Source organism: Rubellimicrobium thermophilum DSM 16684 (assembly GCF_000442315.1).
In the GTDB taxonomy this organism is placed as follows: domain Bacteria; phylum Pseudomonadota; class Alphaproteobacteria; order Rhodobacterales; family Rhodobacteraceae; genus Rubellimicrobium; species Rubellimicrobium thermophilum.
On the sequence record NZ_KE557320.1, the window covers coordinates 1,361,392 to 1,408,678 of the forward strand.

Here is a 47,287-nt window from a genome sequence, read left to right on the forward strand (position 1 = left end):
GCCAGCCAGGTTGCGGCTCCGGCGGCGGCGGCGGCGCCCAGGATGCGCCCCTCGCGCCAGATCCGCGCCGTCAGGGCGGCCCCCTGCGCGGCCGCCCTGAGGCTCCAGGCATAGGCCAGGACGGCCAGGACCGCGCTGCGCCGGGCCACGGTCTGGATTTCGGCGCGTGTGACGCCCATGACCCAGGCCCCGAGCCAGATCATCGCGACAAAGGAGAGGAGGTCCGGCAGGATCCCTCCGACCGGCAGCAGCGTGAGGACGAAGCTCAGCGCCGTGTCCCCGAACAGCCCGCCGAGCCCGTAGAGCGGCTGCCAGTCCGGCCCCGGCTCGAGCGTCGCGAAGAACACCGAGAGCGCCACGAGGAACAGGGGGGCAAAGACGGCCCGCGCCCGCCTTTCGGCGCGGTGCAGGACGAAGCGCAGCCCCCAGGCCGCGCAGAGCAGCGGGATACCCCAGGAGGCATGGCCCATCACCATCATCAGGGGATGGGCGACCGAGGCCCCGAAGGAACCGAGCCAGTTGCGCACCGGGGCATCGGAGACCAGCAGCCAGTTCGGATCCTCGGGAGAGTAGCTCCAGAGCATCATCCATCCGAGGAATCCTGCCCCGATCAGGCACAGACCCAGAAGCTCGCGCCCGCGGCGCTCGATCGCCGCCTGCGTCGGCCGGTCGAGGAGTGGCGCGCGGTCCCGCGTCGGATAAGCCATGGTTCCCCCCTCTCAGAGCCTGTCGCGGATCCGCTCGAGTCCGCGTCGCACCTCCTCCGGCGCGGCCACGAGCGCCACGCGAACATACCCCCGTCCCGGATTGTCGTGGTCTGGCTTGTCTCCGCTCCCGCGGCCCAGATAGGCACCCGGCAGGACCCGGACGCCCGTCTCGCGCCACAGGCGCAGGGCGGTCGCCTCTCCGTCCCCGACGGGCAGCCACAGGAAGAATCCGGCCTCGGGAGGGCGATAGCCGGGCAGCCCGCCCAGCACGGCATCCGCGATGCGGTATTTCTCCTGATAGAGAGCGCGCGAGGCCTCCACATGCGCTTCGTCGGCCCAGGCGGCCTCGGCGACGCGCTGGAGCGGCAGGGGCAGCGGCGCCCCGGCATAGGATCGCAGCCGCAGCATCCGCGCGATTCCCGCCTTGCCGCCGGCCACGAAGCCCGAACGCAGACCGGCGAGGTTGGATCGCTTGGACAGCGACTGGAAGAGATAGACCCGTTCGGGATCGGCCCCCAGCGCCGCAGCCGCGGCCAGCACCCCCTCGGGCGGGGCATCGCGCCAGATCTCGGAATAGCACTCGTCCGAGAGGACGACGAAATCATGCCGCTCGGCCAGATCGAGCAGCCGGGCCCAGTCCTCGCGCTTCGCAACCGCCCCCTGGGGATTGGAGGGCGAACAGACATAGGCCAGCGCCACCCGGTCCAGCAGCGCCGGAGGCAGCGATGCGTAGTCGGGCAGGAAGCCCGTCTCCTCGGTGGCGGGCACGAAGACCGGCTCTGCACCCACCGACAGGGCGGCGACCAGATAGACCTGATAGAAGGGATTGGGGATCAGCACGACCGGGCGCTGCCCGCGCTTCTCTTCCGGGCAGAGGGCCATCGCCACATTGTAGAGGCCCTCGCGCGTGCCGTTGAGCGGCAGGATCTGCTCCGGCCCGATGCGGACCCCATGGCGCCGGGCGATCCAGCCGGCGATGGCCTCGCGCAGTTCCGGCGTGCCCTCGTTCGGCGGATAGACGCGAAAGCCGTCCAGATGGGCGGCCAGGATGGGGCCGACGAAGGACGGCATGGGATGGGTGGGTTCGCCGATGGACATGGCCAGGGGCTCGCCCCCCGGCGGATGGGCGTCGAGCAGCCGCCGCAGCCGCGGAAAGGCATAATCGGGAAGGTCGGAAAACCGCCTCGGCTCTGCCACCATCACTGCCTCATGCCCGGAGTCGCCCGCTCCGTTCCACGACAGAGCCTAGACCCCGCCGCAATGCGCTGTCCAGAAAGCGGGGGAGGCAGATCCCCCCCCTGTGGCATTCAGGCCATCGCCCGCATCGCCGCCGCGCCGAGGCGCAGCAGCGCCCCTTCCCGCCCCGGCAGGGCATTGAGCAGCACCCCGCAGGATGCCTCCCCCCCCACGGGCAGCGCCAGAGAGGCCATGCCCAGAAGATTCGCCATCCGCGTATTGCGCAGCGCCATCAGGTTGCGCTCCCGGAACAGGGCATGATCGGCGGCGACGGCCGCCGCCGCGGGGGGCAGGATCGGGCAGGCCGGGCAGAGAAGGGCATCGAAGCCGCCGGCGATTTCCGCCGCCCCGGCCCGGATCGTCTTCAGCTCGGCCCAAGCGGCGATCCAGTCGGCGGCCAGGACATCGCGCCCCGCCTCGATGCGCTCGCGCGTGGGGGGGAACATCCGGGCCGGATCCGCCGCGATGCGTTCGCGCCACATCGCCCAGGCCTCGGCGGTATAGAGCGGCCCGGCCAGCACATAGGCCCGGGGCAGGTCGGGCAGCGCCACCTCGACCAGCCGCGCCCCGGCCTGTGCCAATGCCCCGAGTGCAGCGTCGAACGCCCGCGCGGGCGCCTCCTCCAGCCCCCTCGCCTACCACGTCCCGGACAACGCCGAAGGTGGCGCCCGCCAGGGTCGCGCCCGCCAGGTCCACGCGCGGCCCGCCCATCGCCTCCCACAGCAGGGCGCAGTCCTCCACATCCCGTGCGATCGGCCCCACCGTGTCGAAGGACGGGCAGAGCGGCACAACACCCTCGAGCGGCAGGGCCCCATGCGCGGGCTTGAACCCCACAAGGCCGCACCAGACCGCCGGAAGCCGGACCGATCCCCCCGTGTCCGATCCCACGGCGGCCGGGGCCAGCCCCCAGGCGACCGAAGCCGCCGCCCCCGACGAGGATCCGCCCGGCAGGCGCTCTGCCTCGGGCCAGCCCGGCGGCGTCGCCGTGACAGGATTGAAGCCGAGGCCCGAAAAGGCGATCTCGGTCATGTGGGTCTTGCCCAGACAGACCGTCCCCGCCGCGCTGGCCCGCGCCAGCACGGCGGCATCCTGCTCCGGCACCCGTCCGGCCATGAAGGACGTCCCCGCTTCGGTCGCCGTGCCGGCGCTGTCGAACAGGTCCTTCCAGGACAGCGGCACCCCGTCGAGCGGCCCCCGCCGCGTGCCGGCCCGTGCCCGCCCCCGCGCCGCCTCTGCCTCTGCCCGGGCCCGTCCGGGGGTGGTTCGGGCATAGATGCGTGCACCATGCGGATGCGTGGCGATGCGCTCCAGAAAGGCTTCCGCGACCTCCACCGGATCGGCCTGCCCTGCCTCGATACCGCGTCCGATCGCCGCTGCCGTCGCCCCGCTCCAGTCCATGCCGCACCCTCCCCCGAAGTCTGCCGCGCCTTAGCTGCGCGCTGCCGCATGGACAATCCCGCACGGCCGCCCCATCTAGCGACACATGTCAGACCCCTGCTCCGAACCCTTCGACGCCCTGATCGCGGGGGGGGGCCTTGTCGGCCCCTCCCTCGCGCTCGCCCTCGCGCGAGAGGGGTTCTCCGTCGCCCTGATCGAGCCGCGCCCGCCCGGTCCCCCGCCCGACGCCTTCGACGGGCGCGCCTATGCGCTCGCGCTGGCCTCGGTGCGGCTGCTGCGCGCGATCGGCGTCTGGGCCCGTGTCGCGTCCCGGGCCCAGCCGATCCTGCGGATCCTCGTCGCCGATGGTCGACCGGGCGAGCCGCCGTCCCCCCTCCATCTCGCCTTCGATACCGCCGAGATCGAGGAGGGCCTGATGGGCCACATGGTGGAGGATCGCGATCTGCGCGCCGCCCTGGATGCGGCGCTGGCCGAATCGGGCGTCACGCGCCTTGCGGGCCTCATCGTCGCGCAGGAACCCGGCCCCGCCGCGATCGCCGCGACGCTCGCCGATGGGCGCCGGCTCGCGGGGCGTGTGCTTCTGGGCTGTGACGGTCGCGACAGCCCCACTGCGCGTCGCGCCGGCATCCGAAGGACCGAGCGCCCCTACGGCCAGACCGCCGTCGTCGCCACCGTGACGCATGAGAGGCCGCATCGCGGCACCGCCCATCAGCTCTTCCTGCCCGGGGGGCCGCTGGCCATCCTGCCGCTGCCCGGCACCCGCTCCTCGATCGTCTGGAGCGAGAGGACAGCGCGGGCCGAGGCGCTGATGCGGATGGACGATGCGGCCTTCCTCGCCGCGCTGCGCCCCGTCTTCGGCGACTTTCTCGGGGCCATCGGGCTCGAGGGGCCGCGTCATGCCTTCCCCCTCGGTCTTTCGCTGGCCCATCGCTTTGCCGCGCCCCGTGTGGCGCTGGCGGGGGATGCGGCGCATCGGCTGCACCCCATCGCCGGGCAGGGGCTCAATGCCGGTCTGCGCGATGTCGCCGCCTTGGCCGAGGTGCTGGCCGAAGCCCGGGCGCGGGGCGAGGATATCGGCACAGAAGCCGTCCTGGAGCGCTATGCCCGCTGGCGGCGCTTCGATACGGCCGCGCTCGCCTTCGCGACCGACGGCTTCAACCGGCTCTTCTCCAACGACATCGCGCCGCTGCGTCTGGTCCGCGATCTGGGGCTGGCGGCCGTCAACCGCCTCCCCCCCCTGCGCCGCGCCTTCATCCGCGAGGCAGCGGGCCTCACGGGGGATCTGCCGCGCCTGATGCGCTGAGCCGGATGCCCCGGGCGGCGCGGCGGCCATCCCGGACGGGGCAGGACGCAGGCGGGCTGCCCGCGCACCGGCCCCGCCCTGGCCGCGCCTCAGCCCTTCTTCAGGGCCCGCTGGCCCAGCACCTCGGCAATCTGCACTGCGTTCAGGGCGGCACCCTTGCGCAGGTTGTCCGACACGATCCACATGTTGAGACCGTTCTCCACCGTCGGATCCTGCCGGATGCGGGAAATGAAGGTGGCATAGTCGCCCACGCATTCGATGGGGGTGACATAGCCGCCCGGCTCGCGCTTGTCGATCACCATGCAGCCCGGCGCCTCGCGCAGGATGTCGCGGGCCTCCTCCTCGTCGAGGAACTCCTCGAATTCGACATTGACGGCTTCGGAATGGCCGACAAAGACCGGCACCCGGACGCAGGTCGCGGTGACCTTGATGGCGGGATCCAGGATCTTCTTGGTCTCCACCGCCATCTTCCATTCCTCGCGCGTCTGGCCGTCCTCCATGAAGACGTCGATATGCGGGATGACGTTGAAGGCGATCTGGCGGGGATAGACCTTGGGCGCGACCTCCTGACCGGGGACATAGAGCCCCTTGGTCTGGTTCCACAGCTCGTCCATCGCCTCCTTGCCGGTGCCGGAGACGGACTGATAGGTGCTCACGACGACGCGCTTGATGCGGGCGCGGTCATGCAGCGGCTTGAGCGCCACCACCATCTGCGCGGTCGAGCAGTTGGGATTGGCGATGATGCCGCGCCGGCTGTAGCCCATCACCGCATCGGCATTCACCTCGGGCACGACAAGCGGCACATCCGGGTCATAGCGGTAGAGGCTGGAATTGTCGATCACGACGCAACCGGCCTTGGCGGCGCGGGGGGCGTGGATCTTCGTCGCCTCCGATCCGATGGCGAACAGCGCGATGTCCCATCCGGAGAAGTCGAACTGTTCGAGGTCCTGACAGCGCAGCGTGCGATCGCCGAAGCTGACCTCGGTGCCCATCGACCGGCGGGAGGCGAGCGCCGCCACCTCGTCCACCGGGAACTGCCGCTCGTCGAGGATGGCCAGCATCTCCCTGCCGACATTCCCCGTGGCGCCCACCACCGCGACCCTGTAGCCCATCGGCTCGTCTCCCGTGCGAAATCCGCAGGGCGCTTATCGCATGGGAGGGCGAAGCGGAAGGGTTCAGTCGAGCCTGTCGCGGGCCGCAAGATAGGCCAGAAGTCCCCCCGCCACGGTCGCGGACAGGAACAGGAACAGCGCGCGATAGGCCGCCTCGGGCGTGCTGCCGGTCGCGTGGACGGACCGCGACAGCATCTGCAGGATCCCCGCGCCGCCGATCGCGAACATGTTGATCAGCGTCACCCCCCGGCCGGTCAGATGCGCAGGGACGAAGGCGCGCCCATGCGCCATGATGAGCGGAAAGGACGATCCGAAGAATCCGGCGATGGCCAGAAGCGCCGCGGCCGCCCACAGATCCATCCGCGGCGCCCAGGCCAGCAGCAGAAGCGCCAGAAGCACCAGCAGATTGCCGGCCAGAACCGGCCCCTTGCGCGAAGCGAACAGGCGGTCCGCTGCGCCGTAGGCAAAGTTGCCCGCAACCATGGCCAGGCCCATCGCCAGCGTCACCCAGCCGATGGCCCGCGGTCCCGCTCCGTGCAGATCGGCCGCAAAGGGACCGGCCCAGAGGCCCCGCAGGGCCGCCACCGGCCCGTAACCGGCCAGCATCATCAGCAGCACCGGCCATAGGGCTCCGATGCGCATCAGGTCCAGGACAGAACCCTGCCGCCCCTGGGGCGCGGGGGGGACGGCGGGATCGCGCACCACCGCCAGAAGCAGCACCGCCACCCCTGCTGTCGCGACGGCAAGGCCCAGAAGCGCGGCCCGCCATCCGACCGCCTCGACCAGCGCCGCCAGGGGGGCGGCGGACAGGAGATTGCCGAGCGAGCCCAGCCCCACGATCGCCCCGGCCAGCGTGGCGAAGACCGCGGGAGAGAAGCTCCGCGCAAAGATCAGGTAGGATGCCATCAGCACCGGCGAGCAGCCGATCCCGATCAGCGTCATGGCCAGCGCGACATGCCAGGGGGCGGCGGCGGCCGCGAACAGGGCCGCCCCGCCTCCGCCGCCAAGGCCCAGCAGGACCGAGGCCGTCCATCGCGGCCCGATCCGGTCGAGCGCCTCGCCCACCGGAATCTGCATCGCCGCAAAGCCGAGGAACCACAGCCCCGACGCCAGGGCGAGATCGCCGGGGCTGGCGCCCAGATCGGCCTGCAGGACCGGGGCGAGAACCGCCAGAAAGGCCCGGAAGAACTGGGAGAGCACATAGGCCACGACCAGTCCGGCGATTCCCGCCTGCATTCGGCCCCTCCCTGCGTCCGACCGGGGCACAGACTGGCCTGCCCGACGCGCCAGTGCAACGGGTCCTTCGGGGGCCCTCAGCAGGCCGCTGCCCGGTCGGAGGCCGGGCCGACCTCAGAATGCACGGCTGTGCCGGCCTTCGGACAGGGCCGGGGCGGCATAGGCATCGAATGTCTGCGCCACGAGCCGCGCCACGAGCCGGGGGGCCCGCAGGATCCGCAGCATCGTGCCATCCTGCGTCACCCAGCCCGAAAAGCGCCGGCAGGCCGGTGCCACGATCGCCTCGACTGCCGAAAGGGGCAGGCCGTGGCGGGCCGCGGCTGCCTCCAGATCCACGGCAAAATCGCACATCAGCCGTTCGATCAGGCCCGCGCGCAGGGCATCGTCCACACTCATCGCATGCCCGCGCTCGGTGGCCAGCCGCCCCGCCCCGATCGCCTGCGCCCAGGCCGAGGATGTGGAGGCGTTCTGCGCATAACCCTGCGGATAACGCGAGATCGCAGAAGCCCCGAGGCCGATCAGCACCTCGGCCCCGTCCTCGGTATAGCCCTGAAAGTTGCGCCGCAGCCGCCCTTCCCGGGCGGCGGCCGCCAGGGGGTCCTGCGGTCGCGCGAAATGGTCGATGCCGATGGCCTCGTAGCCCGCCCAGTGGAACAGCCGTGCGGCCGTCTCGAACAGTTCGAGCCGCGCCTCGGGTCCCGGCAGGGCTTCGGTGGGGATCAGCATCTGTCGCCGGGCCATCCAGGGGACATGCGCATAGCCATAGAGCGCCACCCGATCAGGCGACAGGGTCAGCACCTTCCGCACCGAATCGGTCATGCGGTCCCGCGTCTGACGGGGCAGACCATAGAGCATGTCCATATTGAGGCTGCCCACCCCCGCTGCGCGGATCATCGTCACCACATCCCGCGTCAGCTCGAAGGGCTGGGTGCGCCCGATCGCCTCCTGCACATGCGGGTCGAAGTCCTGCACGCCGATCGAGGCGCGCGTCATCCCCGCATCGGCCAGCACCGCGATCCGCTCGGCATCGACCTCGGTCGGGTCGATCTCGACTGCCAGGGTCAGATCCCGCGCAAGGGGACGGAAGTCACGCAGCGCCCCGCACAGATCGGCCAGCATCGCCGGAGGCAGGATCGTCGGCGTGCCGCCTCCCAGATGGATTGCGGCGATCTCCACATCGGGGCGCAGATGCTGCCCGACAAGGGCCAGTTCCGCCAGGATCCCGGCCAGATAGGCGCCCAGCGGCCGATCGGTGCGCGTGCCCTGCGTCCGGCAGGCGCAGAACCAGCACAGCCGGCGGCAATAGGGGACATGGACATACAGCGACAGCCGCGCCCCTGCCGGCACGGCCTCGAGCCAGCCGATCACATCGGCCGGTCCGATGCGGGGTCCGAAGTGATTGGCGGGTGGATAGCTCGTGTAGCGCGGGACGCGTGCGTCAAACAGCCCCAGGCTGCGCAGCGCCTCATGCGAGGGAGAGAGCATTGCACATCCTCCCCGGAATCCGGTTATGAGAGAGGGGGCGGATGCTCCGTGCCGCCAGACCCGCCCCCGGAGGCTCCTGCCGATGTCCCGTGACAGCGCCGCCCTGTCCCGCTCCGGACCCGCATCGCCGTCGCTGCACCGCGGCGCGCCGGACCTCCGGACGCAATGCGCGGCCTGTCCGATTCGCCATCGCGCCGTCTGTGCAAGCTGCGAGCCCGATGAGCTGCAGCAGCTCGAGGCGATCAAATCCTACCGGTCCTACGCGGCCGGTCAGCGGATCCTCTGGGCCGGGGACGAGATGGGTTTCGTGGCCTCGGTCGTTCAGGGTGTCGCGACGATCAGCCAGACCCTGGCCGACGGACGCCGTCAGATGGTGGGTCTCCTGCTGCCCTCGGACTTCCTGGGCAGGCCGGGCCGCGCGACCGCGCCCTATGACGTGACGGCGGCCAGCGAGGTGATGCTCTGCTGCTTCCGCCGCAAACCCTTCGAGGCGCTGCTGGCGACCACGCCGCATCTGTCGGCACGCCTGCTCGAGATGAGTCTCGACGAACTCGATGCCGCGCGCGAATGGATGCTGATCCTCGGGCGCAAGACCGCGCGCGAGAAGATCGCCTCCCTCCTGACGATCGTGGCACGACGGCAGATGCTGGCCGGGCTTCGGGCGGTGCGCGGCCGGATCGTGATCGACCTGCCCCTGACGCGCGAGGCGATGGCCGACTATCTGGGTCTGACCCTGGAGACGGTCAGCCGCCAGATCGGTGCCCTCCGGGCGGATGGGGTGATCGCTCTCGACGGCACGCGGCGAATCGTCGTGCCCGACATCCGGGCACTGATGGCCGAAACCGGGGACGACATGGACGGCGCCCCGATCGCCTGACCGCCGCCTGTTCATCGTGCCATCACCGCGGGGATCGGCAGGCTCGAGAGGACATCGCGCGTCACCCCGCCCAGAAGGGCCTCGCGCAGCCGCGAATGCCCATAGGCGCCCATCACCAGCGCCTCGCAGCCCCGTTCGCGGCAGAACCGCAGGAGCGTGTCGGCCACCCGCGGTTCGGTCCGGGCCAGCACGGCGATTTCCGTCCGCACCCCATGGCGTGACAGCCAGAGCGACAGCGCCCCGCCGGGGTCGGCGCGGTCGGGGGCATGGGGGGGCGGATCGACGATGGCCACATCCACCTGCCCGGCTTCCTGCAGGAAGGGCAGTGCGGCCCGCACCGCGCGCAGCGCCTCGTCGCTGTCGTTCCAGGCGATGCAGATCCGTCCCCAGGGGCGGGAGAGGTCGCAGCCCGCATCGGGCACGAAGAGCACAGGTAGCAGCGCCCCGAAGAGGAGCGATTCGGCGACAATCCCCCCGAGCGGCCCCGTGCCGGGCCCGTGCGGCCGGGGGCAGAGCGCGAGATCGGCATGGCGGAGCAGGCGTCCGAGGGTCCCGGTCAGGCCCGGCCCCGGCACCCGGACGGCCTCGACCGCCGCCCGGACGCCCTGGGGCAGGCGCCTCTCGGCCCAGCCGGCAAGGCGCGCAGCCTGTTCCTGTGCCTCGCGCCGGCCCGCATCGATCAGCATCTGCGATGTTGCGGTCGGCATGGCCTCGATGGCGACCGGCTCGACGCCCAGCGCGAACAGATCCAGATGGGCATCCGCGCGCAGGGCCAGCGCGGCCGCCGCGTCGAAGGCGGGGCCGTCACGGGACTCATCCGTGACGACAAGATTCAGCGTCCTGAGGGCCATGGCAGGGTCTCCTGTGGCGTGCGCCGGCGGGCGGGCCTTGTCCGGTCTGTCTATCATGCGCAGGCTGGTCCGGATTTGACCTGGATCAAGGATCGCCCTGTCCGCTTCTGCGATGGCTTCCCCGACTCACGGCACGGCCCCGGCAGGCCTCTATCGGGCTGCGCGGGCCACAAATCGGGACAGGAGACCATCATGGGGGACGGGATCAGGATCGCGGTCTGGGGCCTGACGGCCCTGCTGGCCGCCATCGCCGCCAACTGGGCGCGCGACCTGGCCTTTCAGGTCAACATGCTCATCGTCATGGTGGTGGCGGCGGGCCTGTTTGTCCGGGCGGTTCGCCGCGCGGGCGAAGCGGCGGCGCCGGCCCCGCAGGACACATACATGGACGACGTGATCCGCGCCGGCGCCATCGCCACGACATTCTGGGGCATCGTGGGCTTTCTCGTGGGCGTGGTGATCGCGCTTCAGCTCGCCTTTCCGTCCCTCAATCCCGAGGCCCTTCAGGGAATCGGCAATTTCGGGCGGCTGCGGCCGCTGCATACCTCGGCGGTGATCTTCGCCTTCGGCGGCAACGCCCTGATCATGAGCACCTTCTACATCGTCCAGAGGACCTGCGCGGCGCGGCTCTGGGGGGGCAATCTCGCCTGGTTCGTGTTCTGGGGCTATCAGCTCTTCATCGTGCTGGCCGCCACGGGCTATCTGCTGGGTGCCACCCAGTCCAAGGAATATGCCGAACCGGAATGGCATCTGGACCTGTGGCTGACGGTGGTCTGGCTGGCCTTCCTCGCCGTGACCTTCGGCACGATCCTGCGCCGGCGCGAACCACACATCTATGTCGCCAACTGGTTCCTGCTCGCCTTCATCATCACGGTGGCGATGCTGCATGTCGTCAACAACCTGTCGATCCCCGTCTCGATCTGGGGATCGAAGTCGGTGCAGCTCTTTGCCGGCGTGCAGGATGCGATGGTCCAGTGGTGGTATGGCCACAATGCGGTGGGCTTCTTCCTGACCGCCGGGTTCCTGGGGATGATGTATTACTTCGTCCCGAAGCAGGCCGGCCGCCCGGTCTATTCCTACCGGCTCAGCATCGTCCATTTCTGGGCACTGATCTTCCTCTACATCTGGGCGGGGCCGCATCATCTGCACTACACCGCCCTGCCCGACTGGGCCTCCACGCTCGGCATGGTGTTTTCGGTGATCCTCTGGATGCCCTCCTGGGGCGGCATGATCAACGGGCTGATGACCCTCTCGGGTGCCTGGGACAGGCTCCGCACCGATCCCGTCCTGCGGATGATGGTGATCTCGCTCGGCTTCTACGGGATGAGCACCTTCGAGGGGCCGATGATGTCGATCCGTGCGGTCAACTCGCTGTCGCACTACACCGACTGGACCATCGGCCATGTCCATTCCGGCGCGCTCGGCTGGAACGGGATGATCACCTTCGCGGCACTCTATTTCCTCGTGCCGCGGCTGTGGGGGCGCGAACGGCTCCATTCCCTCGCCGCCGTCAACTGGCATTTCTGGCTCGCGACCATCGGCATCGTGCTCTACGCGGCCTCGATGTGGGTCACGGGGATCATGGAAGGCCTGATGTGGCGCGAGGTGGACGCCAACGGCTTTCTCGTCAACAGCTTTGCCGACACGGTGGCGGCCAAGTTCCCGATGTACCTGATCCGCGCCCTAGGCGGGGTTCTCTATCTGGCCGGGGCCCTGCTCATGGCCTGGAACCTGTGGATGACCGCCTTCGGGCGCGTCCGACCTGCCGTCCGCCCTGCCCCAGTCTCCGTGCCGGCCCAATGAGGACCCTTCACCATGGCTCTCCTTGACCATCACGCCCGTCTGGAGCGGCACGCGACGCTCCTGCTGGCGGCAAGCCTGTTCGTCGTCACCATCGGCGGCATCGTGCAGATCGTGCCCCTGTTCTATCTGGAGAACACCATCGAGCCGGTGACGGGCGTCCGTCCCTACAGCCCGCTCGAGCTGACGGGCCGGGACATCTATATCCGCGAAGGCTGTTATGTCTGCCACAGCCAGATGATCCGACCCCTGCGGGACGAGGTGGAACGCTACGGCCATTACAGCCTTGCCGCCGAATCGATGTACGACCACCCCTTCCAGTGGGGGTCCAAGAGGACGGGACCCGATCTCGCACGCGTCGGGGGGCGCTATTCGGATGCCTGGCATGTCCAGCATCTGATCGACCCCCAGTCCGTCGTCCCCGAATCCATCATGCCGCCCTATGCCCATCTGATGGAGGTCACGCTGGACGGCGCCCATGTCGCCGAACTGATGGAGACGCATCGCCTTGTCGGCGTCCCCTACACCGAGGAGCAGATCGCCCAGGCCCGTGCGGATTTCCTCGCCCAGGCCGATCCGATGGCCGACACGGCAGGGCTCCTGGAACGCTATCCCGGCGCCGTCGTCGCGGATTTCGACGGCCAACCGGCCGTGACCGAGATGGATGCCCTTGTCGCCTATCTCCAGGTGCTCGGGACGATGGTGGACTTCTCCACCTTCGTCCCCGAGCCCGGCCGCTGAGAAAGGGACAGCCATGGAGACCTATACCCTCCTGCGCCACTTCGCCGATTCCTGGGTGCTTCTGGCGCTGTTCGCGATCTTCGTGGGGGCCGTCCTCTGGGTCTGGCGGCCCGGCAGCCGCAGGCTCCATGATGACGCGGGCCTCATCCCCTTCCGCCACGAGGATCGGCCCACACCCGCCCGCCGCGGCAGCCCCGACAGCACCGGGGACACCCCGCATGGCAACGATCCCCGTTCCTTTGCCCTTTCGCCGGAGACCCGGAGATGAGCCCCCGCAAGGATCCGCAAGCACAGCCCGGCCCCGGAACCACCAGCTCCGGAACCACCGGCCCCGGAACCACCGGCCCCGGAACCACCGGCCATGAATGGGACGGGATCCGGGAATGGAACAATCCCCTGCCCCGCTGGTGGGTCTGGGTCTTCCTCGCCACGATCGTCTGGGGCCTGTGGTATACCCTCGCCTATCCCGCCTGGCCGCTGCTGTCGCGGGCGACGGCGGGCTATCTCGGCTTCTCCACCCGTGCCGCCGTCGAGGCCGAGATCGCCGCCGTCGAGACCGCACGCGCCCCGCTGATGGAGCGCCTCGCCGCCACGGATCCGGACCGGCTGTCCGGCGATGCCGATCTGCTGGCCTTTGCCGTCGATGCGGGCGAGGCCGTGTTCCGCGCCCATTGCTCGCAATGCCATGGCGCCGGAGCGGCGGGGGTGCAGGCCTCGGGCTTTCCCAACCTGCTCGACGACGACTGGCTCTGGGGGGTCGGATGGGCGACATCGTCCATACGGTCGCCCATGGCATCCGCAACGACCAGAGCCCCGAGGCCCGCTGGTCGCAGATGCCGGCCTTCGGCGACATGCTCCCGCGGGCAGAGATCGAGGCCCTCACCCACCATGTGCTGGCAATGTCCGGGCAGGAGCATGACGCCGCCCTCGCCGCGCAGGGGGCGGGGTTGTTCGCGGACAACTGTGCCTCCTGCCATGGCGAAGCCGGCACCGGCCAGCGCGAGATCGGCGCCCCCGACCTGACCGATGCGGTCTGGCTCTATGGCGGCACGCCCGATCGCATCCGCGAGACGATCACTGCGGGCCGCTTCGGCGTCATGCCCGCCTGGTCCGAGGCCTTCCGCCCCGGCACGGGGCTGAGCGAGGCCGAGATCCTCGCCGTCGCCGCCTATGTCCATCATCTGGGAGGCGGGGAATAGCGGGTCCCGGCGGACCCTCCTTCCGGTCCGCCCGCCTGGCAGCGGCCCCCCATGGCCGCTGCCTTTTTGTCTCTGCCGGGGGGGATGACAGATCCCCCTGCAATCTCTTGCTGCAGCGCAGCGCAACACCCACCGCGCGGTGCCCGAACAATTTGTTAACCCTTTCGCGCGAGAAGGGGCGGGACAGATGCGAATCCCTGCAACCGGAGAAGGACCATGTCCCGCCCCCGCACCCGCGCCCGCACCGCTGCCCCTGAAGCCGGCCTGACTGCCGGAATGGCGGCGCGCGCCCTGCGCCGGGGATTGCGGCATGCAGGCTTGATCCAGGTCAAGGCGCCGCCGGCCCTGCCGGCCCAGAACGGTCGCCGACCGCATGGACCGGAACCGCGACAGATCATGAGCCAGCCTGCCTCTCCCTCCCTCTATGCCGCGCGCGAGCCGGTCTTTCCCCGCCGCGTGTCGGGCCGCTTCCGTCGGCTGAAATGGGCCGTGATGGCCGTGACGCTCGGCATCTACCATGTCCTGCCCTGGATCCGCTGGGACCGCGGCCCCGACCGGCCGGATCAGGCGGTGCTCGTGGATCTGGCCGGACGGCGCTTCTTCTTCTTCTGGATCGAGATCTGGCCGCAGGATTTCCACGTCGTCGCGGGCCTTCTCGTGATGGCGGGCCTGGGGCTGTTCCTGTTCACGGCCGCTCTGGGGCGCGTCTGGTGCGGCTATGCCTGCCCCCAGACCGTCTGGACCGATCTCTTCATCCTGACCGAACGCTGGGTCGAAGGCGACCGCAATGCCCGTCTGCGCCTGTGGCATGCGCCCTGGTCGCTGACCAAGGCCCGGCTACGGCTCACCAAATGGACGATCTGGCTGCTGATCGCCCTGGCCACCGGGGGCGCCTGGGTGTTCTACTTCGCCGATGCGCCGACGCTCCTGCAGGCGCTCGTGACAGGAACGGCGCCGCCGGTCGCCTATGCCACGCTGGCCCTGCTGACCGCGACGACCTTCGCCTTCGGCGGCTTCGCGCGCGAACAGATCTGCATCTATGCCTGCCCCTGGCCGCGCATCCAGGCCGCCATGATGGACGAGCGGACGATCACCATCGGCTATCGCGACTGGCGCGGAGAGCCGCGGGGCAAGCGCGGCACGCCCGGGGCCGGCGACTGCGTGGACTGCAAGGCCTGCGCGAATGTCTGCCCCATGGGAATCGACATCCGCGACGGCCAGCAGCTTGCCTGCATCACCTGCGGGCTGTGCATCGACGCCTGCGACGACGTGATGACCCGCCTCGGCCGTCCGCGCGGCCTGATCGGCTATTTCACCCTGACCGACGAATGCGAGGAACGCGCCGGCCGCCCCCCCAGACCCGTCTGGCAGCACATCCTGCGTCCGCGCACGATCCTCTATGCCACGCTCTGGACGCTGGCGGGGGCAGGCCTGATCTTCACCCTCTTCATCCGTTCGCCGATCGACATCGACGTCTCGCCGGTGCGCAACCCGACTCATGTCCTGCTCTCGGACGGCACGATCCGCAACGCCTATGACCTGCGCCTGCGCAACCGGCACCCCGAGGCCCGGACGCTCGCCCTCTCCTTCACCGCCGACGCGCCCCTGCGGCTTCGGATCGAAGGGCAGGATGGCCTGACCGTCACCGTGCCGGCCGATCAGACGGCCGATCTGCGCGCCTATCTCGATGCACCGCCCGAGAGCGCGGCGGCTGCGGCACCCCACACGCCCCTGCGGCTGTGGATCACCGATCCCGCCTCGGGCGACCGGGCCTCGGCGGCGACCTACTTCACCGGAAAGGGCGACTGACATGACCCCCCTGCTGCGCGGTCCCATCACCGGCCCCAAGGCCTTTGCGATCTTCGCAGGCTTCTTTGTCGTCATCATCGCGGCCAATCTTGTCCTGGCCGTGCAGGCGGTGCGGACCTTCTCGGGCCTCGTGGTGCCCAGCGCCTACATCGCCTCGCGCGCGTTCGAAGCCGAGCGCCGCGCGCAGGAGGCTCTGGGCTGGACCGTCCGCGCCGCGATCGCGCGGGGAACGGACGGGGGCAAGGACGAAGTCGTGCTTGTCCTGACCGGCCCGGACGGGCGGCCTGTCGCCGATGCGGTCCTCGGGGGGATGCTGCGGCGCCCGGCCGTGCGCAGCGCGGATCAGACGCTGGCCTTCACCTTCGATGGCGCCCTCTGGCGCGCGCCGGTGACGGCCGGACCTGGCCGCTGGGTGCTGGTGCTGACCGCCACCGCCGCCGACGGAACCCCCTTCCGTCAGCATCTGGCCCTGACCGCGGAGTAAGGCCATGACCCCGATCCCCACCGCCGAAGGCGCTGGCAGCCCGGCCTGCCCCGCATGCAGCCCCGTGGCCCCCCTCGCCCGCCGCACCGCCGCCCGGCGACCCGCCGATGCCGCGCCGGGCGAAGACATCTTCCTGTCCGTCCCGGACGCCCATTGCGCGGCCTGCATCGCCACGCTGGAAGAGGGGCTGAGCCGCCTGCCCGCAGTCCGCACAGCCCGGGTGAATCTCTCGCTGCGTCGCGTCCGCATCCGTCATGACGGCAGCCTGACACCAGAGGCCCTGATCCCCGTGATCGCCCGCCTCGGCTACAGGGCGCATCCTCTGGACGCCGAGACGCTGTCGCAAACCGGAACGGATCCCGTCGGCCGCGATCTGCTGATGCGGCTGGGCGTCGCCTTCTTCGCGATGATGAACGTGATGCTGCTGTCGGTCGCGGTGTGGTCCGGCGCCTCGGATGCCACGCGCGATCTGTTCCATCTCATCTCGGGCGCCATCGCGATCCCCACGGTCGCCTTCTCCGGCCAGCCCTTCTTCCGCTCTGCGCTGGCGGGGCTCCGGCGCGGGCGGATCGGGATGGATGTTCCCATCTCTCTCGCTCTCGTCCTGGCCAGCGGCATCTCGCTCTACGAAAGCCTCAACGGAGGCCGCCATGCCTATTTCGATGCGGCCGTGATGCTGACCTTCTTCCTGCTCGGCGGGCGCTATCTCGACCACCGGACGCGCGCGGCCGCCCGCTCTGCCGCGCAGGAACTGGCCGCTCTCGAGGTGCCGCGCGCCCTCCGCCTGACCCCTGCCGGGCAGGAAACCGTTCCGGTCCGCGATCTTGTCCCGGGAGACCGGATCCGCATCCTGCCCGGAGCCCGCATTCCCGCCGACGGGATCGTCGAGGACGGCGAAAGCGAGATCGACCGCTCCCTGCGGACGGGCGAATCGCTACCGGCCCGTGCCACCCCCGGCAGCGTCCTCGGCGCGGGCGAGACGAATCTGACGGGCCCGCTGACCCTGCGCGTCACCGCTGCCGGACGGGATTCGTCCCTGTCGCGGATTGCCGCCCTGGTCGCCCTGGCCGAGGAAGCCCGCGGTCGTCACGCCTCCCTGGCCGACCGCGCCGCCCGGGCCTATTCGCCGCTGGTCCATCTGCTGGCCTTCGGGGCCTTCCTCGTCTGGCTGCAGAAGAGCGGGGGCGATCTGCGCCTGGCCGCCAACATCGCGGCGGCCACGCTCATCATCACCTGTCCCTGCGCGCTGGGCCTTGCCGTTCCGGCAGTGGTCACGGCAGCCTCGGGCCACCTGTTCCGCCGGGGTCTGCTGGTCAAGTCGGCAACCGCTCTCGAGAGGCTGGCCGAGGTGGACACGGTCGTGCTCGACAAGACCGGCACCCTGACCCTGGGAACGCCCGAACCGCTGGATCTCTCGTGCCATGCCGCCGAGGATCTGCAGGTGGCGCTCGCCCTGGCGCAGGGATCGGCCCATCCGCTGGCACAGGCGCTGGCCCGCGCCATTTCCCGCCTGGGGCACAGGCCTGCGCCCGTCACGGGCCTGACCGAACGGCCTGGCCACGGGATCGAAGGGCGCTGGCAGGGGCTGCCGGTGCGCCTTGGCCGGGCCGACTGGGTCGGGGCCGGCCCGGCAGCAGGAACCGCCACCTGCCTGCGGATCGGCGACCGCCCGCCGGTGACCTTCGCCTTTGCCGATGCCCTGCGTCCCGGTGCTGCGGGGCTTGTGACAGCGCTGCAGGCGCGGGGCCTGTCGCTGCATCTCGTCTCGGGGGACGCCGCGCCCGCCGTGGCCGATCTGGCCGCCCGGCTCGGCATCGGGGACTGGATCGCCGGCGCCTCGCCCGAGGACAAGGCGGCCTTCGTCCGCGCCCTTGGTCAGAGGGGGCGGCGGGTGCTGATGCTGGGCGACGGGCTCAACGACACCGCGGCACTGGCCGCGGCGCATGTCTCCATCTCTCCGGCATCCGGGCTCGATGCCGCCCGTGCAGCCTCGGATGTGGTCCTGACGGGGCAGGATCTGTCGCCGGTGGAGGATGCGCTGCGGATTGCCGGGCAGGCCGTGCGCCGCATGCGGCAGAACTTCGCCCTCTCGGCGCTCTACAACATCCTGGCGGTGCCCTTCGCCCTGGCGGGACTGGCCACGCCGCTGCTCGCTGCCGTCGCCATGTCGGTCTCGAGCCTGACAGTGACGCTCAATGCCCTGAGGCTGCGCTGAGATGGCTGTTCTGGTCCTTCTCGTTCCGGTGTCGCTGGGGCTGGGACTCCTGGGTCTGGCGGCCTTTCTCTGGACGCTGCGGACGCGGCAATACGACGATCCGGAGGGCGATGCGGCCCGCATCCTGTCGGACCGCTGGGATGACCGCCCTGCCCCGCCCGATCCGGTCCGCGACACCCCCCCTGCCCCGGACGAGGAGAAGCGGCGATGACGGTCCCGTCCTGCCGCCAGCGGCGGGGTTCAGTCCTCGGCCGTGGCCTCGGCCCGGCTCTTGCCGGCCACATTCATGGCCGGCGTGGCCGCCATGAAGGCATCGAGATCCCCATCCAGCACCCCCTGGGTGTCCGATGTCTCGTAGCCGGTGCGAAGATCCTTCACCATCTGATAGGGCTGCAGGACATAGGACCGGATCTGGTTGCCCCAGCCGGCGTCGCCCTTGGCCTCATGCGCGGCATTGATGGCGGCGGTGCGCTTCTCGAGCTCCATCTGATAGAGCCGCGACTTCAGCGCCTGCATGGCGATCTCGCGGTTCTGGTGCTGGGACTTGAGCGAGGAGGTGACGACGATCCCGGTAGGCAGATGGGTGATCCGCACCGCGGAGTCGGTCTTGTTCACATGCTGGCCGCCGGCACCGGAGGACCGGAAGGTGTCGATCCGGATGTCCTTGTCCTGGATCTCGATCTCGATGGTATCGTCCACGACCGGATAGACCCAGACGCTGGCGAAGGATGTCTGGCGCTTGTCGCCCGATCCGAAGGGGCTGATCCGCACGAGGCGGTGCACCCCGGATTCGGTCTTGAGCCATCCATAGGCATTGTGCCCGATGATCTTGTAGGAGGCGGACTTGATCCCTGTCTCCTCGCCCGGCGTCTCGGACTGGAGCTCGACCGTGTAGCCATGCGATTCGGCCCAGCGGACATACATCCGCGCAAGCATGGCCGCCCAGTCGCAGCTTTCGGTTCCGCCGGCACCGGCATTGATCTCGAGGAAGGTGTCGTTGGCGTCGGCCTCTCCGTCGAGCAACGCCTCGATCTCGGCTGCTGCGGCCCGCTCCCTGAGCGCCTTCAGCGCGGCCTCGGCCTCGGCCACGACGGCTTCGTCGCCTTCGGCCTCGCCCAGTTCGATGAGCTCGACATGTTCGTTCAGCTCGCGCTCCATCGCCTCCAGGGCCGCGAGCTTGTCAGCCAGAACCTGCCGTTCGCGCATGAGCTTCTGCGCGGCGGCCGGATCGTTCCAGAGCGAGGGGTCCTCGACCCGGGCATTGTATTCCTCGAGCCGGTGGGGCGCCGTGGCACGGTCCATGCGGCGTCCGAGGAGCTCGATCGAGCGTCGGATCGCCTCGATGGTGCTCTGGGTCTCGCTGCGCATGGGGTTGCCTCCCTCTCGGATCGGAGCGGGGGGCGTCCTAGCCCGCCCCCCCTGTTCCGGCAAGGGGCCGTCTCAGTAGAGCCCGCCCGAGGACAGGGTGCCGAAGCTCGCATTCGGGCCGACGACCGCGGTATCCCCCGTGGCCGTGGTCACATTGCGCGAGGCGGCGCGAACCTCCTCGACCAGGGGGAGGTTTTCCGTCATGGCGAAACCGCCGTCATAGGTGATGCCGAAGACCGGTTCCTCGCCGGCTCGGAAGCATTCCTGCACGACATTGTCGCCGGTGGAGCCATCGGGCAGGCGGGCGCCGGTGAACCGGTCGATGGCGATGAAACGGCAATCCTCCGGCACCGGGAAGGGTCCGCCGCCGAAGCGCTCGACGGCCTCTTGCATGAAGGCCTGGAAGACCGGCGCGCACAGCCCCCCGCCCGAGGCATCCCCCATGCTGCGCGGGGTATCGTAGCCGATATAGCAGCCCGCAGCGATGTTGGAGGAATAGCCGATGAACCAGACGTCCTTGGCCTCGTTGGTGGTGCCGGTCTTGCCGGCGATGGGCACGGGAAGATTGATGGCGCGGGCTGCCGTGCCGCGCTGGACCACGCCTTCCATCATGGACGTGATCTGATAGGCCGTCACCGCATTCATGATCCGCGTGCGCCGGCTGTCGATGCGCGGAGCCTGACCCGGCGGCAGGGAAAGGTCGTCGCAGTCGAGGCAGACGCGCGGATCATGGCGGTAGATCGTGCGGCCATAGCGGTCCTGCACCCGGTCCACGAGCGTCGGCTCCACCCTCTCGCCGCCATTGGCGAACATGGCATAGGCGGCCACCATGCGGAACAGCGTCGTCTCCTGCGCGCCGAGCGAGTTGGCCAGGAAGGGGCGCATGTCGTCATAGACACCGAAGCGTTCGGCATAGTCGGCGACCGTCTCCATCCCGATCTCCTGGGCCAGGCGGATCGTCATCAGGTTGCGGGACTGTTCGATGCCGGTGCGCAGGGGGGTGGGCCCGTAATAGCGGCCCGAGGCGTTCTGCGGCACCCAGAGCCCCTCGGGGGTGTTGATCTCGATGGGAGCATCCACGACGATCGAGGCCGGCGAGTAGCCGGAATCGAGCGCCGCGGCATAAACGAAGGGCTTGAAGGCCGATCCCGGCTGGCGCCGGGCCTGCGTCGCACGATTGAAGACGGAGGCCTGATAGGAAAACCCCCCCTGCATGGCGAGGACACGGCCGGTATTGACATCCATCGCCATGAAGGCGCCTTGCACTTCGGGCACCTGCCGGAGGGTCCAGCGGATGAAGGATCCGTCCTCATCGCGCGTCATCCGCCGCACGAGCACGACATCGCCGCGCGTGAAATTGTCGGCAAAGCTGCCGCGCATCCAGCCGATGTCCTCGCGCGGGACGATGGGCTCCTCGGGATGGTTGCCCTCGATGCCCAGCCTCAGCGCCTCCTCGCCCACCTCGAGCACCACCGCCGGATACCAGGGACCGTCGAGCGTGATGTCGCGGGGAACCTCGGCGGCGGCGAGGGCCTCGCGCCAGGCCTCTTCGGAGGACAGGACCTCCTCGGGCAGACGGATCCCGGTGCCGCGCCAGCGCCCAAGACCGCGATCGAACTGTTCGAGAGCCCGCTGGAGCGCATGGGCGGCCACGACCTGCAGATCGGGGTCCATCGTCGCGCGGATGGAGAGGCCGCCGGTGAAGAACTCCTCGGCGCCGAAATTGGCCGAAAGCTGACGGCGGATCTCGTCAGTGAAATAGTCGCGCGGCGGCACCGTCGAGCGGAAGGAGGGATAGTCGCCTGATTGCACCGTGCGCAGCGGCAGGGCCGCTTCGGCCTCGGCCTCGGCGCGGGTGATGTAGCCGTCCTCGGCCATGCGGCGCAGCACATAGTTGCGCCGGGCTACCGCATCGGCATTGTTGCGCACCGGATGCAGGTTGCCCGGCCGCTGGGCCAGCGCGGCGAGATAGGCCGCCTCTCCGGGCGCAAGCTCGGTCAGGGGCTTGTTGAAATAGGTCTGTGCCGCCGCCGTCACCCCGTAGGAATTCTGCCCCAGGAAGATCTCGTTCAGATAGAGCTCGAGGATGTCGTCCTTGCTCATGGCCCGCTCGATGCGGATGGCGAGGATGATTTCCTTGATCTTGCGTTCGGCCGTGCGTGATCCGTCGAGCAGGAAGTTCTTCATCACCTGCTGGGTGATCGTGGAGGCCCCGCGCAGATCCTGCCCGCGCGAACGGACGGCCTCCACGAAGGCGGCAGCCATGCCGCGCAGGTCGAAGCCGGGATGGACATAGAAGTTCTGATCCTCGGCGGCGATGAAGGCATGCTTGACCAGATCGGGGATGTCCTCGACAGGAGTGAACAGCCGCCGCTCCTCGGCGAATTCGTCGATGATCCGCCCTTCGGCGCTGTAGACCCGGCTGATGGTGGGGGGAGAATACTGGGCGAGCGTCTCGTAGGAAGGGAGATCGCGACCATACATGAAGAAGACCGCGCCAAGCGTGACGGCGGCCATGGCCAGACCGAGGGTGAGCATCGAGAAGATGCCCCCGAGGAGCGACATCAAGAGGCGCAGCAAGACTCCGGTCCCTCCGGCATGCGGAACGGACTGCTTATAGGCGCCAGCGGCCTTGCGGTCAAAACACCAGGCCGCGTGTCGGCGCGAAGATGCTTTCGCTGTCCTGACACGCATCGGCCTGCTGGACGGAGTGCCCTGCAGACGCTTGGAATGGCTCACGATGAACCCCGATGACGTGATCCCCACCTATGACCGCGAAGGCCCCGCCTGGGCCGCGACACGCGATCGTCGTCTGACCGAGAGGCCCTGGCTCGACCGGGCGCTGATGCTGGCTCCGCGGCATGCGGGACGGCGCCGGGTCCTGGATCTGGGCTGCGGCGCAGGCCGGCCCATCGGGGAATATCTGCTCGACCGCAACTGTATCCTCACCGGTGTGGATGCCTCGCGCCCGATGATCGAGCTGTTCGCCCGCGTCGTTCCGCGTGCCACGGCCCTGCATGCCGACATGCGCGGACTGCGGCTGGGAGAAGAGTTCGACCTGATCCTGGCCTGGGACAGCCTGTTCCACCTCACCCCGGAGGCCCAGCGCGAGATGGGGGCAACCTTCGCCGCCCATGCGTCGCCCCGGGCGGTGCTGCTGTTCACGACCGGACCGAAGGCCGGCGTCGCGATCGGCCGCATCGGCCGCTCCGATCTCTATCATGCCAGTCTCGACCCGGACGAATACCGCACCCTGCTGGACGAAGCCGGTTTTGAGGTGCTGGGCTTCTGGCCCGAGGAGGAGGCCTGCGGGGGTCGCTCCATCTGGCTGGCTCGGCGGCGCAGCTGAGGGCTCGCAAATGAAGGTTCAACGCCGCAGAAGGGAGCTCCGTGCCTCCTCGGCCGCGTGCCAGGCCTGCAGCGCCCCGACGATGCCCGCAATGATGGGGGGCCCGCCCCTCGGGCGAGGAGAGCCGCGCGCGGTCGCCCTCATCCGACAGGAACCCCGCTTCGAGGAGCACCGAAGGAAAGTCCGCCGCCGAGAGAACGGCCAACTGAGCCTGCCGCAGCGCACGGCCGTTGACGACGGCCCCTGCCTCGCGCAGCGATGCGGCCAGTGTCTCGGCCAGCCGCCGGGACCGCGGCACCGTATCGCGCCGCGCCAGATCGAGCAGCGCCGTCGCCACCGTGTCGTCCGTTCCGGTCAGGTCGAGCCCGGCGATCAGGTCGCCTCCCTCATGGCGCTGCACCATGCGTTCCGAGGCCGCGTCCGCCGCCTCCTGCGTCAGGGTATAGACCGACGCCCCCTGCGCCTGATCGGTCTCGAGCGCATCGGCATGAAGAGAGATGAGCACATCCGCGCCGGCGGCACGGGCGATGCTCATCCGGGTCTGGAGCGGCACAAAGACGTCCTCGGTCCGCGTCAGGACAGGCACCATCCCTGCACGGGCGACGGCCTCGGCCAGTTCGATCCCGAGTGCGAGCATCAGATGGGACTCGCGCAGGCCGTCCCGCTCGGCACCGGGATCGATTCCCCCATGGCCCGGGTCGATGGCCACCACGAATCGCCCGTCCTGCGACGGGGCCGGGGCGGCAGCAGCCGGGCTATCGGCCAGCCTGTCGGGAGAGAGGACAGCGCGTCCCCATTCCTCGTCCGGGGGTGCCCCGGCCGCGGCGGCGAAGGCCTCAGCATCCACCGGATCGAGCCGGATGCGCAGCCGGGCCGTTCCGTCATGCTCATCGACCTGCATCCCTGCCTGCGTGATGCCCATCGGTCTGGCCAGATCGATCACGAGGCGTGACCATCCCGGCCGCACGGAGCCGAAGCGCAGCCCCGCCGCCCGGCCCGGCATCAGCAGGGCGTCAGGCCGGATGGCACCGAAATCGGCTTCGGCAAAGTCGATCACCAGACGGGGTGGGCCATCCAACGTGAAGAGGCGCCATGGCACCGCCTGGCTTAGCGCCAGATCCACGGCCAATCCCCGCCCTTCATCGGCAACCCGGCTGCGCTGCGGATCGACCCGCGCCAGCCCCGACATCGCCTGTGATACCGCGCCCTGCGCCATGGCCAGCAGAAGGACCATCGCCAGCGCTGCGATCCGTCCGATCATGCTCCGGCCCCCTGCGGCTGCCCTGCGGACCGGCCTGCCCTGCGCCACCCGGCCCCGTCAAGCCTGTCCCCCTGCCCTCTCAACCCTGCGTGAGGCGCTTTCCAAGCCGCTCCGCCTCTGCCACAGATCGCCAAACGGCCATGAAGGAGAAAGCCCATGCCGCTCCGCCGCATCGCCCTTGCTGCCGTCGTCCTTGCCGGGGCGGCCCTGCCTGCCGCTGCGCTCGACCTTTCGGCCCTGTCGGAGGCTGAGCGCGAAGCCTTCCGTGCCGAGGTGAGGGCCTATCTCCTGGAGAATCCTGAAGTCCTCATGGAGGCCATCGCCGTCCTCGAATCGCGTGAGGCCGCTGCACAGGAACAGGCCGACCGGCAGGCAGTGACCGAGAATCTCCAGGCCATCGAGAATGACGGTATCTCCTGGGTCGGGGGCAATCCCGAAGGGGATGTGACCCTTGTGGAATTCATGGACTATCGCTGCGGCTATTGCCGGCGGGCCTTTGAGACGGTCGAGGAGCTCGTGGAAGGCGACGGCAACATCCGATTCGTCCTCAAGGAATTCCCGATCCTCGGGCCGCAGAGCGAACTGGCCTCGCGCTTTGCCATCGCCGTGCATCAGATCCATGGCGACGACGCCTACAAGGATGTCCATGACGCCTTGATGACCTTCCAGGGCGACATCACGCCCGAGGCCCTCGGTCGTCTGGCCGAAGCCCTCGCACTCGACCCCGAGCCCGTCCTGGCCCGGATGGATGCGCCCGAGGTCACGGCGATCATCGCGCAGAACCGGGCCCTCGCGAACCGGCTCGGCATCACCGGCACGCCGACCTTCGTCCTGGGCGGACGGATGGTGCGCGGCTTCGTCCCGCTCGAAGCCATGGAAGCGCTGGTGGAACAGGCACGCAGCGAGGGCTGAGCCCCGGCTGCGGCTCCGCCCGGTTCACTCCGCCGCCTGGGGAGTTTCCTCTGCAGCCACCCGGGCGGCGGCACGGGCGGCCTCGATCTCGGCCGCCTTCGCCTCGACCAGCTCGACGATGTGGTCGATCATGCGGTCGTTGTCCATGCGATGGCTCTGCCGACCGGCCAGATAGACCATCCCGTGCCCTGCCCCCCCGCCGGTAAAGCCGATATCGGTCATCAGGGCCTCGCCCGGCCCGTTCACCACGCAGCCGATGATCGAGAGCGTGAGGGGCGTGCGGACATGGGCCAGCCGCTTCTCGAGGATCTCCACGGTGCGGATGACATCGAAGCCCTGCCGCGCGCAGGACGGGCAGGAGATGATGTTGACACCGCGATGGCGCAGACCCAGCGCCTTGAGGATCTCGAATCCGACGCGCACCTCCTCCACCGGATCGGCCGACAGCGAAACGCGGATCGTATCCCCGATGCCGGCCCAGAGCAGCGAGCCGAGGCCGATCGCACTCTTGACCGTGCCAGTCATCAGGCCCCCCGCTTCGGTGATCCCGAGATGGAGCGGGGCATCCGTCGCTTCGGCCAGCGCCTGATAGGCGGCGGCGGCCAGGAACACGTCGGAGGCCTTCACGCTGATCTTGAACTCATGAAAGTCGTTGTCTTCCAGAAGCTTGATGTGATCGAGCGCGGATTGCACCATCGCTTCGGGGCAGGGTTCGCCATAGCGTTCGAGAAGATGCCGCTCGAGCGAGCCTGCATTGACCCCGATCCGGATGGAACAGCCATGGTCGCGCGCGGCGCGGATCACTTCGCGCACGCGCTCGGCGCTGCCGATGTTCCCGGGATTGATGCGCAGGCAGGCTGCCCCGGCTTCGGCGGCCTCGATGGCACGGCGATAGTGGAAATGGATGTCGGCCACGATCGGAACGGGCGATTCGCGCACGATCGCACGAAGGGCGGCCGTGCTCTCCTCATCGGGGGTGGAGACGCGGACGATGTCTGCCCCGGCCTCTGCGGCGGCCCGGATCTGCGCCAGGGTCGCCGGGACATCGGCCGTCGGGGTGTTGGTCATGGTCTGAACGCTGATCGGCGCCCCACCGCCCACGGGGACAGACCCTACCATGATCCGGCGCGACCGGCGCCGCTCGATATGGCGCCAGGGACGGACTTGGGTATGCGACATGGCACGGCTCCTGAGGCGCGGGACTGCCTTTCAGCTAGTCCGGCACTCCCGCCGCTGCAACCGGGCTCCGGCCGTCATTCGAAGGGCGGCACAGGATTGCCGGTTGCCGTGCCGGGTTCCTGCGCTCCGGCGGGGAGAGCGGCCGGCGCCGTCTGGGTTGCCGAGGCCAGGGCCACATACTCTGCCAGATGCTGGTTCGCGGACGGATCGGCCGGCTGGTAGCTGGCCAGGATGGCTTCGGCCGAGAGGGGCACGTTGCTCGTCACCGCTCCGTCCCGTCCCACGGGACCGTAGGGAACCCCATTCACCGCCATGTAGAGACCGCCGGATTCGCCCACGCGCATCGTCGGGGGTTCCTCGAAGGCAGGGACATCGAAAGTGTCGCCGGGGGCCAGGATCCCCTCGAACAGGGTCGAGCCATCGGGCGCCCGCACCCGCACCCAGGCTTCTCGCACTGCCACGAGCTGGACCTGCGGTGCCGGACCGGCCGTGACCTGCACTCCCGTCGGATCGGAGGCGGAAGCGGCGGTTGCCTCGGGCCCCTCTCCTAGAAGGCTGGCCAAGGTCTCCTCGACGCCGGCCACAGTCGCCCCCCCCGGTGCCCTGCGCCGAAGCGAGGGCGGGAGAAGAGGGCCCTGCCGCGGCTGCGGCGTCCCCGACCTGAGCGGGAGCAGACCAGTTGCCCGGCCCTCCGGCCGACGGAGACCCGCCTCCTGCCGCCAGCGTGCCCACCGTGGCCGGATCGAGAGCGGCAATCGGCCCGTCGCGTGGCACCAGGACGGGCACCTCGAGCGCCTCGGGCCTGTAGAGGCGATCCAGAGCCTCGGCCGAAGGCTGGAGCAGCGATACCAGCGCATCCTCGGCCGGGTCCTGCGGCTGGGCCCCGCCGGCCAGCGGATCGAGATCGGCGACGACGGTGGGAGGCTGCTCCACCGGGGCGAAGGTGACCTTCTGCACCTCGCGCAGAACGAACCATCCCGCATAGGACAGCCCGGCAAGCAAGGCCACCAGCACGAGGATGGAGCCCACGGCACGCGGCTCGAGATTGGCCAGAAAGCCGTCGTCCTGCGCGATGTAGGGTGCGGGACGGCCTGCAAAGATGTCCCTGCCAAGCCCCGGGCCGGGCGCCTTTTCGTCGCGGCGACGGCGGGCAGGGGCAACCGGCGCCGCTGCCATTCCATGCGTCGGAACAAAGCCCGATTCGCGGCAGAAGGTCTCGAAGGCCCAATCGGGATCCATGTTGAGATAGCGCGCATAGGAGCGCACATAGCCGGCAATGAAGCCGGGCGTGTCGAAGGCGGAGGGATCCGCATTCTCGATGGCGGCGATATAGGCGGCCTTGATCTTCAGCTCCCGCTGAACATCGAGGAGGGACTTGCCCATCGTCGCGCGTTCGCCGCGCATCAGATCGCCAAGGCGCAGCTCGAAGGCGTCGAATCCGCGCGCCTCGCCCTCCTCCTGCTCAAGCGGCTTGGTGCTGAGATAGCCCCGCCCGATCATCGGCACGCCCCACGTCCTGTCCCGCCCTTGGGAAGCCTGGTGATTCGTGCATCACCGACCCCTTTGTGGCAAGCGTAACACGGTCGTGACTCCAACGCATCGGGGGACGAAAGGTTCAACCCGCCAGTTCGGCGCGATTCAGCGCACAATGCGACCACAGACTGTCCAGCGCATGGATGAGGGCGTCCATCTCTCGCGGGCCATGGACAGGCGAGGGGGTGAAGCGCAGCCGCTCGGTCCCGCGGGGCACGGTGGGGAAGTTGATCGGCTGCACATAGATGCCGTGATCCGCCAGGAGCATGTCCGAGATCCTCTTGGTATGCACCGGATCACCCACGATCAGCGGAACGATGTGGCTGCCGTGATCCATGATGGGCAGGCCGAGCCCCTTGAGCCGGGTCTTGAGGATCCGGGCCTGGGTCTGATGGCGTTCGCGCAGGGCATTGTCGGTCTTCAGATGCGCGACCGAGGCCGCCGCACCGGCCGCGATGACGGGGGAAGGGAGGTCGTGAAGATGAATCCGGGCGCATAGGAGCGGATCGCATCGCACATCCGCGCCGAAGCCGCGATATAGCCCCCCATCACGCCGAAGGCCTTGCCCAGCGTGCCGTTGATGATGTCGATTTGCCCCATCAGGCCGAGCTTCTCGGCCACGCCGCCGCCGCGCGGCCCGTACATGCCCACGGCATGGACTTCGTCCAGGTAGGTCAGCGCGCCGAACTCCTGCGCGAGTGCCACCACCTCGGCGATGGGCCCGAAATCGCCATCCATCGAATAGACCGATTCGAAGGCGATCAGCTTGGGCGCGGCCGGATCGTCTGCCGCCAGAAGCTGGCGCAGATGGGCCACGTCATTGTGCCGCCAGATCCGCTTCTCCCCGCCTCCGCGGCGGATCCCCTCGATCATCGAGGCATGGTTCAGTTCATCGGAATAGATGATCAGGCCAGGAAACAGCCTGCGCAGGGTGGACAGTGTCGCATCATTGGCGATGTAGGCCGAAGTGAAGAGAAGCGCCGCTTCCTTGCGGTGCAGGTCTGCCAGCTCTGCCTCGAGCCGCTTGTGATAGATCGTGGTGCCCGAGATGTTGCGCGTGCCCCCCGATCCTGCGCCCACCGCATCCAGCGCCTCGTGCATCGCCGCCAGCACGGCCGGATGCTGCCCCATGCCGAGATAGTCGTTGCCGCACCAGACGGTGATGGGTCTGGTCGTCCCGTCGGGGCGGTGCCAGACGGCATGGGGGAAATGCCCCCTCTCCCGCGCGATGTCGATGAAGGTGCGATAGCGCCCCTCCTGATGAAGACGGTCGAGCGCGGCACTGAGATGGGCGTCGTAATCCACGGGCGATCCTTCCTTCCTCAGGTCGTCTGGTCGGGACATCGCACCAGCCCCGGGGACCTGCCTTGTCTTAGATCAATTCCAGGTCCGATGCCAACCGGACAAGATGCCGCTGCTGTTGCGCCCCGATCGGCTCCCCCCTAGCCTTCCGGCATCCGTCCCGGAATGCCCGGAGTGCCCATGTCCGATCCCGCCGTCCTCGATCCCGTCCTCGACCGCATCGACGCCGATCTGCCTGCGGCGGTCGAGCGGCTGTTCGCGCTTCTGCGCATTCCCTCGATCTCCACCGATCCGGCCCATGCGGCCGATTGCGCTGCCGCGGCCGACTGGCTTGCGCAGGATCTGCGCGACATGGGCTTCGATGCCCGCACCTATCCCACAGCGGGGCGACCGATGGTCGTGGGACGGGGGGGCGATGGGGGGCCGCATCTGCTGTTCTACGGCCATTATGATGTCCAGCCCGTGGATCCCCTGAATCTGTGGAATCACCCGCCCTTCGAGCCGCGCCTCGAGGAAACGCCGCAAGGACAGGTGATCCGCGCCCGCGGTGCGGCCGATGACAAGGGACAGCTCATGACCTTTCTCGAGGCCTGCCGTGCCTGGAAGATGGTCCATGGCCGCCTGCCCTGCCGCCTGACCATCTTCCTCGAGGGGGAAGAGGAATCGGGCTCGCCCTCCCTTGTCCCCTTCCTCGAGGCCAACCGCGACCTGCTGACGGCCGATCTTGCCCTGATCTGCGATACGGATCTCTTCGACCGGGACACGCCTGCCATCACCACGCGCCTGCGCGGCCTTCTGGGCGAGGAGGTGACAATCACCGGCCCGGCGATGGACCTGCATTCCGGCATGTATGGCGGCGCGGCGATCAACCCGATCCGCGTGCTGGCCCGCATTCTCGCCTCCCTCCACGACGAGACGGGCCGCGTGACCCTGCCGGGCTTCTATGACGGGGTGGAGGATCCGTCCCCCGACATCCGGGCCCAGTGGGATGCGCTCGGCTTCGACGAAGCCGCCTTTCTGGGCGCGGTCGGCCTGTCAGTCCCCGCAGGCGAAGCGGGACGGGGCGTCCTCGAATCCATCTGGGCACGCCCGACCTGCGAGATCAACGGCATCACGGGCGGTTATCAGGGCGCGGGGTTCAAGACGGTCCTGCCCGCCAAGGCCTCGGCCAAGGTCAGCTTCCGCCTGGTCGGCCGGCAGGATCCCCTCGCCGTGCGCGAGGCCTTCCGTGCCCATGTCCGCGCCATGCTGCCCCCTGACTGCCGCGCAGAATTCCGCGACCATGGCGCTTCTCCCGCGTCGGTCATGGATCTGTCCCATCCGGCCTTCGAGAAGGCGCGCGCTGCCCTCTCTGCCGAATGGCCGCGACCCGCAGCCTTCACCGGCTCGGGCGGATCGATCCCGGTGGCGGGCTATTTCAGGACGGTGCTGGGTATGGATTCGCTGCTGACGGGCTTCGGCCTCGACGACGATCTCATCCATTCCCCCAACGAGAAATACGACCTGCGCAGTTTCCACAAGGGCATCCGGAGCTGGGCACGCATTCTTGCCGCCCTGACCTGAAGACGGCGGCAGGCGCGGATCACGACAGACCTGCCTGAAACCTGCATGGGGTCGGCCGCCCTCGGCCCGGCAGAGGCCCTCAGACCCGCAGCGGATCAGGGGGGCACAGCCCTGACCCGCGCCAATGCCATGGCGCCGGCCCGTGCCCATCGCCGGACCGGATGCCCCGCAGGATGCCCCCATGGCCCCGGAGGCAGGAACCGGCTGGAACGCCCCGATGAGATGCGGATCCGGCAGGGAGAAGGGATTCCTGATCTCCCCGAGTGCGCCGGCATCCGGGCAGGCGCCCGCCCCAGCGCTTGAGCAGAGGCTTTGCGGCTGTCGTGGCGTCCCCCCTCCTCGAGACGCGACGCAGGCGCAGCTCCCGGCAGGGCGACCCGCAGGCCACAGGACATGAACGCCTTTCAGTCCTCGAACACACCCGGGATGGAGGCAGGGGCGCGGTCGAGCCAGCGGGGCACAGGCAGGCCGCGTTCGCGCAGGAAGTCCGGGTTGAAGAGCTTGGACTGATAGCGGGTGCCGTAGTCACACAGGATCGTCACGATGGTATGGCCCGGGCCCATCTCGCGCGCCATGCGGATGGCGCCGGCCACATTGACCCCGGACGACCCTCCGAGGCACAGCCCCTCATGCTCCAGAAGGTCGAAGACGATGGGAAGCGCCTCCGAATCGGGGATGCGCCAGCTCATGTCGGGGCGGAACCCCTCCAGATTGGCGGTGATGCGCGACTGGCCGATGCCCTCGGTGATCGACGTACCGGGCGCATCGAAGGTGCCCTGGGTATAGTAGCTGTGGAGCGCAGCCCCCTCGGGATCGGCAAGGCCGATCTTCACCCCCTTCGGCTGGAGAGCCTCTGCCACGCCGGCAAGGGTGCCGCCGGTTCCCACTGCACAGACGAAGCCATCGACACGCCCCCCTGTCTGCTCCCAGATCTCCGGCCCCGTGCCCTCGGCATGCGCGCGACGGTTGGCGATGTTGTCGAACTGGTTGGCCCAGATGGCCCCCCGGGGCAGCGTGCGAGCCAGCTCGGCGGCAAGACGGCCCGAATAACGGACATAGTTGTTGGGATTGCGATAGGGTGCGGCGGGCACCTGGACCAGCTCGGCCCCGGCAAGGCGCAGCATGTCCTTCTTTTCCTGGCTCTGCGTCTCCGGGATGACGATGACGGTGCGGAAGCCCATCGACGCCCCGACCAGCGCCAGCCCGATCCCCGTATTGCCGGCCGTGCCCTCCACGATGGTGCCGCCCGGCTGAAGCTCTCCCCGTGCCACGGCATCGCGGATGATGGAGAGGGCGGCGCGATCCTTCACGGACTGGCCGGGATTCATGAACTCGCATTTGCCGAGGATTTCGCATCCCGTCTCCTCGGAGGCACGGCGAAGCCGGATGAGGGGCGTGTTCCCCACGGCGGCGGCGAGGTCTGGCTTGATGACAGGCATGGAAACTCCCAGTCTACGATCCCCTGTCTAGGAGGGGGGAGACGGGGACTCAAGGCACGGGCGCAAGCCGGACGCAGGCCAGAGCGGCGCGAAGACCATCACGGTGACATCAGACGATCCTTTCTTTCCTGTGACAACCAACTGGAACGGCAGGGAGCGATTCGTCCCCTTCGATCCCCATCATGCCATGCAAGGGTTAAGATTCCGTAAACGCCTCAGCGGCGGCGCCAGCGATCCAGCCAGAGCAGCATCGCAATCAGCGGCAGGGCATTCGCCTCTCCCGTTTCCACAAGCGCCAGCGCCCGTTCGAAGGGCAGCACATGAAGGCGGAGATCCTCGTGCTCTTCGGCCAGACCGCCGCGGGTGGCAAGGCCGTCAGGCAGATCGCAGAGAGCCAGGAAGGCATAAAAATGGTCGGTGGCATTGCCGGGGCTGGCATAGCCGGCAAACATGGGCCGCAACTCGACGACCGGCAGACCCGCCTCCTCCCATGTTTCGCGGAGGGCGGCCTGTTCGGGCGTCTCGCCCGCATCCACAAGGCCCGCGACAGGCTCGAGCGTCCAGGGCTGGGGATCGCCGCGGCGGGCGGGACCGGCGCGCCATTGTTCGACCAGAAGGACGCGGTCGCGCGCCCTGTCATAGGGCAGGACCAGAGCCGCATCGGCGCCCGAGAAGACCTCGCGCAGAAGGCCTTCGTGACGCCCGCCGTCAAAGCGGCGATAACTGGCGCTGAAGCCGCCGAGCTTGAAGAAGCGTCCCTCGGGGGGACGGTTCGGACGCAGGGCAAAATCGCCCGGACGGGCGTCATGGCGGATGGTTGCCGGCGGGGCGTGGGCGGCGCGCAGGGCAGCCGCGGCCCGATGGGCGATCATCGGCCATTGGCGGCGCAGCGCCTCGCCCTCCAGCGGGGGGGTCATGGGCGGCGATCTCGGCCGCGATGCCCAGCACGAGCGGGCCTTCCTGCCGCACCCAGTCCTCGAGCGACCAGTCCTGCCCGGAGAGAGGCAGATCCGCAGGGGGGAAGATAGACATCGGCCTCGATCCCGCCCGCCGCGGTGCGGACGAGGAGCGGCCGGGGACAATAGCCGAAGGGCGTCTCGAAGCGGTCAAGATGGGCCCGGGCGGCCGGCGGCAGATCATGCCAGAGGGTGCCGGGCGCCTCGGCCCCCGGCGCAGGCACGAGGGCGGGCCAGGGGGTGTCGCGCTGCCGCAGGACGCGATGACCGGGCAGGACGGCGTCCTCGGACCGGGCCGGACCGAGATCGCGCGCCAGCGTTTCCAGCAGCGGGCGGTGCCGCAGGGTGCCGTAGAGGAAGAGCGGTCTCACCGGAAGTTGCGCCCGAACCATTCGGTGACAAGGCCCGCCAGGATCCCGCCCCCGAGGATCGTGGCGATCACCGGCGCAGAGGCCAGAAGCCGGGCCTGCTCCACAAGATGGCCGAAGACCGCAACGAGGGCCTCCACGGGGCCGTCGAAGCGCCGGCGCAGCGCATCGGCCATCATCAGCACGAAGCCATGCACGAAGAGCGCAAGGACGGCGACCGTCACGGCGGTCGTCAGGCCCGTGCCGATGGCCGCGGCGGCCCCCTGCCCCGCCCGCGCCCCGGCCATCCGCCAGCCCAGCACCAGGCCGAGGGCGGCATTGACCTCCGCGAAGCGGCCGGGGCTGCTGCCTTCGGGCCAGAGCGGGAATGTCAGGCGCGAGGCGATCCAGGCGAGCGCGGCAAAGAGCAGGGCAGCGGCGATCTTGGCGGCGGTGGGCATCGCGACCTCCGGGAATGCGTGCCGACAGTGACCGGCCCGCCCCCCCTGTGCAAGGGGGGATGCGGCCGTGGAAGGCGCGCCGTGACCGCCCGCCCTATCGCTTTCGGAAGCGTTCGAAGGCGGCAAGGGCGCGCCGGCGTCCTTCGGACGGATCGATCACCGGCGGCGGATAGGGATCCCCCGGGGACAGCCCCCAGGAAGACGGCACGGCGTCGAAGAAGGCGAGTGCCGTCGCCGGCGGGTGCCTCTGCCCTTCGGCGAGCCAGCGGCGGCGATAGGCGCCAGTGGCATCGTGCCGGGCCGCCTGGGCATCGGGCGAGAAGACGCGGAAGAAGGGAGCCGCATCGGGACCGGTCCCGGCCACCCACTGCCAGTTGAGCGCATTGGCGGCGGCGTCCCAGTCGGTCAGCTGATCGGCAAACCAGCGCAGACCGATGCGCCAGTCGATGAGCAGCGTCTTGCACAGGACCGAGGCCGTCAGCATCCGCATCCGGTTGTGCATCCGCCCGGTCACCCACAGCTCGCGCAGGCCCGCGTCCACGAGCGGCATCCCGGTCCGCGCCTGCCGCCAGGCGAGGAGGGCGGGCGAATCCTCGGCCCTGTCCCAGGGGAACCCGGCCCAGGCGGGATCGAGAGGAGAGTCGGGAAGCGTGGGGTTGTGCCAGAGGGCATGCTGGCTGAATTCGCGCCAGGCGAGTTCGCGCAGGAAGGTCTCGGCGCCGGGCGAGCCGCGCTCCTGCGCCGCCCGGGCCGCGTGCCAGACCATGCGGGGGGAGATCTCGCCATAGGCCAGGTTCTCGGAGAGTTTCGAGCCGCCATCGGCCGCAAGGTCGTCACGCGCGGCGGCATAGCCATCGAGGCTGTGATCGAGAAAGGCCTCGAGGCGGGCGCGGGCGCGGGCCTCGCCGGGATTCTGATGGGCGGCCACCAACGGGCCGCCACGCTGCATGGCCTGTTCGAGCCGCCAGTCCTCCAGCCGTTCCGATGACGGCCAGTGGTCCGGCGCGGGGAGGCGGCCGGGTGCAGGAAGCGGATCGCCCGGATCATGCGCCGCCAGGGCCCTCCAGAAGGGGGTGAAGACGCGGAAGGGCCTTCCCTGGCCGGTTGCGATGGCCTCGGGCGGCGCGAGCAGGAAGCCGGGGAAGGCCCGCACCGTCAGGCCCGCCGCCTGAACGGCCTGTTCCTGGGCCCGCGCCAGCGGATCGGGCAGGGCTGTCAGCCAGACCTCGCTGGCGCCTGTCTCGCGTGCGAGCGCGGCCAGCGCCCGGTCGGCCGGGCCGCTGCGGCATATGAGCCGGCTTCCCAGTTCCGCAAGGGCGGGGGCAAAGGCGGCCAGCGCCATGCCCCAGCGCATCCGCGGCGCGGCGCCCATCGCCGCCACGGCCTCGTCGTTGAGAGCGACGGGGATGACGGGACGGCCGGCCCGGGCCGCCGCATGCAGAAGGGGATGGTCGGACAGCCGCAGGTCGCGGCGCAGCCAGAGCAGGATCGGCGGACGGTCGGTCATGAGGCGCATACGCCCTCCTGAGCGGCCCGGATCAGCTTGGCAGCTCGGTGTCGAGAGCGGCGATGAGGCGGTCGATCTCCTCTTCGGTCGTGTAGTGGGTGAAGCTGACGCGGAGCACGCCGCGATCGGGATCGATGCCCATCGCGCGCAAGGGGCGCACGGCGTAGAAATCCCCCCCTCCTGCCATGATTCCGTGCGGGGCGAGCGCTGCGGCGACGGGTTCGGCCGGACCGGGCAGCGCCATGGCGACGGTGGGGGCGCGGGCCTCGGCACGGACAGGCCCCGAGCAGGCGGAGGCCGTTGCGGCCCGACAGCGCCTCGAGCAGCGGGCGGAGCAGGCGGATCTCCTGCGCTCGCATGAGATCATGCGCAAAACGCGCAGCCGGGGCACCCGTCGCGGGACCTCCATGATGGGCAGACAGGGCCTCGATATAGTCCGCGATGCCGGCGCAGGCGGCGATCTGGGCATGGTCGGGGCCGGCGGGGGTGAAACGCTTGGTCAAGATGCTGCCGTTGAAGAAATGCCCTTGATTCGGCAGCTCGCGCGCCCAGTCCTCGCGCAGGGCCATGATGCCCTGATGCGGTCCGTAGGTCTTGTAGGCGGAGAACAGATAGGCATCGCAGCCCAGCGCCCCGACATCCGGCAGGCCATGGGGGGCATAGCTCACCCCGTCCACGACGGTCCGCGCGCCGGCCGCGCGCGCCATGGCACAGATGGCAGCGACATCGTTGATCTCGCCCACGACGTTGGAGCAGTGGGGAAAGCAGACCAGGCGCACGCGCCCATCGGCCAGCAGATCCGCCAGCCGGCCGGGATCGAGATGCCCCGTGACGGGATCGATGCGCCATTCGCGGATCTCGGCCCCCTCCTCGCCCAGACGGCGCCAGACGCCGCTGTTGGCCTCGTGGTCCTGATCGGTGACGACAATGGCCTCGCCCGGTTTCAGCCAGCGTCGCACCGCCTGGGCCAGGACATAGGTGTTGGCCGAGGTCGAGGGACCGAAGGACAGCTCCTCCTCCGCCACGCACAGCATCACGGCGAGGCGGGCGCGCGCCTCGTCCATCTCCTCCCCCGCGAGGCGGCTGACCTCGTAGGGGGCGTAGGGCTGAACCTTGCGTTCGAGATAGAAGCGGTGGAGCCGATCCACGACGAAGCGGCAGGGATAGGAACCCCCCGCATTCTCGAAGAAGGCCTGGCCTTGCAGCGAAGGGGCCGCGAAGGCGGGAAACTGGTCTCGGACCCAGGGGGTATCAAGAACTGGTGCGGCATCGAGCATTGGAGAGGGCCTTTCAGAGATCCACCACCACCCGGCCCCGCACCGCGCCCCTGAGGATGGCAGGCGCAAGGGCGGGGAGGTCGGCAAGCGTGGCGGTCTGTGTCATGGAATCGATCAGCGCGGGATCGAGATCGCGGGCAAGTCGCGTCCAGGCAGCCTCGCGTCGCGGGATGGGGGCCTGGGCGGAATCGATGCCGAGCAGATTCACACCGCGCAGCAGGAAGGGAATGATCGAGGCCGGCACCGTCAGCCCCCCCGCGTTGCCCACCGCCGCGACGGACGCGCCGTGTCGGAGCTGGCCGAGGATCCGCGCCAGCATCGCCCCGCCCACGGCATCGATGCAGCCTGCCCATGTCTCGGACTCGAGGGGTTTGGGAACGGTATGGTCGAGTTCCCCCCGCGGCACGATCCGGCTGGCCCCGAGCGAGCGCAGATAGGCCTCCTGATCGGGGCGCCCGGTCACGGCCACGGCCTCGTGCCCGGCGCGGGCCAGCAGGGCCAGCGCGATCGAGCCCACGCCGCCGGCCGCCCCCGTCACCAGAACCGGCCCCTGCCCCGGCATCAGACCGTGATCCTCGAGCGCCATGAGCGCCAACATCGCCGTCAGGCCGGCCGTGCCGATGGCCATGGAGCGGCGCAGATCCATCCCCTCCGGCAACCGCACGAGCCAGTCGGCCCGCACACGCGCGCGCGTGGCATAGCCGCCCCAGCGGGTTTCCCCCACGCGCCAGCCGGTGAGGATGACGGCATCGCCCGGCTTCCAGCGCGGATCCGAGGACTCCTCGACGATGCCGGCGAAATCGATGCCGGGCACATGCGGAAAGCTGCGCACCAGTCCGCCCTGGGCAGTCAGGCACAGCCCGTCCTTGTAGTTCAGCGTCGAATGGCGGACGGCGACGGTGACCTCGCCTTCGGGAAGGCGGTCGTCCTCCACCTCCTCGATGGCGAGATGCGGGCCGCTTTCGTCCTTGCGGAGCACGAGCGCGGTGAACATGGCAGCGTCTCTCCTCTTCACTCCGGGACGCAGACAGCAGTGGCAGGCCGAGAGAAGGCCCGCAAGGGCGGGAGACGGCTTTCATGGGCTTGAAGCCCCTGCCCGAGGTCCATAGGCTTTGCCGCAGCCGCAACCGACGTCCAACGGGAGAGATCACCCCATGAAGACCGCGACCCTTCTCGGCGCCGCGTCGCTGCTGTCGCTTGCCACAATGGCGGCGGCACAGGATCCCGAGCTTCTCGTCCTCGACTATCCGGGCTTCGAGGATCCCAAGTTCCATGCCCCCTATGTCGAGGCGCATGGCCAGTCGCCCACCTTTTCCTTCTTCGGCGACGAGGAGGAGGCCTTCCAGAAGGTGCGGTCGGGATTTCGCGCCGATGTCGCGCATATCTGCGCCGGATCGGTGCCCAAATGGCAGGAGTCGGGCCTGATCGAGCCCTGGGACGTCTCGCGCCTGACCTATTTCGAGGATCTGAACGCGAGCCTGATGGGACAGGATGTCGCCGCGGGCGGCGATCTCTACTTCCTGCCGACCGATTTCGGCACCACCGCCATCGCCTACAACCCCGAACAGGTGCCGGCAGAGGACGTCGCCACGCTCGATGTGTTCCGCAACCCGGCCTATGCGGGGCGCATGGCGATCCCCGACAATGTGGACGATGCCTGGGCCCTGGCCTATCTCGCCACCGGGGTGACGGACTGGACCGAGGTGACGGACGAACAGTTCGAGGCCGCCGCCGCCTGGCTGCGCGAGGTGCATCCGAACCTGCGCACCTACTGGACCGATCCGGCAGAGCTGGCGCAGCTTCTCTCGACCGGCGAGGTCCTCATCGCCTGGGCCTGGAACGAGACCTACCCCACCATGAAGGAAGAGGGCCGTCCCATCGGCTTCCAGCGCGAACCGGCCGAGGGCTCCTCGGTCTGGCTCTGCGGGATGGTCAACCTCGTCAACGGGCCGGGCAGCGAGGACAAGGTCTATGACTATGTCAACGCCTTCCTGTCGCCCCAGACCACCGTGCCTCTGGTCGAGGCGGGCTGGGCCACGGCCAACGACACCGCCCTGCACGAGCAGGTGACCGAGGAAGACCTGGAGGCCTCGGGCCTCGGGACCATCGAGGCCCCGATCTTTGCCCAGCTTCCCATCAGCGTCGAATCGCGCGAGCGGCATGCCCGCGTCTTCGAGGAGATCAAGGCCGGGTTCTGAGCCGGCCGCGCAGGCGACCCGCAAGGCGGCCCCGATCCTGTCCCCGATCACCCCTCGCATCGCCCCGAAGGCGATGCGGGGCATGCGGGTGGGGCCTGTAGCGGGTCGCGGCAGAGATGTCATGGCAGGCGGGCCTCCCGATTCCGGATTCGGGAGGCAGGATGCCCCTCAGGGGTTGACAATCCGTTAACGCAACGCGCGCTCCGGGGGCGTTTTGCGCAACACCCCCGCAGCCGCTCGTGCTGCGGGCCCTGCCTTCGCCGCCCTCTCCGCCCCGGGCGGGACCGGATTCAGCCCTTGCCCAGCCGGTGCCAGCCGATCAGGCACAGGATCTCGGTCGCCACATGGGCGCCGGCGATGGCGGTCGAGCCCGTGGGATCATAGGGCGGAGAGACCTCCACCACATCCCCGCCCAGAACATGCAGGCCGGCAAGGCCGCGCAGCATCGCCGCCGCCTGCCAGGATTGCAGCCCTCCCCAGACCGGCGTGCCGGTGCCCGGCGCGAAGGCAGGATCCAGCGCGTCGATGTCGAAGGTCAGGTAACAGGGCGCCTGACCCACGATCGACCGGACCTTGCGCGCGATGGCATCCGGCCCCTCTTCATGGACGGCACGCGCGTCGAACATCGGCACGCCCAGCCGGTCCTCCGTCACGGTGCGGATGCCGATCTGGACGGAATGCGCCACATCCACGAGCCCTTCCTTCACCGCCTTGTAGAGGAAGGTGCCGTGATCGATCCGCTCCGGATCGTCGTCGGGCCACAGATCGCTGTGGGCATCGAACTGGACCACGGCAAGGGGGCCATGGACCGCGGCATGGGCGCGCAGGATGGGCAGGGTGATCGAGTGATCGCCCCCGAGCGTCAGAACCGCCGCCCCCTGCCCCATCAGCTCGGCCACGCGGGCCGTCAGGGCCGGCGGAAAGCCGGCCGTGCGGGCATAGTCGAAGGCCAGATCGCCGGTATCGACCACCGCCAGTTCCGACAGCGGGTCGAAGGGCCAGCCATAGGGCGGATCGCAGGGCTGGAGGGTGGAGGCCTCGCGGATCGCGCGGGGGCCGAAGCGGGTGCCGCTGCGATGCGTCACCGCCTGATCGAAGGGCACCCCCAGAACGGCCACATCGGCGCCGGTCGCATCCTTGCGGTAGCGGCGGCGCAGGAAGGATGTCGCCCCGGCAAAGGCATTCTCGAAGGCCGGTCCCTTCAGGTCGCCCGTCAGCGCCCGGTCGATCTCGCGCGAGGCATCCGCAAGGGCCATCTCAGATCTCCATCGGCAGGGCCCGCTCGATGAGGCGGGCGAGGAAGGACGCACCGACCGGCAGGGCCCGGTCGTCGAAATCGAAGGCAGGGTGATGGCAGAAGGGCGTGTCGCCATTGCCGAGCATCAGAAAGGCACCGGGCCGCGCCCGCAGCATGTAGGAGAAATCCTCCGCGCCCATTTCCGGTGTCATGGCGGAATTCACCTCATCCGTGATCTCGCGCGCGACATCGACGGCAAAGGCGGTGCGGCCGGGATCGTTGATGGTTGCGGGATAGCCGGGCAGGATCTCGACCGCAGCCTGCAGGCCGAAGGCGGCGGCCTGTCCTGCGACGATCTCCTCCAGCCGTCGCAGCGCCATCTTGTGCAGCGCCTCGTCATAGCTGCGGATCGTCCCCGTCAGGACGGCTTCGGCGGGGATGACGTTATAGGCGCTGCCGGCATGGATCTGGGTCACCGTGAGCACGAGCTGCTTCATCGGATCGGCCTCGCGCGAGGCGATGGTCTGAAGCGCGCCGACCAGGGCGCAGGCACCCGGAATGGGATCCCTCGCCTCGTGGGGATAGGCGGCATGCCCCCCCTTGCCCGTCAGCACGATGCGGAAGTCGTCCACGGCCGCCATGATCGGCCCCGGCACGGTCGCGAAGGCGCCGAGCGGCACACCGGGTGCAATGTGCAGCGCATAGACCTGCTCCACCCCGAAGCGGTCGAGCACACCTTCCTCCTCGACCATCACGCGGGCGCCGCCGCCCATCTCCTCGGCGGGCTGGAAGAGCAGCACCGCGGTGCCGGCGAAGGCGCGCGTTTCGCAAAGGTATTTCGCGGCGCCAAGCAGCATGGCCGTATGGCCGTCATGACCGCAGGCATGGGCACGGCCGGGAATCGCCGAAGCCCAGGGGGTGCCGGATTCGTCGGGCATGGGCAGGGCGTCCATGTCGGCGCGCAGGCCGATCCGGCCCTGTCCCGGCTGCGCCCCGCGGATCACGGCGACCACCCCCGAGGTGGCGATGCCCTCATGCACCTCATCGGCCCCGAATGCGCGCAGGAGCCCGGCCACGAAGGCCGCCGTCTGCGGCAGATCAAAGCCCAGCTCCGGATTGCGGTGCAGATGCCGCCGCCATGAGGTCATGTCCTCGGCAAAGGCGGCGATGCGGTTGACGACGGGCATGAGGACTCCGACAAGGCGTGCACCCGGCCGGTCTAGGCCGGGGAAAGGGGAAAGGGCAATGGGCGAAGCGGAGCGGGAGACCCGTCGTCTGATCGAGATCATGGCACGGTTGCGCGACCCCGAAGGGGGCTGCCCCTGGGATCTGGAGCAGGACTTCCGCTCCATCGCGCCCTACACGATCGAGGAGGCCTATGAGGTGGCCGATGCGATCGACCGGCAGGACTGGGAAGGCCTGCAGGGCGAGCTGGGCGATCTGCTGCTGCAGGCGGTCTATCATGCCCGCCTGGCCGAGGAGGCCGGCCTGTTCGACTTTGCCGCCGTCGCGCGCAGCGTCGCCGACAAGATGATCGCACGCCATCCCCATGTCTTCGGTGACGTCGGGATCCGCACGGCCGAACAGCAGACTGCCGCATGGGAAGCCCGCAAGGCCGAGGAACGGCAGGGGCGCACGCTCGATGGCGTGGCCCTGGCGCTTCCCGCGCTGCAGCGTGCGGCCAAGCTCCAGGCACGGGCGGCGCGGGTCGGCTTCGACTGGCCTGATGCCGGGGCGGTGCTGGCCAAGATCGCCGAAGAGGCGCGCGAGGTGGCCGAGGCCGAAGGCCCCGAAGCCCGCGAGGAAGAAATCGGCGATCTGCTGTTTGCCATGGCCAATCTGGCCCGCCATCTGGGCGTGGAACCGGAGACGGCGCTGCGCCGGGCCTGCGCCAAGTTCGAGCGCCGCTTTGCTGCCGTCGAGGACGAACTGGCCCGGCGCGGCCGAAGCCCGGCCCAGAGCGATCTGGCAGAGATGGACGCGATCTGGAACGAGCTGCGCGCGGCCGAACGGGTCTCCCGACAGGGGGCGGCAGAAAGTTGACGATTCCTCTAGGTCACTCTTGACCGACAGATTTGATCGGGATTAGGCAGGCGCCATCGCAACACAACCCGATGGAGCCGCGATGACCCTCCGAGCCGTTCTGCTGGCCTCCGGCGCTGTTCTGGCCGCCGCCCCTGCGCTGGCCGATGTCAACGTCTACACGACACGCCAGCCCGAGCTGATCCAGCCTGTCGTCGACGCCTTCACCGAGGCGACCGGCATCGCCGTCAATCTGGCCTTCGTCAATGAAGGTCTTGTCGAACGTCTCGTGGCCGAAGGGGCCCGCAGCCCGGCCGATCTGGTGATGACGGTGGATATCGCGAATCTCCAGCAGATCGTCGATGCCGGCGTGACCCAGCCTGTGGACAGCGAGGTGCTCGAGGCGGCCATCCCTGCCGAACTGCGTGATCTCGAAGGGCACTGGTTCGCCCTGACCAAGCGCGCCCGTGTCGTCTATGCCAGCCTCGATCGCGTCGCCGATGGCGAGGTGACGACCTATGAGGATCTCGCCGATCCGAAGTGGAAGGGCCGCATCTGCTCGCGTTCGGGCCTGCACAACTACAATCTCGCGCTGCTTTCGGCGATGATCGCCCATCACGGCGAGGACTATGCCCGGCAATGGGCGGCCGGTCTGCGCGACAACCTCGCCCGCAAGCCGCAGGGCGGCGACCGCGATCAGGTCCAGGCGATCTGGCAGGGCGAATGCGACATCTCGCTGGGCAACACCTATTACCTGGGCCAGATGCTGGCTGATCCCGAGCAGCAGGCCTGGGCCCAGTCCGTCCGCCTCATCTTCCCCACCTTCGAGGATGGCGGCACGCATGTGAACGTCTCGGGCATCGCCATGACCGCCGCCGCACCCAACCGGGACGAGGCGCTGCAGTTCATGGAATTCCTCGTCTCGCCCGAAGCCCAGGCCATCTATGCCGAGAAGAACCACGAATATCCCGTGGTCGAGGGCACAAAGCTGTCGGATCTCGTCGCCTCCTGGGGCGAGCTGAACCCTGATCGCCTCTCCCTCTCGGAAGTGGCGGGCCACCGTGCCGCCGCGGTGCGGATCATGGAAGAGGTGAATTTCGACGGCTGAGACCGGGGCAGACCGGGCTCTGCCGGCAAACGGAGCTGTTCAGGACCGGGGGGGGGTGCGCAGGCGCCCCCCCCTTTGCATCTCGGGGCCCAGCGGCAGAGAGGCTCAGCCCTCGGCCTTCTCGGCAAGGGCCAGCCACTCGTCCTCGGCGGCGGTCAGGGCTGCCTGCCTTTGGGCCAGCAGCTCGGTCGCCTTGCGGAACTTCACCGGCTCGCGCGTGAACAGGTCGGGATCGGAGAGCAGGGCATCAAGCCGGGCGATCTCGGCCGTCAGGCGATCGATCTCGGCGGGCAGCGTCTCGAGCCGGTGCCGTTCGGTGAAGGTCAGACCCTTGCGGGCCGAGGTCCGCTGCGGCGCCGGCCCCGACGGGGCAGATCCGGCCGCCGGAGAGGGCGCGGAACGATGCGAGGCGGAACGGCCCGGCACCATTCCGCTGCCCCCGAGCGGACGGCCGCCGCGCTGAGCCATCATGTCGCTCCAGCCCCCGGCATAGGCGACCGCCGTCCCGTCCCCTTCCAGCGCGACGGTCACGGTGGCGACACGATCGAGAAAGTCGCGGTCGTGGCTCACCAGCAGCACGGTCCCGTCATAGCCGTCGAGGACATCCTGGAGCAGATCCAGCGTCTCGATGTCGAGATCGTTGGTCGGCTCGTCCAGGACCAGGAGATTCGCCTGCCGCGCCATGATCCGCGCCAGCAGCAGCCGCGCCTTCTCTCCGCCGGAGAGCGCCTTCACCGGGGCGCGGGCCTGTGCCTCATCGAACAGGAAATCCTTGAGATATCCCACGACATGCCGCGGCTCGCCGCGCACCATGACCTGATCGGAGCGGCCGGCCCGCAGCGCCGGATCGCCCGTCAGGCTTTCCCAGAGCGTCGCTTCGGGATCGAGCGCAGCGCGGGTCTGGTCGAGAAGGGCCACCTCCAGATGCGTGCCATGCGTCACCGTCCCCGCATCGGGCTGGATCCGGCCCAGCAGCAGGTTCACGAGCGTTGTCTTGCCGGCTCCGTTCGGCCCCACCAGCGCCACGCGGTCACCCCGCTGCACGATCAGGTCGAAATCCCGGACGATGGTCCGCGTGCCGAATCGCTTGGTCAGCCCCTGGGCAACGATCACCCGCTTGCCCGAGAGGGGACCGCTTTCCAGCATCAGGGCCGCCGCACCCGGCCGGCGGATCTGCTCGCGCCGCTCGGCCCGGAGCGCCTCGAGCGCGCGCAGGCGCCCCATGTTCCGCTTGCGGCGGGCGCTGATGCCCTCCACCGCCCATCGCGATTCGGCCCGGATGAGGCGATCGAGCTTGTGGCGCTGGGCGTCCTCCTCGGCCCAGAGGCTGTCGCGCCAGTCCTCGAACTGATCGAAGCCGCGATCCTGCCGACGCAGGATCCCGCGATCGAGCCAGAGCGTCGCCGCCGTCACGTTCCGCAGCACGGCGCGATCATGCGAGATCAGGACGAAGGCGCCGCGATGGCTGCGCAGGCGCTCCTCGAGCCACTGGATCGCCGCGATATCGAGATGGTTCGTCGGCTCGTCGAGAAGCAGCAGCTCCGGCTCGGCGGCCAGCAGACGGGCCAGCGCGGCGCGGCGCTTCTCCCCTCCCGACGCGGTGGCCACGGGACGGGTCGGGTCGAAGCCCAGCCCTTCGGCCGCCTGCGCCACGCGCCAGTCCTCGCCCGGGGGCAGACCCGCGGCGGCAAAGGCGCCCAGCGTGTCGAAGCCCGACAGATCCGGGTCCTGCTCCATATAGCCCAGGGTCGTGCCGGGGCCGGTGGCGCGCTGGCCCCGGTCCGGCTCCACCAGGCCGGCCATGATCCGCAGCAGCGTCGATTTCCCCGAGCCGTTGCGCCCGACAAGGGCGATCCTGTCCCCCTCATGCACGGTGAGGGAGACCCCCTCGAACAGCGGCGTGCCCCCGAAAGTGAGGGCGATATCGGAAATCTGGAGCAGAGGGGCGCGGACCATGCGCGCGAGGTAGGGGCAGCCGGGGAGAGGGTCAACGGGGTCCTGCTGCCGGGGTCTGCCGTTGCCCCCTCTCCCGTGCGGCGGGACGCGGGGCAGCAGCCTTCGCCGCCGCCCCGGAGAGGATCAGATCGACACGCCCATCGCCACCGCCATCACGCGGGCCAGATCGGTGTTGTCATGATAGCGGGCCACATCGCCCCAGCCGACCAGCGCGGTGCCGTCGTCGCGACCGGTGGCGGCCTCGGCGATCAGGGCCGAACCGGGACCGCCGGACCAGACCGGCACCAGTTCGTTGGTATGGGTGTCATAGTGCCAGCGCAGATCCGGCAGGGCGCCCTGACCCCGGTTGACCACCGGCTGGAAGGCGAATTCGTCGGACTGCGGACCATAGGCCAGGCCGTTGCCGTGGTCGGTGGTGACGATCAGAAGGGTCTGCTCGAAGCCGCCATTGGCCTCGATCCAGGCCATCACCGCCTCGACCGCACGGTTGAAGTCGATCTGTTCCTCGATCAGGCGGGCGGTATTGTTGGCATGGGCGGCCCAGTCCACCGCGCCCCCTTCGACCATCAGGAAGAACCCCTCCGGCTTGGTGGCGAGATAGGCCAGGGCCCCCTTCGTCATCATCTCGAGGTTCGGCACCGAGGCGATCAGCCCGCCCATCCCCTCGCCGGAACGCTGAAACTGAAGCGTCGAATCGACCCGCGCAAGGCCCAGAACCCGATCCTTTGTCAGCTCCAGCCGGCCGGCGGCCAGCGCCTCGAAATCAGCCCTGTCGTCCAGGAGATGATAATCCGTCTGGCCCGAGATCAGCTTCATCCAGACATCGGGACCGCCGACATAGCGGAAATTCTCCTCGGTCGGGGTGCGATAGGCCCCGTCGCGGTCGAACATCGGATGGCCGGCGCCCAGCACGATGTCGCCGATCCCCGCCTCGACAATCTCCTGCCCGATGCCGGCATAATCGTTGCGGCTGCGGTTATGGGCCAGGAAGCTGGCCGGCGTGGCATGGCTGATCTGCACCGAGGTCACCACGCCCACGGCCTTGCCCGCGGATTTCGCGACCTCGCCCAGCATGCGGGCGGGCTTGTCATCCGCCGTCCAGTTGATGGCGTTGTTGTAGGTCTTGATCCCCGCCGACAGCGCGGTGCCGGCCGCCGCACTGTCCACATAGTTCTGGCGGACATAGTCATAGCCAGCAAAGAGCTTCGAATAGGTCAGCCCGGTCACGCTGCCTTCGAAGCTGCCCTCCACGGGGGCGGTGGACCAGGCCTGTGCGGGATCATAGGACACCTGCGGCGTCAGATCGCCCGTCGGCTCGGTCGCGGTGGAGAGCGGATAGGTCGTCATCAGCGTCCGCACGGGGAGACGGTCATAGGCCTCATGCCCGAGGGCGCCATGCCGGAAATAGGACGCGGCATGCCAGCTGTGATAGCCCGCCCCGTCCGAGATCATCAGAATCACGTTGCGCGCCGGCCCACCAGACTGGGCGAAGGCGGGTGTCGTCCGCAGAACGGCCGGAGCAGCCAGCGCCGCACCGGCCGTGAGCAGGAAATGGCGTCGGGGTCAGGGTCATCGGAGGTCTCCTCTGGTGGTCCTGACAGGCCGCTAACGCCCGAATGTCACAGCAGCGTGACAGCATGACCCGACGCCCTGACAGGCCGCGGGAAGGCCCCCGGCCCCGATGGTGCCCCCGAGGATGGCGCCACCCGAGGGCGCCCATGCCGCGGTTGCGCGTGACAGCGGTCATGCCCCTGACAGCGGCCCGCGCGCCCCCCGGCGGCGGCCCGTGCGCGCCCCTGACGGCCGCAGGCAGGACGGCCCCCCGACGGGCAGGACCCCCTCACGGTGCCCATGACCAAGAG

33 protein-coding genes and 7 pseudogenes are annotated in these 47,287 nt (G+C 69.4%); 16 read left to right on the plus strand and 24 right to left on the minus strand.

Annotation, left to right across the window (positions count from 1 at the left end; all coding sequences use genetic code 11):
- The 3 genes and pseudogenes from RUTHE_RS16020 to RUTHE_RS07600 all read right to left on the minus strand — a co-directional run.
- Nucleotides 1-707 (minus strand): DNA translocase FtsK 4TM domain-containing protein (locus tag RUTHE_RS16020; protein WP_021097769.1); only part of this gene is annotated, 707 nt, incomplete at its 3' end.
- 12 nt (nucleotides 708-719) lie between these two features.
- Entirely contained in the window at nucleotides 720-1,904 is a 1,185-nt protein-coding gene (locus RUTHE_RS07595) for an aminotransferase class I/II-fold pyridoxal phosphate-dependent enzyme (RefSeq protein WP_144079640.1), read from the minus strand.
- Nucleotides 1,905-2,014: 110 nt separating this feature from the next.
- A pseudogene (locus RUTHE_RS07600) lies at nucleotides 2,015-3,341 on the minus strand (amidase).
- An 85-nt stretch (nucleotides 3,342-3,426) separates the two neighbouring features.
- Here RUTHE_RS07600 and RUTHE_RS07605 point away from each other — a divergent pair.
- A complete protein-coding gene (locus RUTHE_RS07605) occupies nucleotides 3,427-4,644 on the plus strand; it encodes a UbiH/UbiF/VisC/COQ6 family ubiquinone biosynthesis hydroxylase (RefSeq protein ID WP_021097773.1) in 1,218 nt (405 codons plus the stop codon).
- Nucleotides 4,645-4,733: 89 nt separating this feature from the next.
- On the opposite strand, the gene RUTHE_RS07610 is transcribed toward RUTHE_RS07605, so the two are convergent.
- The 3 genes from RUTHE_RS07610 to hemN all read right to left on the minus strand — a co-directional run bounded on the left by RUTHE_RS07610 (nucleotide 4,734) and on the right by hemN (nucleotide 8,477).
- On the minus strand, nucleotides 4,734-5,756 hold the full coding sequence (locus RUTHE_RS07610) for an aspartate-semialdehyde dehydrogenase (RefSeq protein ID WP_021097774.1): 1,023 nt from the start codon (nucleotides 5,754-5,756) through the stop codon (nucleotides 4,734-4,736).
- A gap of 63 nt (nucleotides 5,757-5,819) precedes the next feature.
- Nucleotides 5,820-6,992 (minus strand): MFS transporter, encoded by a 1,173-nt coding sequence (locus RUTHE_RS07615; protein WP_021097775.1) that lies wholly within the window; start codon nucleotides 6,990-6,992, stop codon nucleotides 5,820-5,822.
- Between the two features lie 114 nt (nucleotides 6,993-7,106).
- Nucleotides 7,107-8,477 carry an oxygen-independent coproporphyrinogen III oxidase gene (gene hemN / locus RUTHE_RS07620; RefSeq protein ID WP_021097776.1) on the minus strand — a complete coding sequence of 457 codons (1,371 nt, stop codon included), beginning with the start codon at nucleotides 8,475-8,477 and terminating at the stop codon, nucleotides 7,107-7,109.
- Between the two features lie 82 nt (nucleotides 8,478-8,559).
- On the opposite strand from hemN, the gene fnrL reads away from it, so the two are divergent.
- Complete coding sequence (gene fnrL / locus RUTHE_RS07625) at nucleotides 8,560-9,354, plus strand: transcriptional regulator FnrL (RefSeq protein ID WP_021097777.1); 795 nt, start codon at nucleotides 8,560-8,562, stop codon at nucleotides 9,352-9,354.
- 11 nt (nucleotides 9,355-9,365) lie between these two features.
- Here the strand turns inward: fnrL and RUTHE_RS07630 are convergent, their stop codons facing one another.
- On the minus strand, nucleotides 9,366-10,205 hold the full coding sequence (locus RUTHE_RS07630; RefSeq protein ID WP_021097778.1) for a universal stress protein: 840 nt from the start codon (nucleotides 10,203-10,205) through the stop codon (nucleotides 9,366-9,368).
- Between the two features lie 192 nt (nucleotides 10,206-10,397).
- Between RUTHE_RS07630 and ccoN the strand changes: the two genes are divergently transcribed.
- From ccoN to ccoS, 8 genes and pseudogenes are all read left to right on the plus strand, one after another.
- The gene (gene ccoN, locus RUTHE_RS07635; protein ID WP_021097779.1) at nucleotides 10,398-12,005 is read left to right on the plus strand and encodes a cytochrome-c oxidase, cbb3-type subunit I; all 1,608 of its coding nucleotides are present in this window, start codon (nucleotides 10,398-10,400) and stop codon (nucleotides 12,003-12,005) included.
- 12 nt (nucleotides 12,006-12,017) lie between these two features.
- Nucleotides 12,018-12,743: a cytochrome-c oxidase, cbb3-type subunit II gene (gene ccoO / locus RUTHE_RS07640; RefSeq protein WP_021097780.1), complete on the plus strand. Its 726-nt coding sequence runs from the start codon at nucleotides 12,018-12,020 to the stop codon at nucleotides 12,741-12,743.
- Between the two features lie 13 nt (nucleotides 12,744-12,756).
- Nucleotides 12,757-13,011, plus strand: a complete 255-nt coding sequence (locus RUTHE_RS07645) for a CcoQ/FixQ family Cbb3-type cytochrome c oxidase assembly chaperone (protein WP_021097781.1) — start codon at nucleotides 12,757-12,759, stop codon at nucleotides 13,009-13,011.
- A gap of 107 nt (nucleotides 13,012-13,118) precedes the next feature.
- A pseudogene (ccoP, locus tag RUTHE_RS07650) lies at nucleotides 13,119-13,942 on the plus strand (cytochrome-c oxidase, cbb3-type subunit III).
- Nucleotides 13,943-14,338: 396 nt separating this feature from the next.
- Nucleotides 14,339-15,751, plus strand: a complete 1,413-nt coding sequence (gene ccoG, locus RUTHE_RS07655) for a cytochrome c oxidase accessory protein CcoG (RefSeq protein WP_040645478.1) — start codon at nucleotides 14,339-14,341, stop codon at nucleotides 15,749-15,751.
- A gap of 1 nt (nucleotide 15,752) precedes the next feature.
- On the plus strand, nucleotides 15,753-16,235 hold the full coding sequence (locus tag RUTHE_RS07660) for a FixH family protein (RefSeq protein WP_021097784.1): 483 nt from the start codon (nucleotides 15,753-15,755) through the stop codon (nucleotides 16,233-16,235).
- 4 nt (nucleotides 16,236-16,239) lie between these two features.
- Complete coding sequence (locus RUTHE_RS07665; RefSeq protein WP_021097785.1) at nucleotides 16,240-18,450, plus strand: heavy metal translocating P-type ATPase; 2,211 nt, start codon at nucleotides 16,240-16,242, stop codon at nucleotides 18,448-18,450.
- Between the two features lies 1 nt (nucleotide 18,451).
- A pseudogene (ccoS, locus tag RUTHE_RS07670) lies at nucleotides 18,452-18,607 on the plus strand (cbb3-type cytochrome oxidase assembly protein CcoS); the annotation flags it as partial.
- Between the two features lie 83 nt (nucleotides 18,608-18,690).
- Here the strand turns inward: ccoS and prfB are convergent.
- Together prfB and RUTHE_RS07680 are read right to left on the minus strand one after the other, a co-directional pair.
- The gene (gene prfB, locus RUTHE_RS07675; protein ID WP_021097787.1) at nucleotides 18,691-19,818 is read right to left on the minus strand and encodes a peptide chain release factor 2; all 1,128 of its coding nucleotides are present in this window, start codon (nucleotides 19,816-19,818) and stop codon (nucleotides 18,691-18,693) included.
- A 72-nt stretch (nucleotides 19,819-19,890) separates the two neighbouring features.
- Nucleotides 19,891-22,398 (minus strand): penicillin-binding protein 1A, encoded by a 2,508-nt coding sequence (locus RUTHE_RS07680; RefSeq protein ID WP_021097788.1) that lies wholly within the window; start codon nucleotides 22,396-22,398, stop codon nucleotides 19,891-19,893.
- Between the two features lie 145 nt (nucleotides 22,399-22,543).
- Between RUTHE_RS07680 and RUTHE_RS07685 the strand changes: the two genes are divergently transcribed.
- Nucleotides 22,544-23,167, plus strand: a complete 624-nt coding sequence (locus RUTHE_RS07685; protein ID WP_245542196.1) for a class I SAM-dependent methyltransferase — start codon at nucleotides 22,544-22,546, stop codon at nucleotides 23,165-23,167.
- 163 nt (nucleotides 23,168-23,330) lie between these two features.
- Here RUTHE_RS07685 and RUTHE_RS16025 read toward each other — a convergent pair.
- A pseudogene (locus RUTHE_RS16025) lies at nucleotides 23,331-24,428 on the minus strand (N-acetylmuramoyl-L-alanine amidase); the annotation flags it as partial.
- A 156-nt stretch (nucleotides 24,429-24,584) separates the two neighbouring features.
- Here RUTHE_RS16025 and RUTHE_RS07695 point away from each other — a divergent pair.
- Nucleotides 24,585-25,340: a DsbA family protein gene (locus RUTHE_RS07695; RefSeq protein WP_021097791.1), complete on the plus strand. Its 756-nt coding sequence runs from the start codon at nucleotides 24,585-24,587 to the stop codon at nucleotides 25,338-25,340.
- A gap of 24 nt (nucleotides 25,341-25,364) precedes the next feature.
- On the opposite strand, the gene ispG is transcribed toward RUTHE_RS07695, so the two are convergent.
- From ispG to hemA, 3 genes and pseudogenes are all read right to left on the minus strand, one after another.
- Nucleotides 25,365-26,519 carry a flavodoxin-dependent (E)-4-hydroxy-3-methylbut-2-enyl-diphosphate synthase gene (ispG, locus tag RUTHE_RS07700; RefSeq protein WP_021097792.1) on the minus strand — a complete coding sequence of 385 codons (1,155 nt, stop codon included), beginning with the start codon at nucleotides 26,517-26,519 and terminating at the stop codon, nucleotides 25,365-25,367.
- 74 nt (nucleotides 26,520-26,593) lie between these two features.
- Nucleotides 26,594-28,019, minus strand: a pseudogene (locus tag RUTHE_RS15425) (helix-turn-helix domain-containing protein).
- Nucleotides 28,020-28,134: 115 nt separating this feature from the next.
- Nucleotides 28,135-29,357: pseudogene (gene hemA, locus RUTHE_RS07710) on the minus strand (5-aminolevulinate synthase).
- A 177-nt stretch (nucleotides 29,358-29,534) separates the two neighbouring features.
- On the opposite strand from hemA, the gene RUTHE_RS07715 reads away from it, so the two are divergent.
- Complete coding sequence (locus RUTHE_RS07715; RefSeq protein WP_021097796.1) at nucleotides 29,535-30,917, plus strand: M20/M25/M40 family metallo-hydrolase; 1,383 nt, start codon at nucleotides 29,535-29,537, stop codon at nucleotides 30,915-30,917.
- Between the two features lie 404 nt (nucleotides 30,918-31,321).
- Here RUTHE_RS07715 and RUTHE_RS07720 read toward each other — a convergent pair whose 3' ends face one another.
- From RUTHE_RS07720 to RUTHE_RS07750, 7 genes and pseudogenes are all read right to left on the minus strand, one after another.
- Complete coding sequence (locus RUTHE_RS07720; RefSeq protein WP_021097797.1) at nucleotides 31,322-32,356, minus strand: cysteine synthase A; 1,035 nt, start codon at nucleotides 32,354-32,356, stop codon at nucleotides 31,322-31,324.
- A 215-nt stretch (nucleotides 32,357-32,571) separates the two neighbouring features.
- Nucleotides 32,572-33,273, minus strand: coding sequence for an NUDIX domain-containing protein (locus RUTHE_RS07725; RefSeq protein WP_021097798.1), 702 nt, complete (start codon nucleotides 33,271-33,273; stop codon nucleotides 32,572-32,574).
- Entirely contained in the window at nucleotides 33,270-33,683 is a 414-nt protein-coding gene (locus tag RUTHE_RS15430; protein ID WP_021097799.1) for a gamma-glutamylcyclotransferase family protein, read from the minus strand. The genes RUTHE_RS07725 and RUTHE_RS15430 overlap by 4 nt, the downstream gene beginning before the upstream one ends.
- On the minus strand, nucleotides 33,680-34,120 hold the full coding sequence (locus RUTHE_RS07735; protein WP_021097800.1) for a TrgA family protein: 441 nt from the start codon (nucleotides 34,118-34,120) through the stop codon (nucleotides 33,680-33,682). Before RUTHE_RS07735 ends, RUTHE_RS15430 begins: the two co-directional genes overlap by 4 nt.
- 94 nt (nucleotides 34,121-34,214) lie before the next feature.
- Nucleotides 34,215-35,627, minus strand: a complete 1,413-nt coding sequence (locus RUTHE_RS07740; RefSeq protein ID WP_040645489.1) for a cryptochrome/photolyase family protein — start codon at nucleotides 35,625-35,627, stop codon at nucleotides 34,215-34,217.
- A gap of 31 nt (nucleotides 35,628-35,658) precedes the next feature.
- Nucleotides 35,659-36,904: pseudogene (locus RUTHE_RS07745) on the minus strand (aminotransferase class V-fold PLP-dependent enzyme).
- A 13-nt stretch (nucleotides 36,905-36,917) separates the two neighbouring features.
- A complete protein-coding gene (locus RUTHE_RS07750; protein WP_021097803.1) occupies nucleotides 36,918-37,898 on the minus strand; it encodes an MDR family oxidoreductase in 981 nt (326 codons plus the stop codon).
- Nucleotides 37,899-38,058: 160 nt separating this feature from the next.
- On the opposite strand from RUTHE_RS07750, the gene RUTHE_RS07755 reads away from it, so the two are divergent.
- The gene (locus tag RUTHE_RS07755; RefSeq protein ID WP_021097804.1) at nucleotides 38,059-39,102 is read left to right on the plus strand and encodes an extracellular solute-binding protein; all 1,044 of its coding nucleotides are present in this window, start codon (nucleotides 38,059-38,061) and stop codon (nucleotides 39,100-39,102) included.
- A 290-nt stretch (nucleotides 39,103-39,392) separates the two neighbouring features.
- On the opposite strand, the gene speB is transcribed toward RUTHE_RS07755, so the two are convergent.
- Nucleotides 39,393-40,358 carry an agmatinase gene (gene speB, locus RUTHE_RS07760; RefSeq protein WP_021097805.1) on the minus strand — a complete coding sequence of 322 codons (966 nt, stop codon included), beginning with the start codon at nucleotides 40,356-40,358 and terminating at the stop codon, nucleotides 39,393-39,395.
- Nucleotide 40,359: 1 nt separating this feature from the next.
- Nucleotides 40,360-41,526, minus strand: coding sequence for a M20 aminoacylase family protein (locus RUTHE_RS07765; RefSeq protein WP_021097806.1), 1,167 nt, complete (start codon nucleotides 41,524-41,526; stop codon nucleotides 40,360-40,362).
- Nucleotides 41,527-41,584: 58 nt separating this feature from the next.
- On the opposite strand from RUTHE_RS07765, the gene mazG reads away from it, so the two are divergent.
- Nucleotides 41,585-42,382: a nucleoside triphosphate pyrophosphohydrolase gene (mazG, locus tag RUTHE_RS07770; RefSeq protein WP_021097807.1), complete on the plus strand. Its 798-nt coding sequence runs from the start codon at nucleotides 41,585-41,587 to the stop codon at nucleotides 42,380-42,382.
- 82 nt (nucleotides 42,383-42,464) lie between these two features.
- On the plus strand, nucleotides 42,465-43,469 hold the full coding sequence (locus tag RUTHE_RS07775) for a Fe(3+) ABC transporter substrate-binding protein (protein WP_021097808.1): 1,005 nt from the start codon (nucleotides 42,465-42,467) through the stop codon (nucleotides 43,467-43,469).
- 105 nt (nucleotides 43,470-43,574) lie between these two features.
- Here RUTHE_RS07775 and RUTHE_RS07780 read toward each other — a convergent pair whose 3' ends face one another.
- Nucleotides 43,575-45,425 carry an ABC-F family ATP-binding cassette domain-containing protein gene (locus RUTHE_RS07780; RefSeq protein ID WP_021097809.1) on the minus strand — a complete coding sequence of 617 codons (1,851 nt, stop codon included), beginning with the start codon at nucleotides 45,423-45,425 and terminating at the stop codon, nucleotides 43,575-43,577.
- A 123-nt stretch (nucleotides 45,426-45,548) separates the two neighbouring features.
- Nucleotides 45,549-46,877, minus strand: coding sequence for an alkaline phosphatase (locus RUTHE_RS07785; RefSeq protein ID WP_021097810.1), 1,329 nt, complete (start codon nucleotides 46,875-46,877; stop codon nucleotides 45,549-45,551).
- Nucleotides 46,878-47,287: the final 410 nt, after the last annotated feature.

Excerpts from the sequence above, each read along its gene's own strand:
- RUTHE_RS07610 (WP_021097774.1), bottom strand. The coding sequence starts at position 5,756 with ATGGGCTACAGGGTCGCGGTGGTGGGCGCCACGGGGAATGTCGGCAGG.
- RUTHE_RS07715 (WP_021097796.1), top strand. The coding sequence starts at position 29,535 with ATGTCCGATCCCGCCGTCCTCGATCCCGTCCTCGACCGCATCGACGCC.
- RUTHE_RS07725 (WP_021097798.1), bottom strand. The coding sequence starts at position 33,273 with ATGACCCCCCCGCTGGAGGGCGAGGCGCTGCGCCGCCAATGGCCGATG.
- hemN (WP_021097776.1), bottom strand. The coding sequence starts at position 8,477 with ATGCTCTCTCCCTCGCATGAGGCGCTGCGCAGCCTGGGGCTGTTTGAC.
- RUTHE_RS07735 (WP_021097800.1), bottom strand. The coding sequence starts at position 34,120 with ATGCCCACCGCCGCCAAGATCGCCGCTGCCCTGCTCTTTGCCGCGCTC.
- RUTHE_RS07785 (WP_021097810.1), bottom strand. The coding sequence starts at position 46,877 with ATGATCTCGGACGGGGCGGGCTATCACAGCTGGCATGCCGCGTCCTAT.
- RUTHE_RS07775 (WP_021097808.1), top strand. The coding sequence starts at position 42,465 with ATGACCCTCCGAGCCGTTCTGCTGGCCTCCGGCGCTGTTCTGGCCGCC.
- RUTHE_RS07755 (WP_021097804.1), top strand. The coding sequence starts at position 38,059 with ATGAAGACCGCGACCCTTCTCGGCGCCGCGTCGCTGCTGTCGCTTGCC.
- fnrL (WP_021097777.1), top strand. The coding sequence starts at position 8,560 with ATGTCCCGTGACAGCGCCGCCCTGTCCCGCTCCGGACCCGCATCGCCG.
- ccoN (WP_021097779.1), top strand. The coding sequence starts at position 10,398 with ATGGGGGACGGGATCAGGATCGCGGTCTGGGGCCTGACGGCCCTGCTG.
- RUTHE_RS07645 (WP_021097781.1), top strand. The coding sequence starts at position 12,757 with ATGGAGACCTATACCCTCCTGCGCCACTTCGCCGATTCCTGGGTGCTT.
- RUTHE_RS07615 (WP_021097775.1), bottom strand. The coding sequence starts at position 6,992 with ATGCAGGCGGGAATCGCCGGACTGGTCGTGGCCTATGTGCTCTCCCAG.
- RUTHE_RS07780 (WP_021097809.1), bottom strand. The coding sequence starts at position 45,425 with ATGGTCCGCGCCCCTCTGCTCCAGATTTCCGATATCGCCCTCACTTTC.
- RUTHE_RS07605 (WP_021097773.1), top strand. The coding sequence starts at position 3,427 with ATGTCAGACCCCTGCTCCGAACCCTTCGACGCCCTGATCGCGGGGGGG.
- RUTHE_RS07750 (WP_021097803.1), bottom strand. The coding sequence starts at position 37,898 with ATGTTCACCGCGCTCGTGCTCCGCAAGGACGAAAGCGGCCCGCATCTC.
- prfB (WP_021097787.1), bottom strand. The coding sequence starts at position 19,818 with ATGCGCAGCGAGACCCAGAGCACCATCGAGGCGATCCGACGCTCGATC.
- RUTHE_RS07720 (WP_021097797.1), bottom strand. The coding sequence starts at position 32,356 with ATGCCTGTCATCAAGCCAGACCTCGCCGCCGCCGTGGGGAACACGCCC.
- speB (WP_021097805.1), bottom strand. The coding sequence starts at position 40,358 with ATGGCCCTTGCGGATGCCTCGCGCGAGATCGACCGGGCGCTGACGGGC.
- RUTHE_RS07695 (WP_021097791.1), top strand. The coding sequence starts at position 24,585 with ATGCCGCTCCGCCGCATCGCCCTTGCTGCCGTCGTCCTTGCCGGGGCG.
- RUTHE_RS07665 (WP_021097785.1), top strand. The coding sequence starts at position 16,240 with ATGACCCCGATCCCCACCGCCGAAGGCGCTGGCAGCCCGGCCTGCCCC.
- ispG (WP_021097792.1), bottom strand. The coding sequence starts at position 26,519 with ATGTCGCATACCCAAGTCCGTCCCTGGCGCCATATCGAGCGGCGCCGG.
- RUTHE_RS07630 (WP_021097778.1), bottom strand. The coding sequence starts at position 10,205 with ATGGCCCTCAGGACGCTGAATCTTGTCGTCACGGATGAGTCCCGTGAC.
- ccoG (WP_040645478.1), top strand. The coding sequence starts at position 14,339 with ATGAGCCAGCCTGCCTCTCCCTCCCTCTATGCCGCGCGCGAGCCGGTC.
- ccoO (WP_021097780.1), top strand. The coding sequence starts at position 12,018 with ATGGCTCTCCTTGACCATCACGCCCGTCTGGAGCGGCACGCGACGCTC.
- mazG (WP_021097807.1), top strand. The coding sequence starts at position 41,585 with ATGGGCGAAGCGGAGCGGGAGACCCGTCGTCTGATCGAGATCATGGCA.
- RUTHE_RS07660 (WP_021097784.1), top strand. The coding sequence starts at position 15,753 with ATGACCCCCCTGCTGCGCGGTCCCATCACCGGCCCCAAGGCCTTTGCG.
- RUTHE_RS07765 (WP_021097806.1), bottom strand. The coding sequence starts at position 41,526 with ATGCCCGTCGTCAACCGCATCGCCGCCTTTGCCGAGGACATGACCTCA.
- RUTHE_RS07740 (WP_040645489.1), bottom strand. The coding sequence starts at position 35,627 with ATGACCGACCGTCCGCCGATCCTGCTCTGGCTGCGCCGCGACCTGCGG.